This is a genomic window from Parafrankia discariae (assembly GCF_000373365.1).
Classification (GTDB): domain Bacteria; phylum Actinomycetota; class Actinomycetes; order Frankiales; family Frankiaceae; genus Parafrankia; species Parafrankia discariae.
This window is the reverse complement of the sequence record NZ_KB891228.1, coordinates 1-53,090: the sequence shown is the minus strand read 5'-3', so window position 1 is coordinate 53,090 and position 53,090 is coordinate 1. Positions and strand designations below refer to the sequence as shown.

Annotated in this window: 44 protein-coding genes and 1 pseudogene; 30 read left to right on the top strand and 15 right to left on the bottom strand. The window is 73.8% G+C overall.

The genetic code is table 11. The features are described from left to right. Positions 1-273: 273 nt before the first annotated feature. On the bottom strand, positions 274-2,532 hold the full coding sequence (locus tag B056_RS0120840; RefSeq protein WP_018503799.1) for an MMPL family transporter: 2,259 nt from the start codon (positions 2,530-2,532) through the stop codon (positions 274-276). 291 nt (positions 2,533-2,823) lie between these two features. On the opposite strand from B056_RS0120840, the gene B056_RS0120830 reads away from it, so the two are divergent. The 10 genes from B056_RS0120830 (at position 2,824) to hpnH (ending at position 16,902) form a co-directional block, all read left to right on the top strand. Beyond that, positions 2,824-3,729 carry a TetR/AcrR family transcriptional regulator gene (locus B056_RS0120830; RefSeq protein ID WP_026239947.1) on the top strand — a complete coding sequence of 302 codons (906 nt, stop codon included), beginning with the start codon at positions 2,824-2,826 and terminating at the stop codon, positions 3,727-3,729. A 76-nt stretch (positions 3,730-3,805) separates the two neighbouring features. Continuing rightward, entirely contained in the window at positions 3,806-4,339 is a 534-nt protein-coding gene (locus B056_RS0120825) for a DUF192 domain-containing protein (RefSeq protein ID WP_154677151.1), read from the top strand. A 513-nt stretch (positions 4,340-4,852) separates the two neighbouring features. Continuing rightward, positions 4,853-5,581, top strand: coding sequence for an SDR family NAD(P)-dependent oxidoreductase (locus B056_RS0120820; protein WP_018503795.1), 729 nt, complete (start codon positions 4,853-4,855; stop codon positions 5,579-5,581). Positions 5,582-6,265: 684 nt separating this feature from the next. Beyond that, positions 6,266-7,393, top strand: coding sequence for a squalene synthase HpnC (gene hpnC / locus B056_RS0120815; RefSeq protein ID WP_018503794.1), 1,128 nt, complete (start codon positions 6,266-6,268; stop codon positions 7,391-7,393). Continuing rightward, positions 7,390-8,292 (top strand): presqualene diphosphate synthase HpnD, encoded by a 903-nt coding sequence (hpnD, locus tag B056_RS0120810; RefSeq protein ID WP_018503793.1) that lies wholly within the window; start codon positions 7,390-7,392, stop codon positions 8,290-8,292. Before hpnC ends, hpnD begins: the two co-directional genes overlap by 4 nt. Continuing rightward, complete coding sequence (gene hpnE / locus B056_RS37360; RefSeq protein WP_154677150.1) at positions 8,289-10,025, top strand: hydroxysqualene dehydroxylase HpnE; 1,737 nt, start codon at positions 8,289-8,291, stop codon at positions 10,023-10,025. Before hpnD ends, hpnE begins: the two co-directional genes overlap by 4 nt. After that, entirely contained in the window at positions 10,022-11,038 is a 1,017-nt protein-coding gene (locus tag B056_RS0120800) for a polyprenyl synthetase family protein (RefSeq protein WP_020572617.1), read from the top strand. Before hpnE ends, B056_RS0120800 begins: the two co-directional genes overlap by 4 nt. An 85-nt stretch (positions 11,039-11,123) precedes the next feature. Beyond that, the gene (locus B056_RS0120795; protein WP_018503790.1) at positions 11,124-13,301 is read left to right on the top strand and encodes a terpene cyclase/mutase family protein; all 2,178 of its coding nucleotides are present in this window, start codon (positions 11,124-11,126) and stop codon (positions 13,299-13,301) included. Further along, positions 13,298-15,334, top strand: a complete 2,037-nt coding sequence (gene ispH, locus B056_RS0120790) for a 4-hydroxy-3-methylbut-2-enyl diphosphate reductase (RefSeq protein ID WP_018503789.1) — start codon at positions 13,298-13,300, stop codon at positions 15,332-15,334. The genes B056_RS0120795 and ispH overlap by 4 nt, the downstream gene beginning before the upstream one ends. A 560-nt stretch (positions 15,335-15,894) precedes the next feature. After that, entirely contained in the window at positions 15,895-16,902 is a 1,008-nt protein-coding gene (gene hpnH / locus B056_RS0120785) for an adenosyl-hopene transferase HpnH (RefSeq protein ID WP_018503788.1), read from the top strand. A gap of 155 nt (positions 16,903-17,057) precedes the next feature. Here the strand turns inward: hpnH and B056_RS0120780 are convergent, their stop codons facing one another. From B056_RS0120780 to B056_RS42920, 4 genes are all read right to left on the bottom strand, one after another. Beyond that, complete coding sequence (locus B056_RS0120780; protein WP_018503787.1) at positions 17,058-17,750, bottom strand: TetR/AcrR family transcriptional regulator; 693 nt, start codon at positions 17,748-17,750, stop codon at positions 17,058-17,060. Between the two features lie 7 nt (positions 17,751-17,757). Further along, a complete protein-coding gene (locus B056_RS0120775) occupies positions 17,758-19,452 on the bottom strand; it encodes an MDR family MFS transporter (protein ID WP_018503786.1) in 1,695 nt (564 codons plus the stop codon). 296 nt (positions 19,453-19,748) lie between these two features. Further along, positions 19,749-20,369: a class F sortase gene (locus B056_RS37355; protein ID WP_018503785.1), complete on the bottom strand. Its 621-nt coding sequence runs from the start codon at positions 20,367-20,369 to the stop codon at positions 19,749-19,751. A gap of 140 nt (positions 20,370-20,509) precedes the next feature. Next, positions 20,510-21,166 carry a hypothetical protein gene (locus B056_RS42920; protein WP_026239943.1) on the bottom strand — a complete coding sequence of 219 codons (657 nt, stop codon included), beginning with the start codon at positions 21,164-21,166 and terminating at the stop codon, positions 20,510-20,512. 182 nt (positions 21,167-21,348) lie between these two features. Between B056_RS42920 and B056_RS0120760 the strand changes: the two genes are divergently transcribed. From B056_RS0120760 to B056_RS37350, 4 genes and pseudogenes are all read left to right on the top strand, one after another. Further along, the gene (locus tag B056_RS0120760; protein ID WP_026239942.1) at positions 21,349-21,882 is read left to right on the top strand and encodes a hypothetical protein; all 534 of its coding nucleotides are present in this window, start codon (positions 21,349-21,351) and stop codon (positions 21,880-21,882) included. 101 nt (positions 21,883-21,983) lie between these two features. Continuing rightward, positions 21,984-23,483, top strand: a complete 1,500-nt coding sequence (locus B056_RS0120755) for a sensor histidine kinase (protein WP_018503784.1) — start codon at positions 21,984-21,986, stop codon at positions 23,481-23,483. 1 nt (position 23,484) lies between these two features. Further along, positions 23,485-24,147 (top strand): response regulator transcription factor, encoded by a 663-nt coding sequence (locus B056_RS0120750; RefSeq protein ID WP_026239941.1) that lies wholly within the window; start codon positions 23,485-23,487, stop codon positions 24,145-24,147. Positions 24,148-24,247: 100 nt separating this feature from the next. After that, a pseudogene (locus B056_RS37350) lies at positions 24,248-25,351 on the top strand (glycosyltransferase); the annotation flags it as partial. A 57-nt stretch (positions 25,352-25,408) separates the two neighbouring features. Here B056_RS37350 and B056_RS46105 read toward each other — a convergent pair. Both B056_RS46105 and ureG read right to left on the bottom strand, forming a co-directional pair. After that, entirely contained in the window at positions 25,409-26,356 is a 948-nt protein-coding gene (locus B056_RS46105) for an urease accessory protein UreD (RefSeq protein ID WP_407672400.1), read from the bottom strand. Positions 26,357-26,367: 11 nt separating this feature from the next. Next, positions 26,368-27,105, bottom strand: a complete 738-nt coding sequence (ureG, locus tag B056_RS0120735; RefSeq protein ID WP_020572616.1) for an urease accessory protein UreG — start codon at positions 27,103-27,105, stop codon at positions 26,368-26,370. A 206-nt stretch (positions 27,106-27,311) separates the two neighbouring features. Between ureG and B056_RS0120730 the strand changes: the two genes are divergently transcribed. Together B056_RS0120730 and B056_RS0120725 are read left to right on the top strand one after the other, a co-directional pair. Continuing rightward, the gene (locus B056_RS0120730) at positions 27,312-28,637 is read left to right on the top strand and encodes a TlpA disulfide reductase family protein (protein ID WP_154677147.1); all 1,326 of its coding nucleotides are present in this window, start codon (positions 27,312-27,314) and stop codon (positions 28,635-28,637) included. Beyond that, on the top strand, positions 28,634-29,254 hold the full coding sequence (locus B056_RS0120725; protein ID WP_018503779.1) for a TetR/AcrR family transcriptional regulator: 621 nt from the start codon (positions 28,634-28,636) through the stop codon (positions 29,252-29,254). The genes B056_RS0120730 and B056_RS0120725 overlap by 4 nt, the downstream gene beginning before the upstream one ends. 208 nt (positions 29,255-29,462) lie before the next feature. Here the strand turns inward: B056_RS0120725 and B056_RS0120720 are convergent, their stop codons facing one another. Beyond that, positions 29,463-30,158, bottom strand: coding sequence for an urease accessory protein UreF (locus tag B056_RS0120720; protein WP_035752227.1), 696 nt, complete (start codon positions 30,156-30,158; stop codon positions 29,463-29,465). 289 nt (positions 30,159-30,447) lie between these two features. Here B056_RS0120720 and B056_RS0120715 point away from each other — a divergent pair, with 289 nt between their 5' ends. Then, a complete protein-coding gene (locus tag B056_RS0120715) occupies positions 30,448-30,708 on the top strand; it encodes a hypothetical protein (protein ID WP_230203090.1) in 261 nt (86 codons plus the stop codon). Positions 30,709-30,856: 148 nt separating this feature from the next. Further along, complete coding sequence (locus B056_RS0120710) at positions 30,857-31,759, top strand: phytanoyl-CoA dioxygenase family protein (RefSeq protein WP_018503776.1); 903 nt, start codon at positions 30,857-30,859, stop codon at positions 31,757-31,759. On the opposite strand, the gene B056_RS0120705 is transcribed toward B056_RS0120710, so the two are convergent. The 4 genes from B056_RS0120705 to B056_RS0120690 form a co-directional block, all read right to left on the bottom strand. Beyond that, on the bottom strand, positions 31,740-32,084 hold the full coding sequence (locus B056_RS0120705) for a cell division protein SepF (protein ID WP_051105694.1): 345 nt from the start codon (positions 32,082-32,084) through the stop codon (positions 31,740-31,742). The genes B056_RS0120710 and B056_RS0120705 overlap by 20 nt on opposite strands. A gap of 188 nt (positions 32,085-32,272) precedes the next feature. Further along, positions 32,273-34,000, bottom strand: a complete 1,728-nt coding sequence (locus B056_RS0120700) for an urease subunit alpha (RefSeq protein WP_018503774.1) — start codon at positions 33,998-34,000, stop codon at positions 32,273-32,275. After that, entirely contained in the window at positions 33,997-34,356 is a 360-nt protein-coding gene (locus B056_RS0120695) for an urease subunit beta (RefSeq protein ID WP_018503773.1), read from the bottom strand. Before B056_RS0120695 ends, B056_RS0120700 begins: the two co-directional genes overlap by 4 nt. A gap of 14 nt (positions 34,357-34,370) precedes the next feature. Then, the gene (locus tag B056_RS0120690) at positions 34,371-34,673 is read right to left on the bottom strand and encodes an urease subunit gamma (RefSeq protein ID WP_026239939.1); all 303 of its coding nucleotides are present in this window, start codon (positions 34,671-34,673) and stop codon (positions 34,371-34,373) included. Positions 34,674-35,123: 450 nt separating this feature from the next. On the opposite strand from B056_RS0120690, the gene B056_RS0120685 reads away from it, so the two are divergent. From B056_RS0120685 to B056_RS0120660, 5 genes are all read left to right on the top strand, one after another. Next, on the top strand, positions 35,124-36,152 hold the full coding sequence (locus tag B056_RS0120685) for an ABC transporter substrate-binding protein (RefSeq protein WP_018503771.1): 1,029 nt from the start codon (positions 35,124-35,126) through the stop codon (positions 36,150-36,152). Continuing rightward, entirely contained in the window at positions 36,149-36,997 is an 849-nt protein-coding gene (locus B056_RS0120680) for an ABC transporter ATP-binding protein (protein WP_018503770.1), read from the top strand. Before B056_RS0120685 ends, B056_RS0120680 begins: the two co-directional genes overlap by 4 nt. After that, positions 36,994-37,770 (top strand): ABC transporter permease, encoded by a 777-nt coding sequence (locus B056_RS0120675; protein ID WP_018503769.1) that lies wholly within the window; start codon positions 36,994-36,996, stop codon positions 37,768-37,770. The genes B056_RS0120680 and B056_RS0120675 overlap by 4 nt, the downstream gene beginning before the upstream one ends. After that, on the top strand, positions 37,767-38,591 hold the full coding sequence (locus B056_RS0120670; RefSeq protein WP_018503768.1) for an ABC transporter permease: 825 nt from the start codon (positions 37,767-37,769) through the stop codon (positions 38,589-38,591). The genes B056_RS0120675 and B056_RS0120670 overlap by 4 nt, the downstream gene beginning before the upstream one ends. A gap of 280 nt (positions 38,592-38,871) precedes the next feature. Continuing rightward, positions 38,872-40,836, top strand: a complete 1,965-nt coding sequence (locus tag B056_RS0120660) for an adenine deaminase C-terminal domain-containing protein (RefSeq protein ID WP_018503766.1) — start codon at positions 38,872-38,874, stop codon at positions 40,834-40,836. A gap of 9 nt (positions 40,837-40,845) precedes the next feature. Here B056_RS0120660 and B056_RS0120655 read toward each other — a convergent pair whose 3' ends face one another. Both B056_RS0120655 and B056_RS0120650 read right to left on the bottom strand, forming a co-directional pair. Then, complete coding sequence (locus B056_RS0120655) at positions 40,846-42,051, bottom strand: ATP-binding protein (protein ID WP_230203089.1); 1,206 nt, start codon at positions 42,049-42,051, stop codon at positions 40,846-40,848. A gap of 136 nt (positions 42,052-42,187) precedes the next feature. Then, positions 42,188-43,249 (bottom strand): aromatic ring-hydroxylating oxygenase subunit alpha, encoded by a 1,062-nt coding sequence (locus B056_RS0120650; RefSeq protein WP_018503764.1) that lies wholly within the window; start codon positions 43,247-43,249, stop codon positions 42,188-42,190. 182 nt (positions 43,250-43,431) lie between these two features. On the opposite strand from B056_RS0120650, the gene B056_RS0120645 reads away from it, so the two are divergent. From B056_RS0120645 to uraH, 6 genes are all read left to right on the top strand, one after another. After that, positions 43,432-44,328: an FAD binding domain-containing protein gene (locus B056_RS0120645; protein ID WP_018503763.1), complete on the top strand. Its 897-nt coding sequence runs from the start codon at positions 43,432-43,434 to the stop codon at positions 44,326-44,328. Next, positions 44,325-44,939, top strand: a complete 615-nt coding sequence (locus tag B056_RS0120640) for a (2Fe-2S)-binding protein (protein ID WP_018503762.1) — start codon at positions 44,325-44,327, stop codon at positions 44,937-44,939. Before B056_RS0120645 ends, B056_RS0120640 begins: the two co-directional genes overlap by 4 nt. Then, positions 44,936-47,275: a xanthine dehydrogenase subunit D gene (gene pucD / locus B056_RS0120635; protein ID WP_051105693.1), complete on the top strand. Its 2,340-nt coding sequence runs from the start codon at positions 44,936-44,938 to the stop codon at positions 47,273-47,275. Before B056_RS0120640 ends, pucD begins: the two co-directional genes overlap by 4 nt. Before the next feature lie 25 nt (positions 47,276-47,300). Continuing rightward, positions 47,301-48,728 (top strand): allantoinase AllB, encoded by a 1,428-nt coding sequence (gene allB, locus B056_RS0120630; RefSeq protein WP_018503760.1) that lies wholly within the window; start codon positions 47,301-47,303, stop codon positions 48,726-48,728. A gap of 96 nt (positions 48,729-48,824) precedes the next feature. Further along, a complete protein-coding gene (locus B056_RS0120625; protein WP_018503759.1) occupies positions 48,825-50,387 on the top strand; it encodes an allantoicase in 1,563 nt (520 codons plus the stop codon). 81 nt (positions 50,388-50,468) lie between these two features. Next, positions 50,469-50,795: a hydroxyisourate hydrolase gene (gene uraH, locus B056_RS0120620; RefSeq protein WP_026239936.1), complete on the top strand. Its 327-nt coding sequence runs from the start codon at positions 50,469-50,471 to the stop codon at positions 50,793-50,795. Positions 50,796-50,820: 25 nt separating this feature from the next. On the opposite strand, the gene B056_RS0120615 is transcribed toward uraH, so the two are convergent. Further along, positions 50,821-52,074: a DUF6986 family protein gene (locus tag B056_RS0120615; RefSeq protein WP_018503757.1), complete on the bottom strand. Its 1,254-nt coding sequence runs from the start codon at positions 52,072-52,074 to the stop codon at positions 50,821-50,823. 812 nt (positions 52,075-52,886) lie between these two features. Here B056_RS0120615 and B056_RS37345 point away from each other — a divergent pair. Continuing rightward, the coding region (locus B056_RS37345) for a helix-turn-helix domain-containing protein (RefSeq protein WP_018503756.1) at positions 52,887-53,090 on the top strand (204 nt) is incomplete at its 3' end.

The following is a 53,090-nucleotide window of genomic DNA, read 5'->3' as shown; positions in this document are numbered from 1 at the left end:
GGGCCTGGTACGCCCACATCACCCTGTCCATGCTCGCCTACGCCACCCTCGCCGCCGTCCGCGCCGAGCAGGTAAAAGGGGCAGCACCCACACCTGTCAGGACATGATCGGACTGACAGTACCGGAGATCCGCAGACTGATCGCCACCCTCCTCCACCGGCTCCACCCACCCGCCTTCGTCTGGGCCTGGTCGACCTGGCGCAGACGCCGTCAACACCAGGCCAGACGCTGCCACTACCGACGGCGAGGACACCCACAAGTGCCGTTGCAGTACTAGTGGGTGCGCTCGGGCTCGGTGGCGTCCCGGCCGTCGCCGGGGCGGTGCGGCTGCTCGGGCACGCCGTCACCGATCGCGTCCGCGGGCAGCGGCGTGTGGCGGATCTCCTCGATGTCCTCCGCGGTCTCCACGGAGACGTGCGGCAGGACCCGGTCGAGGCCCTTCGGCAGCCACCAGTTCGCGCGGCCGAACAGGTGCATGAGGGCCGGCACCAGAATCGTGCGGATGACGAACGCGTCCAGCAGGATCGCGAGCGCCAGGCCGAGGCCGAACAGTTTGATGACCCGGTCGTCGCCGAGGATGAACGACGCGAACACCAGGGTCATGATGGCGCCGGCGGCGGAAATGACCCGGCCGGTCTCGGCCTGGCCGAGGGAGACCGCGATGCGGTTGTCCCGCCGGGCCGTCCACTCCTCGTGCATCCGGCTGACCAGGAACACCTCGTAGTCCATGGAAAGCCCGAACAGGATCGCGAAGAGCATGACCGGAAGGAACGACTCGATCGGCCCGGGGCTGATGCCGAGCAGGTCCGACAGCCAGCCCCACTGGAACACGGCCACCACGGCGCCGAAGGCAGCGCCCACCGCCAGCAGGTTCATCAGCGAGGCGGTCAGCGGAATGAGCAGGCTGCGGAAGACCACGACCAGCAGCAGGAACGCGAGGACCACGACGATCCCGATGAACAGCGGCAGCTTGCTCGTCAGGACCCCGGAGAAGTCCTCGAAGACCGCGGTGATGCCGCCGACGTAGACCGGGGAGGCGGTGTTCCCGGTGGCCTGCGGGATGACGTCGTCGCGCAGCCGGTCGAGCAGGGTGGCGGTCTCGGCCGCCTGCGGGCTCGTCGTCGGGTAGAGAGTGGCGATCGCGGCGTGGCCGTTCGGGCTCTGGCGCGGCGGGGTCACCGAGGCGACACCCTCCGCCCCGCGGGCCGCCTCGACGGCCCGGTTCATGGTCTGCAGGTCAGCCGGCGAGTTGATCTCGGTGACCAGCATGAACGGGCCGTTGAAACCGGGGCCGAAGCCGTCGGCGAGCAGGTCGTAGCCGCGCTTGCTGGTCTTGGTGTCGGCGCCGTTCCCGAGGTCGGACGAGCCGAGCCGCAGCGACAGGAACGGGATCGCGATCAGGACGATCACACCGGCGCTGAGCAGGGCGAGCACCGCCGGGCGGCGTTCCACGCCCTTGGCCCACCGCCACCAGAACCCGGAGGGCTGCTCCGGCTCGGGGCCGTGCTCGGCCATCCGCCGCCGCTGCCGGCGGCTGAGCACCTTCGACCCGTAGAAGCCGAGCAGGGCGGGCAGCAGGGTGACCGAGGCGAGCATCGTCATCGCGACGGTCAGGGCCGCGGCGAGGGCGACCCCGTAGAGGAAGGTCACACCGAGCGCGAACAGGCCCAGCAGCGCGATGCAGACCGTCATGCCGGCGAAGATCACGGCGCGGCCGGAGGTGTTGACCGCGGTGACGGCGGCCTCCTCCGGCGTGCGGCCGGCGCGCAGGCCGATGCGGTGGCGGTTGACGATGAACAGGGCGTAGTCGATGCCGACGCCGAGGCCGATCAGCGTCGCCAGCATGGTGCTGAACTCCGCGACGGTCGTCAGGTGCGAGACCTGGACGATGAGGGCCATGCCGACGCCGAGCGCCATGATCGCGGTGAGCAGGGGGAGGGTCACCGCGAGCAGGGAGCCGAAGGCGAGGAACAGGATGACCGCGGCGGCGACGACACCGATGAGCTCGCTCGCGCTCTGCGCCGGCTGCTCGACGATGGAGACGACCTGCCCGGTCAGTTCGACCTGCAGCGCACCGGAGTCGTAGGAGCGGGCCGTGTCGACCACGCGCTCGATGTCGTCGAGCGGCAGCTCGTTGCCGGGCAGGTCGAGCGCGACGGTCGCGAAGGCGGTGGTGCCGTCGGGGTTGCTCTGGCCCTCGCCGTCGGCGGTGAACGGGCTGACCACCTCGGCGACGTGCGGCAGGTCGGCGATCTTCGTCAGCATCTCCGTCGCGCGTGACTCGAGCGCGGGATCGCTCAACGCCCCGCTGCGGGCGTGCAGCACGATGGACGCGCTGTCGCCGGACTGTGCCGGGAAGTCGCGTTCGAGGATGTCGATGGCCTTCTGGGAGTCGGTCCCAGGCAGGGAGAAGGCGTCCTTGTAGTCGCTGCCCGTCACCCGGCCGAGCGCCGTCAGCCCCACGAGGGCGGTGATCCACAGGAACAGGACGAGCCGGCGGTGCTGGAAGCACCAGCGCGCGAGCGTTGCCACGATTTCCCCTCGAGATGCTGGTTGTGCCGGTCTGTGGCTGGTCGGTGGCTGTTCTGCCACCTGACTTACTGGTCGATCTGGTCGACCTGATCGATCTGGTCGGCAGCGGCGTTCGTCGCGGACCTGGCGGACCGGATAGAGACGGACGTGATCGAGGTGGACGTGATCGAGTGGACCGACCGAGTGGACCCTGGTCGGAGGATCCGGTCGGCTACCAACTTACCGATCGTTCAGTAGGTAGGAGTCAGAGTAACATTCGCGGCTGACTCGTCCTCTGGGGGTGCGGAGCTGATGGTCGCTGGGCACGTGCGTCCGCAGGGGGTGGACACTCGCGCGCGGATCCTGTCGGCCGCTGTGGAGCTCTTCGCGGAACGAGGTTATGCGGGTACCTCGGTCCGTGACATCTCTGAGCGACTCGGAGTGACGAAGGCCGCGCTTTATTACCACTTCTCGTCCAAGGAGACGATCCTTGACGCGTTGATCTCCCCGTTCGTCTCCAGGCTGGGGCAACTGGTCGAGCTCGCCCGCCAGGATCCGCCGCCGCCGCCGCGGGTCGTCCTCGAGGGAATGGTCGCCCTGCTGGTGGAGACCGGGGGAGTGCTCTGCGCCTTCGCGAACGATCCGTCGGTGCTGCACCGACGGATCGGCAAGGACGACATCACCTCCCAGCAGGAGGTGATCGTCCGGGCGATCGCCGGCGCGGATCCCACCCCGGTCCGGATGCTGCGGGCCCGCTGCGCGATCGGGTGCATCCAGAGCGGGGTCCTCGGCGCCGCCCTCGAGCGGGTCCGGGGCGCCGCGGGCACGGCCGAGGTCCCCGGCGCCGGACGCGCCGCCACTGACGCCGCCACCAGCGCCACCACCACCGGCGTGGGGATCGCGCGCGGCATCCAGGCGCTGAGCGGCTTTACTGGATGTGGCGGCGCGGCTGTTCCGAACGGCGCGGCGGTACCGGCATCGCAGCCGGGTACTCCCGCGGCGGACGGCATCCGGACGGCCGGCGACGCCCGCCCGGTGCGCACCGTGACTGACACCCCAGGACAGGTAGGACAGGACAGGGGTGTCCGCGCTCCGGGCGGCGTCGGTGCGCTGTCCCCACTCGCGCCGCTGCTGCCGACCGAACTTCAGCGTGTGATCGTGGAGGCTGCTCTTGCCGCGCTCGGACCCGAGCGGCCGGTGGACCCGCCGGCGCGGTGACGGGTGGCGGGGCGACGCGGCCCACGGGCCCGTCGTCCCCCCGCGTCATGGCACCGGCGGGGTGCCGGCCAGTGGGATGTCGGCCAGCCGACAGGCGGCCGGCGCGCTGCTCGCGGCGGTCGCCCTGGCGTCCGCCGTGGCGGCGTGCGCCGGGCTCACGGGTACCGGCAGTGTGCCGGTGCCCGAGCCGCCCGGCGCGGCTGCCCGGAACCTGACGGGCGCGGGAGCGTCGGGGGCGGTCACCCGGACCGTCACCGTTCGGGTTCGTGACCTGATGGTCACGGCGGAAGTCGCCGACAGTGACGACGAGCGGCGCCGTGGCCTGATGTATCGGACCTGGCTTCCGCCCGACCACGGCATGATCTTTGATTTTGGCGGTGAGACGACGTCCGGCTTCTACATGTTCCGGACGTTGCTGCCTCTTTCGATCATGTTTGTCCGGGACGGTAGGGTTGTCAGCGTGCGGGAGATGACGCCGTGTTCGGGCGACGATCCTTCGGCCTGCCCGGTCTACTACCCGGACGGGGCATACACACACGCAGTGGAGGCACCGGCACACACCTTCGCCGGAGTCGCCACCGGTGATCCGGTGGCGATCGGTTCGGACTGACGGCAGGGTGTAGCCGATGGTCGGCAGGTGTGGTGGCTCCCACGGGCGTGAGCTACGTCTCCATGTCCGGTAGATGTCAATGCTGTGTCATTCCACGCCGAAAACCTGGGTGGAATTGACTGGTGGCTTCGGTGAGGTGAATCCGCATCTGGTCTGCCGCTGGTCTCAGGAATGTGTGGTAAGGGAGCTAAGGTCCGATGTCGTCCATCTGACGATGGACGACCCGGCCTCGGGACGATGAAATGGTGGAGCCGCTCGAAGCGAGCCGGCGGTGGGCGGGAGCGCAGGTCTGATCCCGCCACACGTGGAACGCCGATGGTGGAGGGCGACATAAACGGAAGCAGTAGGTGACGTGAAACCTGTGCCGGAACGGGACCACGGGGGGGACCGTGTGACCCGAGGTGGTGGGCCGTGAACACCCGGCCCCGCGCAGCTGCCCGCGAGGGGGGCCTGACCGTCGTGTCCAGCGGTGCGCGATCCGCCTCGCCGGGGGGATGGCCACCACGGACAGCCGTGGTGACCGGAGCCAGCTCCGGCATCGGCCGGGAGGCGGCGCTCCTGCTCGCCGACCAGAACTGCCGATCGCTCCTGGTCGGGCGGAACGGCCCGGCTCTGGACGAGGTGGCGGCCGCGACACAGGGCCATCGGATCGCCGTGGACCTCGCACGTCCCGGCTCCGAGGTCACGGTGGCCTCCCGCGCCGCGGAGCTGCTCGGCGACGTGGACCTGGTGATCTGCTCGGCGGGCCTGGGGGCCGCGGGGCCGTTCGACGTGATGCCCCCATCCGCCATCAACGATCTCGTCGCCGTGAACATCCTGGCCCCGATGATGCTGGTCCGGGCGATGCTGCCGGCGATGCTCGACCGGGGGGAGGGGCGAATCCTCCTGGTCGGCAGTGTCGCCGGTGCGCTCGGCGTGCGGGGTGAGGTCGTGTACTCGGCCACGAAGGCGGCGATGCTGGGCTTCGCCGACGCGCTTCGCTCCGAAGTAGCTGGACGCGGCATCAGCGTGACGTTGTGTTTACCGGGAGTGGTAGACACCCCCTTCTTCCACCGGCGTGGCGCACCGTATGTGCGCCGGTGGCCGCGTCCCATCCCGGCCGGTCTGGTGGCGCAGCGCATGATCGCTGCCGCCGGTCGGGGAGACGCCGAAGTGTGGGTGCCACGGTGGTTGTCCGCGGCCGCGCGCGTGCATGGCGCGGCTCCCTCTCTGTACCGCCGCCTGGCCGGTGTCTTCGGATGAGTCCGAGGCCGGCCCGGGAGGTGAGTGAGCAGGTCGACTACTGAGTCGCCGCCGGTGGCACCGTCACCGGCGGCGCGGCGACTCCCCGCGGCGCGCCCCCGCCGTCCCAGCGGCGGTGGGGGCGGTCCGTCCGCGGACCGGGAGGGTGCCCGTTGCCCCGGGCACCCGACTCCGGGAATGCCGTCCGCCGCGCCCCTGACCATGGCGTGCTCTGTCCGGGTGGACCACCGCCCGGGTTCGCGCTCCGCCTGACCGAAACGCTGACCAGGTCGCCGTCGAACACAACCTGGGAGGTCCCCGGAGGTGCCTGTCGAGTGGCTCGCCGCGTCGTCACCTGATCGAGTGGGTGCGTCGGCGGCGGGGAGCCGGCGGCGGGGATTTGGAAGCGGTGCCGGGACGGGCCACGGAACCGGGTGACCCGGTCACGCTACCGAGACCGGACTCCGTCCCGACGACCGGGCTCCGTCACCGGGACCAAGCCTCCTCCGGCCCTCGCGGCGGCGGTCCGACCGGTGCCCACCGGCCGCGTCCACCCGGTCACCGGAGGCGGCTGGCGGCGACCCGGCGCGTACCGGCGGCCGGCACGCGCCACGACCGGCACGTGCCACCACCGCACGGACGACGCACACGACGCACACCGCACCGCGCACCCGGAGCGCAGACCGCCACGTTAAGGAGAGGCGTATGACCGCAATCGACGCCCGAACCGGCCCACCGCGACCGTCTGCCCACCCCGGCGCGACCGACCTCACCACGCCCACCGAGCAGGTGTTGCTGGCCGCGCCCGCCGAGAACTTCCCGGTCGCCTCGCGGCTGCTGCCCGCCGCGACCCGCGATCACCTCAACGCGCTGTACGTCTTCGGACGTCTCGTCGACGACATCGGCGACGAGGCCCCCGGTGACCGCCTGGCACTGCTCGACGAGCTTGCCGCCGACCTCGAGCTGATCTGGTCGGGCGGCGAGCCGAAGCTGCCCGTCCACCGTCGGCTCGCGCGCACCGTGCGGGCCTGCGACCTGCCGGCCGAGCCGTTCCGGCGGCTTGTGCAGGCCAACCGGCAGGACCAGGTCGTCACCAGGTACGACACCTACGAGGACCTCGTGCGGTACTGCACGCTGTCGGCGGATCCGATCGGCCGCATGGTGCTCGGGGTGTTCGGTCTGGCGACCCCGGCGCGGATCGCGCTGTCCGACCGCATCTGTACCGCGCTGCAGCTCGCCGAGCACTTCCAGGACGTCGCCGAGGACCTCGAGGCCGGCCGGATCTACGTGCCGCTGGAGGACCTGGACGCGTTCGGGGTGACCGAGGCCGACCTGGCCGCGCCGGTCGCCTCGCCCGCGGTACGGCACCTGATGGCCTTCGAGGTGGCCCGGGCCCGGACCCTGCTGGACCAGGGGGCACCGCTGGTGAACCTGGTCGGCGGCCGGCTGCGGTTGGCGATGGCCGGATTCGTGGGGGGCGGCCGGGCCGCGCTCGACGCGATCCGCCGCGCCGACTACGACATGCTCGGCGGGGCGCCCAAGGCCCCCAAGCCTCGGATGGCGGCCTTCGCCGCGGCCGCGTGGGCCCGGTCGCTGGTGCCCGGGCAGGCCGCGGCCGCCCGCGCCGCCGGCACCGCCGCCACGGCTCCCAGCACCACGGCTCCCAGCACCACGGCTTCCAGCACCGCCGCCGCGGCTTCCAGTACCACCGCTGTTCCCGGCGGCACCGTTCCCGCCACCACCGCCCCCGGCGGGGGCGCCGCGGTGGCGAGTGCCGTCCCGGCTCCGGCGCCCGCCGGGTCCGACGTCGACGTCCCGGAGGGTGCCAGATGAGCGCGGGTGTGCCGGGCAGCTCCACCGTCGCCGAGGCCTATGCCTCCTGCGAGGCGTTGACGCGGGAGGCCGCGCGCAACTTCAGCTACGGCATCCGGCTGCTGCCCGCCGAGAAGCGCGGCGCGCTGTCCGCGGTGTATGCGCTGGCGCGCCGCCTCGACGACATCGGCGACGGCGACCTGCCGAACGACGAGAAGCTCGCCGGGCTGGAGAAGGTCCGCGCCGACGTCCGCGCGCTGGACATCAACAGCTCCGACCCGGTGATGGTGGCCCTCGCGGACACCGCGCGCCGCTTCCCCGTCCCGATGGAGGCCTTCATCGAGCTGGCCGACGGGGTCGAGAGCGACGTGCACGGGGCCACCTACGAGACGTTCGACGACATGGTCGGCTACTGCCGACTGGTCGCGGGCACCATCGGCCGGCTCTCGCTGGGCATCTTCGGCGTGGACGGCTCGGCCGGCGACGCCCGCTCGGCGGAGATCGCCGACGCGCTCGGCGTGGCGCTGCAGCAGACCAACATCCTGCGCGACGTCCGCGAGGACCTCCTCAACGGCCGGATCTACCTGCCCTCGACGGAGCTGGAGAAGGCCGGCGTCACCCTGGTGGTGAGCCCGGCCGGGCGTCTCGGCGGGCCGGAGGACGCGCTGGTGGACTACCTGCGCGACTGTGCCGCGCGGGCCGACGAGTGGTACTCGCGGGGCCTGGCGCTGCTCGGCCTGCTCGACCGGCGCAGCGCCGCCTGCTGCGGTGCCATGGCCGGGATCTACCTGCGCCTGAACCGGCGCATCCGGCAGGACCCGACCGCGGTCCTGGAACGCCGGCTGTCCCTGCCGGGCTGGGAGAAGGCGGTCGTGGCCGCTCGCAGCCTCGCCGGCAGAACGGAGGCGAGAGCGGCATGAGCACCGAGGGGGACACGCGGCCGGGCGACCGGTCGGGAACTCGAACCTGGACCGGAAGCGGAAGCGGCCCCGGGACGGGAGCCGGCACCGGGACGGGGGCCGGTGCCGCGGCGCGGGGGCGGCGGGTGGTCGTCGTCGGCGGCGGCCTCGCCGGCATCGCCGCCGCGCTGGTCGCGGCGGACGAGGGCGCCGAGGCGGTGCTGCTGGAGGCCCGGCCGCGGCTGGGCGGGGCGACGACCTCGTTCCAGCGCAAGTTCCAGGACGGCACGCTGTGGATCGACACCGGTCAGCACGTGTTCATGCGGTGCTGCACCGCCTACCGCGGGCTGCTGGCCCGCCTGGGGGTCACCCACCTCACCACGCTCCAGGACCGGCTGGACGTCGAGGTGCTGATCGCCGACTCGCTGACCCGGACCAGGCTGCGCCGGACCAGGGTGCCGCTGCCGGCCCCGCTGCACCTCGCCCCGGCCCTGCTGGGGTACCGGGCGATCCCGCCCGTCGACCGGATCCGCGCGGCGCTGGCGGCCTTCCGGATCGGCCGCCTCGACCAGCGGGACCCCTCGGTGGACGGTGACTCCTTCGGCGGCTGGCTCGGCCGGCACGGCCAGAGCGCCGCGGCCACCGAGGCGCTGTGGGAGCTGCTGACCGTCGCCACCCTCAACGCGCCGGCCGCCGAGGCCTCGCTCGGCCTGGCCGCCAAGGTGGTCCGCACCGGCCTGCTCGACGGGGCCGATGCGGGTGACCTGGGCTGGCCCGAGGCCCCGTTGCAGGAGCTGCACGGCGACGCGGCGGTGCGGGCGTTGGAGGCGGCGGGCGGCACGGTCCGCACGGCGACCAAGGCCCGGGCGATCACCCGGTCGGCGACCGGGTGGGAGGTCACCCTGGACGGCGGCGAGGTCCTGACCGCGGACGGGGTGGTGCTGGCGGTCCCGCCGCCGGCCGCCGCCGGCCTGCTGCCCGAGGGTTCCGGCGTCGACCCGGCGAAGCTGCGCGAGCTCGGCGTCTCGCCCATCATCAACGTGCACATGATCTTCGATCGGCCGGTGCTCGACGGCCCGATGCTCGCGGTCGTCGGCTCGCCGATCCAGTGGATCTTCGACCGGACGGTCTCCTCCGGCCTCGCCGAGGTGGGCCCGCCCGGGGCCCAGTACCTCGCGCTGTCGCAGTCGGCGGCGGAGGAATGGGTCGACCAGCCCGCGAACGACCTGCGCAAGCTGTTCGTCGAGGAGATGCGCCGGTTGTTCCCGGCTGCCCGGGCCGCCGAGCTGCTCGAGGTCTTCGTGACCAGGGAGCGCACCGCGACCTTCCGGCAGGCGCCCGGTTCGCTCGGGTTGCGCCCGGATCAGGCGACCAGCCTGCCCGGGTTCGCGTTGGCCGGCACCTGGACGGACACCGGGTGGCCGGCGACCATGGAAGGCGCTGTGCGTAGCGGGATCGTTGCTGCCCGTGAGACGCTCGCCGGCATGGGGGTAGCTGGGAGCACACTGTCTGCGGTCGGCCACGGCCCGCCTGGGCAACGTGGCGAGTCGCGCGGCGAGACACCGACCCGTTCTGGGGACACCGAAGGTCTCACCCCGGCCTCCGCCGTCGCGACGGAGGCAGGCACGGTGGACGTGCGGACGGTCAGCGCCGCGGCGACGGCGGCTGAACCGGCGGCGCCACACACAGCGACGCCACACACAGCGACGGCCCAGACAGAGACGTCTCAGTCCACGGGGGGATTCCCGGTATGACCACAACGGTTCCGGAAGCGATCGAGCGCGGGCGTGCCTTGGCGGTGCCCGCGCTGCGCGCCACGGTGGACCGGCTCCACCCCCGGTTGCGCCACGTCGTCGCCTACCACCGCGGCTGGGTGGACGCGGCCGGTGAGCCGCTGTCCGGCAGCGGCGGCAAGCTCGTCCGGCCCGCGCTCGCGCTGCTCTCCGCCGAGGCGGCCGGCGCCCCGGCCGAGGTCGGCCTGCCGGCCGCGGTCGCGGTCGAGCTGGTGCACGACTTCTCACTGCTGCACGACGACCTGATGGACGGCGACCGCGAGCGCCGCCACCGGGCCACCGCCTGGACGGTCTTCGGTGCCGACGGCGCCATCCTCGCCGGTGACGCGCTGCTCGGTCTCGCCACCCAGGTCCTGCTCGAGGTGGAGGGCGAGCCGGGCCGGCGCGCCGCGGTGATCCTCGGCGCGGGCGTCCAGGACCTGGTCCGCGGGCAGGCCGAGGACCTCCTCTTCGAGAGCCGCTCGGACGTCTCGGTGGCGGAGACGCTGCACATGGAGGACGGCAAGACCGGCGCTCTGCTGGCCTGCTCGGCCTCCCTCGGCGCGGTCCTCGCCGGCGCGCCCGACGAGGTCGTCGACGGCCTCGCCGAGTACGGCTCGCGGCTGGGCACCGCCTTCCAGCTCATCGACGACCTGCTCGGCATCTGGGGCGACCCGGCGGTGACCGGCAAGCCGGTGCTCAACGACCTGCGCTCACGGAAGAAGTCGGTGCCGGTGGTCGTCGCGCTCGAGGCGGGCGGAGCCGACGCCGACGAGCTGCGGGCCTTCCTCACCGAGGAGGGTGAGGCCTCCGAGGACGACCTGCACCGCATCGCGGCCCTGGTCGAGCGGGCCGGTGGCCGCGACTGGACCACGGCCGAGGCGGACCGCCAGCTCAAGGCGTGTGAGAACGCGCTGCGTTCGATCTCGATCCCGGCGTCGGCCGAGGCGGAACTGCTGGCGATGGCGCGGTTCGTGACCGAACGAGATCGCTGAGGGGGAGCGAGGTGGCAGTACCCGCCCGCCGGTCTCCCGGCGGTCATCCGCACGACCAGTACATATACGACGAGGGGAGTCGTCGATGAGCCTGACCTCGGACCAGTCCTCGGCTGCCCCGACGGCCGCGGCGCAGAACCCGAAGATCCCGAGCCCGTCGGTGGCACGGCCGTCGGCGGACGCCGGATCGTTCGCGCCCGCCGGCGCGGTGCTGACAGACCCGGTGTCGACCGACCCGGTGTCGACCGGCGCGCCGGCCGACCCGGCGGTGGACGCGATGCGCCGCGGCCGCGACCATCTGCTCTCCCTGCAGGCTGAGGAGGGCTGGTGGAAGGGCGAGCTGGAGACCAACGTCACCATGGACGCCGAGGACCTCATGCTTCGGCAGTTCCTCGGCATCCTGACCCCGTCCACGGCCACTGAGACCGGACGCTGGATCCGTTCCCAGCAGCTCTCCGACGGCGGCTGGGCCACCTTCTACGGCGGCCCGTCCGACCTGTCGACCACCATCGAGGCCTACGTCGCGCTGCGGCTCGCCGGGGACGACCCGGACGCCCCGCACATGCGTTCCGCCGCCGAGCTGGTGCGCTCCGCGGGTGGCATCGCCGCCGCCCGGGTGTTCACCCGGATCTGGCTGGCGCTGTTCGGCGAGTGGTCCTGGGACGACGTCCCGGTGCTGCCGGCGGAGATGACCTTCCTGCCGCCGTGGTTCCCGCTGAACATCTACGACTTCGCCTGCTGGGCCCGCCAGACCGTGGTGGCGCTGACGATCGTCGGCTCGCTGCGGCCGGTGCGCTCGTTCGGGTTCACCCTGGACGAGCTGCGGGTCCCGGCACCCAAGGCGCCGAAGTCGCCGGTGCGCAGCTGGGCCGGCGCGTTCGAACGGCTCGACGCGGTGCTGCACCGTTACGAGAAGCGGCCCTTCCAGCCACTGCGCCGGCTCGCGCTGCGCCGCGCCGCGGAGTGGGTGATCGCCCGGCAGGAGGCGGACGGCTGCTGGGGCGGCATCCAGCCGCCGATGGTCTACTCGATCATGGCCCTGCACCTCATGGGCTACCCCCTGAACCACCCGGTGATCTCGATGGCGTTCCGCGCCCTCGACCGGTTCACGATCCGCGAGGAGACCCCGGAGGGCACGGTGCGCCGCATCGAGGCGTGCCAGTCGCCGGTCTGGGACACGGCGCTGGCCGTCGTCGCGCTCGCGGACGCCGGCCTGGGCGGTGACCACCCGGCGATGGTCCGGGCCGGTCGCTGGCTCGCCGACGAGGAGGTGCTCGTCGCCGGTGACTGGGCGGTGCGCCGTCCCACCCTCGCGCCGGGCGGCTGGGCGTTCGAGTTCGACAACGACTTCTACCCGGACGTCGACGACACCGCCGAGGTGGTCATCGCCATCCGCCGCCTGCTCGGTGACGGCCACGGCCCGGTGGACCACTCCGACGGCTCCGGCCCCGGCTCGGCCGCCGCTTCGGCGGCTGCCTCGGCGGCCTCCGCCGCGACCGGCACGATCGCCGCCGCGGACCCGGAGCTCGCCGCCCGGCTGCGCGCCGCCGCGGAACGGGGCGTCGACTGGTCGGTGGGCATGCGTTCGTCGAACGGGGCCTGGGCCGCGTTCGACGCCGACAACGTGCGCACCCTGGTCACCAAGATCCCGTTCTGCGACTTCGGCGAGGTCGTCGACCCGCCGTCGGCGGACGTCACCGCGCACATGGTCGAGATGCTCGCGCTGCTGGGCCGCTCCGACCACCCGATCACCCAGCGCGGGGTCCGCTGGCTGCTGGACAACCAGGAGGCCGGCGGGTCGTGGTTCGGTCGCTGGGGCGTGAACCACGTCTACGGCACCGGTGCGGTCGTGCCGGCGCTGATCTCCGCGGGGGTCAGCGCGGAGCACCCGGCGATCGTCTCCGCGATGCACTGGTTGGTCGAGCACCAGACGCCCGAGGGCGGCTGGGGCGAGGACCTGCGCTCCTACCGCGAAGAGAAGTGGATCGGGCGCGGGGAGCCGACCGCCTCGCAGACCGCCTGGGCGCTGCTGGCGCTGCTGGCCGCCGAACCGGCGTCCGGCACCGCGGAGTGGGCGGCGGTCGAGCGCGGCGTGCGCTGGCTCTGCGACACCCAGCGCGCCGACGGCACCTGGGACGAGCCGCAGTTCACCGGCACGGGCTTCCCCTGGGACTTCTCCATCAACTATCACCTGTACCGGCTGGTGTTTCCCGTGACGGCACTCGGTCGGTACGTGACCCTCACCGGCAGGTCGACGTCATGAGCATCCCGGCAGCAGACAACGGGGGCGACGCCGACCTCGGCGGTTCGCCCCCCGTCACCCCGCGCGAAGGCGCGGCGCAGAGCATCGGACCGCCGGGCTTCGGCCCGGCCGCCGTGCGGCCCGCGTCGCCCGTCGTGCCCGCCTCGTCCATGTCGCCCGTCGTGCCGGCGTCATCGGTCGTGCCCGCCTCGCCGGTCGTACCGGCGGTGGCGCCGGCGCCGGTGCTGCCCGCGGGTGCCGCGGTGCACACCGGTGCGGCGCCGCGGGCGGCCATCCCCGAGCAGGCCGGAGCGGTGCCGCCGGCCGGTGGACCGTCGCGGGCCGGTTCGGCGCTGCCGTCGGCCGGGTTCCGGCGGGGGGCGGCCCCGGTCGCGAGCCCGCTGGCGACCCGGGCGGTGGCCGCGGCGGGGACCGCGGCCGAGCACGGGGGGCCGGCCGAGGACGTGACCCCGGCCCGCGTCCGCGCGATGGGGGCCAAGGGGTCGCCGGTCCAGCCGGCGCCCCGCACGCCGCGCCTCGTCATCGCCGCGCCGCTGCGCCTCGAGGGCTTCGCGATCGGGCGGGCGGACCTGCCGCCCGGCACCGTGATCGTGCGGACCGGGATGGGTCCCGACAAGGCGCACCGCGCGAACCGCGTGATCCGCGACGCCCGGCCGGACGCGGTGGCCGTCGTCGGTCTCGCCGGCGGGCTGACCGCCGAGACGAAGCCCGGTGACGTGGTCGTCGCGAGCGAGGTGCGCCTCGCCGACGGCACGGTGACCGGGACCTGCCCGACCGCCCCGCTGCTGGCCGGCGAGCTGCGCCGGGCCGGCCTGCGGGTGCACGTCGGCCCGGTCGTGTCGGTGGCCCAGGTGGCGGTCGGAGCGGTCCGCGCCGAGCTGGCCGCGACCGGCGCCATCGCCGTGGACATGGAGTCCGCCGCTCTCCCCCCCGGTGCCGGCACCCGTCCGTTCGCGGTGATCCGGGTGATCGTGGACACCCCTGACCAGCCGCTCGGCCGGCTCGACCTGGTCCGCCGCGGGGTGGCCGGGCTGCGCACGATCAACCAGCTCGGCCCGGCGATCCGGACCTGGGTGGAGGCGGTCAGCAGCCGGCGGCTGCTCCTCGCCGAGCCGCGCGCCTTCTGCGCCGGGGTCGAGCGCGCCATCGAAGTCGTCGAGCGGGCGCTGGAGATCCACGGCGCGCCGGTCTACGTCCGCAAGCAGATCGTGCACAACACCCACGTCGTGGCCGACCTGGCCAGCCGCGGCGCGGTCTTCGTCGAGGAACTGGACGAGGTCCCGCCCGGCGCGACCGTGGTGTTCTCCGCGCACGGCGTCGCCCCCGCGATCTGGGACGAGGCGGGCGAGCGTGAGCTGGCGGTCATTGACGCCACCTGTCCGCTGGTGGAGAAGGTGCACGCCGAGGCGCGGCGGTTCACCGCGCGCGGTGACACCGTCCTGCTCATCGGACACTCCGGTCACGAGGAGGTGGACGGGACCCTCGGCGAGGCGCCGGGGCGGATCCAGCTGGTCGAGTCCGCCGAGGCGGTCGAGGACCTCGCGGTCGCGGATCCCGAGCGGGTCACCTACCTCATGCAGACCACGCTCGCCGTGGACGAGGCCGAAGAGGTCGTCGACGCGCTGCGCGACCGCTTCCCGGCCGTCGTCGGCCCCGGCTCGGCCGACATCTGCTACGCGACGTCCAACCGGCAGAACGCGGTCCGCCGGGTGGCCGCCGAGGCGGAGCTCGTCCTGGTCGTCGGCTCGGAGAACAGCTCGAACTCGCGCCGGCTGGTCGAGGTCAGCGAGCGGGACGGCGCCGCCGCGCATCTCGTCGAGAGTGTCGAGGACGTCCAGCTCCACTGGCTCAAGGGGGTGCGGACCATCGGCATCTCCGCCGGGGCGTCCGCGCCGCCGCTGCTCGTCGAGGAGCTGACGGCGGCCCTGTCGGGGCTGGGGTCGGCCTCGGTGTCGGTCCGGTCCGTGGGCGCGGAATCGATCTCCTTCCACCTGCCGAAGGAGGTCCGTCGACCGCTCTCCGAACGGAGATGACGCGGTCAGACAGGCAGACGTCAGCCAGCTCCAGCGCCGGCGGCCCGGGTTCCGATGCGAACCCGGGCCGTCGCCGTTGCCGGCCGGTTCCGGACATCGGGCGTGCCAACGGTCAATTCCTGACATCAAGCCGGGGTAAGTGGCCCGTTCGGGTATCTGCCCGGCCGCGTACGTGTCGCGAAAATGTCAGGCGGGAGAGTGGACCTCCGGCTCCGGAGGTCACTCACCCGGCGACCGACCGGGAAGGGCCCGCCGTCGCCTCCGGGATTTGTGGACCGGGCGCCGGAGCTGATTCGCGCAGGGTGACCACAGGCCGGTAAATGCCCTGGTCCTGGTCACCACCAGTAGTGCGCCCGGGGAGTCCCGACCTCTGGCCGGTGTTCGCGGTGTCGGCTGCCGGACTTCTCGGCGACACATCCGCGGCGACTGCCCGCTGTTTGCCCGCGGTGTGTGCCAGAGCTCATTCGCTGATCCACATGCAGCCTGTACGTACACGCTGTATGGTCTTCCCATAGACCTCGGGTCGCCTCTGAGCGGCCGACGAAAGGGGGGCGTGAGCCGTGGCTGTCGCCTGGCGGTACTCACTCCGCGTTGGAACGTATCTGGCGAAGCAGAAGCTGCTCCGCCGGAAGCACTTTCCGCTCGTTCTGGAGCTCGAACCACTGTTCGCCTGCAACCTGTCCTGCACGGGTTGTGGCAAGATCCAGCACCCCGCGTCCGTCCTCAAGCAGCGTATGAGCGTCGAGGACGCACTTGCCGCGGTGGAGGAGTGCGGGGCGCCCGTCGTCGCGATCGCCGGCGGCGAGCCGTTGATGCACCCTCAGATGCATGAGATCGTCAACGCCCTCGTGAAGCGCAAGAAGTTCGTCATCCTCTGCACCAACGGGCTGCTGCTCCGTAAGAAGCTGAAGAACTTCACTCCGTCGCCGTACTTCACCTTCGTGCTGCACATCGACGGGCTGAAGGAGCGTCACGACGCGATCGTCGAGAAGCCGGGCACGTTCGACGAGTGCATCGAGGCCTTCAAGGCGGCCAAGGCCGCGGGCTTCCAGGTCGGCAGCAACTCGACCTTCTTCAACAACGACAGCCCGCAGGATGTCATCGACATCATCAACTTCCTGAACGACGACCTCAAGGTCGACCAGATCCAGCTCTCGCCGGGCTACGCCTACGAGAAGGCTCCTGACCAGGAGCACTTCCTCGCGGTCGAGGAGACCCGGCAGATGTTCTCGAAGGTGTTCGGCGACGGTCGGCGCAAGAAGTGGCGCCTCAACCACTCGCCGGTCTTCCTGGACTTCCTCGAGGGCAAGAAGGAACTCTCCTGCACCGCGTGGGGGATTCCGAGCTACTCGCTGTTCGGCTGGCAGAAGCCCTGCTACCTGATGTCGGACGGGTACGTGACGTCCTACAAGGAGCTCGTCGAGACGACGGACTGGGACGCCTACGGCCGCGGCAAGGACCCGCGCTGCGCCAACTGCATGGCGCACTGCGGCTATGAGACGTCCGCCGTGCTGGCGACGATGGGTTCCCTCAAGGAGTCCATCCGGGCCGCGCGGATGGGTGCCTGACACCCAGCTCGGCGCGTTGACGACAACGCCGCCCCGACCCGGAGACGGGTCGGGGCGGCGTTTGTCGTTCGCCGGCCCCGTTTCGTTCCCACCGTCGTGCTGTCCCGCGGGACGGGCCCGCGGGACAGCGGTAGGCGGCCGGATGTCTTCGTTGGTCAGTCGTCGGACGCGGGAGGAACACCGGCGCTGACGGCGGGTTCGCCGGCGCTGACGGCGGGCTGGTCGGCCAGGTCGCCGCCACGCCGGCCCAGACCGCGCAGGAGACGGTCGAGCACGATCCCGACATCGGTGCGGGCCCGGTCGGGATCCGCCGCCCGCGCGGTGTACAGGCTCGCCTCGGACAGCAACGCCGCGACGAGCCGGGTCAGCGGTGCCACCGGCAGCGGGTCGATGCGGCCCTCGGCCACGGCCCGCTCGAGCCACTCCGAGAGCAGGCGGTAGCCGTGCTGTTCGACGAGCTGGTCCCAGGCGTCGTTGCCGAGGACCGCCGGGCCGTCGATGAGCACGATGCGCTGGAAGTCGCTGTCGGTGGTGGAGATGTCCAGCAGCGACTGGAAACCGGTACGCAGCTGCGTCCAGGCGTCGCTGGGCAGCTCCGCGCCGCGGGCCAGCTCACCCGCGACCAGCTGCTCCGCGACCTCCATCGCGACCTGTTCCATGACCGTGCGGAACAGGTCGGCCTTGTCGCGGAAATGATGGTAAAGCGCTCCCCGGGTGACCCGCGCGTCCGCGACGATCTCTTCGGTGCCGGTCGCGGCATAGCCCTGTTCGGCGAACCGGCGCCTTGCCGCGGCCAGTAGTGCCTGTCGGGTATCGGCCGTCTGTTCGGGCCGACGGCTGCGTGTCACCCCTTGATTATGGTGCAGGTTCGGCCGAGACACCGGCGGCCGCCCGCCACGCGGTCCGTTCCACATCCTCGTCCGGGTCCGGCGCGATCCCTCCGGGGTGGGCCTGCTCGGGCGTTACACGTTCGCCGCCCGCGACCCCCGCGCTGGAACGCAGCCGGGTGGCCGGCACGAACAGCACCGCGACCAGCGCGAGCAGCGCGAGCGGCGTGCTGGCGAGGAACACGTCGGAGACGCCGAGCCCGTACGCGTGGTGCACGACCTCGGCGACCGGGCCGGGCAGTGCTGTGGGATCAGGCACGGAGCCGCCGTCCCCAAGAGTGTCGGCCGGCAGGCCGTGCGAGCGCAGTCCGGCGACGGACGACGAGCTGACCCGGTGCGTGAGCAGCACGCCGAGCGCCGCGACGCCGCTCGTCCCCCCGACGCTGCGGAAGAACGCCACGGTAGAGCTGGTCACCCCGAGATCGGCGGTGTCGGCGGAGTTCTGCGCGGCGAGCACCAGGTTCTGCTGGGTCATCCCCAGCCCGGCGCCCACCAGGCTGGCGAACACCGACACCGCGACGAGGTTCGTGTGCTCGCTGATCGTGCTCAGCAGGACGAGGCCCGTCCCGATCAGGATCGTGCCGGCGATCAGGTAGCGCTTCCAGTAGCCGGTGCGGCTGATGGCCCGTCCCACCACCAGCGACGCGACGGCCAGGCCGCCCACCATCGGCACCGTGAGCAGCCCCGACGCGATCGGGCTCTCCCCGCGGCCGAGCTGGAAGTACTGGCTGAACAGCAGGTTCGCGCTGTACATGACGGTGCCGACGCAGGCGCTCGCGGCCACGGCCAGCACGACCGTCCGGTTACGGAACAGCCGCAGCGGGACGATCGGCTCGGCGGCCCGCGCCTCGACCCAGACGGCCACGGCGAGCAGCGTCAGCCCCCCACCGAGCAGCAGCGCCGTCTGCGCCGACATCCACGGGAAGCTCGACCCCGCCAGCGACGTCCAGATCAGCAGGGCGCTCACCCCGGCGGCGATCAGGGTCGCGCCCGCGTAGTCGATGGAGATCTCCCGGCGCACCGTGGGCAGCCGCAGCGTCCGCGCGAGAATCACGAAGGCGACGATGGCGATCGGCAGGCTCAGGTAGAAGCAGCCGCGCCAGCCCAGGCCCGGGATGTCGACGATCACACCGCCGAGAAGCGGACCGCTGACCGTCGACACGGCGAAGGTCGCGCCCAGGTAGCCGTTGTAGCGTCCGCGCTCACGCGGCGCGATCATCGCCGCCATCACGATCTGGACCAGCGCCGACAACCCGCCGATCCCGACGCCCTGCACCACCCGGAACGCGATGAGCATGCTCGTGGACGTCGACAGCCCGGCCAGGACGGACCCGGCCACGAAGATCCCGAGGGCCGTCTGGACCAGCACCTTGCGGTTGAACAGGTCCGCCAGCTTGCCCCAGATCGGCGTGGTGGCGGTCATCGCCAGCAGCGTCGCCGTGATCACCCAGGTGTAGCTGGTCGAGCTGCCGTGCAGATCGGAGACGATCCTGGGCAGCGCGTTCGTCACGATCGTGGACGAGATCATCGCCACGAACAGGGCCATCAGCAGGCCGGAGAGGGCCCGCATGGTCTCGCGGTGGGTCAGCCCCGCCGGGCTGGCCCGGCGCTGGCGCCGCTCCTCTGGCGAGTCACCGCCCGCTCCCGGCGCGCTGCGGATCATGGCATGCGGTTGGCCGCCCGGCGGCAAGCCGGGGGGCGGCGTCATCGAGGTCGACGTGGCCTGCTCCCTGGTGACTGGTTCCCCACTGCTTGGTCGTTATCGCTTGGTTGTTGCAACTTGGTGGTTATTGCTTGGTTGTTACAACTAAATTTTAGTAAAGCATGGGGTGGGGGGTGTTGGGGAGTGGCCGCGCCGAATTTCCCCCCGCAGGGGTGTGAGCTTGCGCTCCCGTGACCAGTCGGGAGCGGCCGGCGACAGGCCACCGGGCTCCCGACCGACTCCCGCCCGGCGGCTTCTCAGACCAGGTCGGCGAACACCACGACGTTGTCGCGGTAGCTGGAACGGGCCTGGTCGAAAACGCCTCCGCAGGTGATGAGCCGCAGCGCGGGCGCCCCTGTGGAGCCGTAGACGTCGGCCGCGGGCACCGCGTCCTTCGGGAAGCGGGCCAGCCGGCGCACCACGAAGGTCACGGACGACCCGTCCGCCCGCCTGACCTCCACCCGGTCCCCGGGGACGAGGTCCCGCAGGCGGAAGAAGACCGCCGGCCCCGTCCGCGAGTCCACGTGACCGGCGATCACCGCGGTGCCCGTCTCACCCGGTTCGGGACCCGCGGCGTTCCACCCGGTCTCGCTGAACCCGTCCGGCGCCCGCAGCCGCCCGCCACCGTCGAGGGACAGCGCGACGACCGGCGCCGAGACGCCGATGGTCGGGATCCGGACCCGTACCGGGTCGGCGACCTGGGCCGAACCAGCGCCCGTGCCGGCGGCGGTGCCCGGCCCCACGGTGGACGCTGCCGCCGCCGCCGGCAGCGACGACCGGTCGGTGGCCGTGGCTGTGACCGGGTTCGGGGTCGCCGGCGCCGGAGCCCGCTGGTCCGGTCGCGGCCCGCAGGAAAGCGACCAGGGGAGCAGCAGCATGAGGGCCGCCGCCGGCAGCGACGCGCGGGGCCCGTGCGGGGCCCGCCGCCCGCCTGGGCCACGCCGCCGGCGGGGCCCAGGGCCGCCCCGGGCCCCGCCGAGTGCTCCGGGCCGGTGCCCGGCTCCGGCTCTGGTCCCGGTCAGCTCTCGGCCCGCGCCTGGCGCCGCCGCACGCCGAGGCCGCTCAGCACGCCGAGACCGGCCAGCGCCCCGATACCGGTGCCGCCCACAACGAGCGCGAGCCCGGACCCCCGCCCGCTCCCGTGCCGGGCCGCGGTGGCGGTGGCGGTGCGCGCGGTGCCGCCGGCCCCCGTGTCGATCCCGCCGACGGGCAGCGTGGAGTCGTCGTCCCCGGACACCGCGGCGTCACAGGCCCGGCGCATCTCGATCAGCTTCTCGCGGGTCAGCGTCGTCGGCAGGTGCTCGCAGTCGGGGACGGCCAGCGGCACCGCCCCGCCGCCCGGGACGGGAGGGACCGGTGAGGGCGGCCCGGACGGCTCGGACGGCACGGGTGCCGCGGATGGCGTGGGCTGGGCCGGCGTGGGCTGGGCCGGCGTGGACTGAGCCGGCGTCGGCACGGCCGGAGCGCTGGCGGCGAACGCCGTGCCGCCGGCGCCGACGCCGACGAGAACGGCGGCCAGCCCGACCGCGCCCAGCAGCCTGGACCCGGTTGCCGCCGGGCGGCGGGCGGCGCTCGGGCCGGTGGTGATCGGGCGGATGGCGGTCTCGCGACCCCGCGCCGCGTGATCGTGAGCGGTGCGACCCGCAGCGGTGTGACCCTGAGTGGTGTGATCCATGGAGTTGCGACCTCGCTTCGGTGCCTGCGCGCCGCGGCGAACCCGCGACGCGCAAGCGACACTCGTCGCCGACCATGGGCTCGCGGTGAGACGCGGGTGAGAGCCTTCTCATCGGCCGCTCCCGCCGGCCGCGGAGCCCGGCCCGCGCCGGGAGCCGGGGACCCCCGTTAGCCTTGGCCACTGTGAGGCCCATCCGGTGGCACCGACGGACCACCTCCGCCCGTGCCACCTCCGCGGACGTCGTCCGTCGGCTGCTCGTCGCCGTTCCCGGTGTCGTGCTGGCGGTGGTCGTCGCGGCCGCGATCGCCGCGCCCGGGTTCGGGGTCGCCGTGACCGGTGGCAGCCCGCCGCCGCCACCCGACCTCGGCGGGCCGATCCTCCTGCCGGCGGGCGTCTCGGCGTCGCCCAGCCCGCCGTCCGCGGCGCCTGTTCCCGTCGAGCCCGTGCCACGGGCGGCGAGCGAGCTGGACGCGGCCACCCGGCGCCGGCTCCTGGCGATGGTCGAGGCCGGTCGGCTCTCACCCGGGGCACCGGGGTTCGCCGACCTGACCGGGGTCCCCGCGGTGACGTACCGACCGCTGCCGGTGCCGGAGCCGACCTCGGTGCCCGCGTCGGTCCCGGCACCGGAGCCGACCTCGGTGCCGGGGCGCAGGCCGGCGACTGCGGCAGCCTCGTCGGCGCCCGGGCCGGCGCTGTCCACCCCGGCCGGGCCGTAGCCGTCGCCGCCGCCGCCGCGGAGATGAGGAGATTCTCATCCGGCGCACATGCGTGCCGGGGGATCCGTCGACCAGGCTGGTAGCTCGTGAGGCCGTCCCGGATGCGCCGCGTCGTGCGCCCTGTCACGACCTCGGCGCGCCTGCACATCCTCGGCTGGCAGGTGCTGCTGGTCGCGGTCGCGCTCGCCGGGTCGGTGCTGGTCTCGCGCGAGGTGCTCCTGGCCCGGGTGGACGAGCGCGTCGACCGCGGCCTGGCGCGGCAGGTCGCCGAGTTGCGCCGCCTCGCCACGGCCAGTGTCGACCCGCGGACGTCCCGGCCGTTCTCCGACGTGCGTGAGCTTCTGGAGGCGCACCTGGAGCGCACCATCCCGGGATCCAACGAGACGATGCTCGCGCTCGTCGACGGCAGACCGTTCCGGCGCAGCGCCGAGGAGCCGGTCTACCGGCTCGACAACGACCCGGCCGTGGTCGCCGCCTTCGGCGCTGGGCCGCAGCCGCGGTACGGGACGATCATGACGCCGGCCGGCGAGGTGCGGTTCGCCACCGTCCCGGTCCAGGTGGCGGGCGCCCCGGAGCGCGGCGTCTTCGCCGCGGCGGTCTTCGCCGACCGGGAGCGGGCCGAGGTGGAGGAGGTGGTCCGGGTACTGGCGATCGTCGGTTTCGCGGCGCTGGCCCTGGCCGGAGCCGGCGGCTGGCTGGTGGCCGGCCGGGTGCTCGCCCCGGTGCGGGAGCTGCGCCGCACCGCCCAGGTCATCAGCGACACGGACTTCTCCCGGCGCATCCCGGCGGTGGGCCGGGACGAGATCGCGGAACTGGCCCGGACCTTCAACAGCATGCTCGACCGGCTGGAGGACGCCTTCGCGACGCAGCGCGCGTTCGTCGACGACGCCGGGCACGAGCTGCGGACCCCCATCACGATCATCCGTGGGCATCTGGAACTGCTCTCCGACGATCCGGCGGAGCGCGTCGAGACCGTCGCCCTGGTCACCGACGAGCTGGACCGGATGAGCCGTATGGTCGACGACCTGCTGACCCTGGCGAAGGCGCGTCGGCCCGACTTCCTGCGGGTCGACGAGGTCGATCTGGCCGCGTTCACCGACGACCTGATGCCGCGGGTCGGCGCGCTGGCGCCACGGCGGTGGCGACGGGTGGACAGCGGTTCGGGAACGGTGGTGATGGACCGCCATCGGATCACCCAGGCCCTCGTCCAGCTCGCGCAGAACGCCGTGCAGCACACCGCCGCCGGCGACGAGGTGCGCCTCGGCTCCCGCTCACGCGCCGGCGCCGTGTGCTTCTGGGTGGCCGACTCCGGGCCGGGGGTCGCCCCCGAGGACCGGGAACGGATCTTCGAGCGGTTCGCCCGCGGTCGCCCCGGCCGCGGGACGTCGGAGGGCGCCGGCCTCGGCCTGGCGATCGTGCGGGCGATCGCGGTGGCGCATGGTGGGAGTGTCCGGGTGCTCGGCGAGCCCGGTGCGGGGGCGACCTTCGAACTGACGCTGCCCCGCCAGGGCCCGGTCGGCCCCGCGCGGCCCGCAGCCGCAGCCGCAGCCGCAGCCGCGGGCACGGGCACGGGCACGGTCGCGGCTGCGGAGAGTGACTGAGGTGGCCAACCGGGTGCTGATCGCCGAGGACGAGCACCGGATCGCCTCCTTCATCGAGAAGGGCCTGCGGGCGAACGGGTTCCTGCCGGTCCGCGTCGGTGACGGCGCGTCCGCGCTGGAGGTCGCCCTACGGGGCGACGTCGACCTGATCGTCCTCGACCTTGGCCTGCCTGACATGGACGGCTTCTCCGTGCTGCGGCGGCTGCGCGCGGCCGGGTTGGAGGTGCCGGTAATCGTGCTGACCGCGCGCGACGGCGTGCGTGACACCGTGGCCGCGCTCGAGGGCGGTGCCGACGACTACATGTCCAAGCCGTTCCGGTTCGAGGAGCTGCTGGCACGCGTCCGGCTGCGGCTGCGGGCGGACCGGGCGCCCGAGGCGACCGTCCTACGGGTCCGGGGGGTCAGCCTCGACCTGCGCACCCGCCGGGCCCAGGTGGGTGGCCGCACGGTCGACCTGACGGCCCGGGAGTTCGTGCTCGCGGAGACGTTCCTGCGCCACCCCGGCCAGGTGCTGGCCCGCGAACAGCTGCTCTCCGCCGTCTGGGGCTACGACTACGACCCGGGCAGTAACGTCGTGGACGTCTACGTCGGATATCTACGCCGCAAGATCGGCGCCGACCGCATAACCACCGTACGCGGCATGGGATATCGGCTGGAAGCCTGACGGGTCTGGCTCACCGCATCCTGCCACATTAGTCGGACGGGTACCCCCCGATTCTTTCTTCGGATACCGGCGGCGCCGGCCGTGTGGCATCGTCCCTGGCGTGCTTCCGCTGCTGGTGATTGCGCTGATCTCGCTCGCGTCCTGGATTTTCCTGGCACTGTTCCGGGGATTCTTCTGGCGGACTGATCAAAGGCTGCCCGCCGGCGACGGACCGTCCCCGGAACAGTGGCCGGCGGTAGTCGCGGTGGTCCCCGCGCGTGACGAGGTGGAGGTTCTGCCCGACACGCTTCCCTCACTGCTCGCGCAGGACTATCCCGGACGTCTGGGCATCATTCTGGTGGACGACGCCAGCACCGACGGAACGGGTGAGCTCGCCCGGGAGCTGGCGGCGCGGGCGGCCGCGGATCGGCCCGAGGCGGCGGTGACGCTCACCGTCATCGGATCGAGCGAGCCGCCGGCCGGCTGGACGGGCAAGCTCTGGGCGCTGCGGCACGGCGTCGCGGCGGCCGGCACGCCCGAGTTCCTGCTGCTGACCGACGCCGACATCGCGCACGATCCGAGCTCGGTGCGTGAGCTCGTCCGGGCGGCGACTGCCCGCCGGCTGGATCTCGTCTCGCAGATGGCCCGGCTGCGGGTCAGCACCGGCTGGGAACGGCTCATCGTGCCGGCCTTCGTCTACTTCTTCGCGCTTCTCTATCCGTTCCGGTGGTCGAACGACCCGGACTCGCGGGTCGCCGCCGCCGCCGGCGGATGTTCACTCGTCCGGCGCCGGGTGCTCGCCGACGCCGGTGGGCTGGACGGCATCCGGGACGCGGTGATCGACGACGTCGCGCTGGCCCGCCTGATCAAGAAGTCCGGCGGGCGGACCTGGCTCGGGCTCGCCGACCACGTCTCGAGCCACCGGCCGTACCCGAGGCTGGCGGATCTGTGGGACATGGTGGCGCGCACCGCCTACGCGCAGCTGTTCTGGTCGCCGCTGCTCCTGGTCGGCACGGTCCTCGGCCTCGGTGTGGTCTTCGTCGCCCCGATCGTCGCGACGGTGGCCGGCCTCGCCACCGGTGACGTCGCGGTGGCCGTCGCCGGGCTGCTCGCCTGGTCGATCATGATCACGACCTTCGGCCCGATGCTGCGGTACTACGACCAGCCTGTGCTCTCCGCGCTGGCACTGCCGTTCACCGCTACCCTCTACCTGGCCATGACCATGGACTCGGCCCGGCGGCACCGGGCCGGCCGGGGCGCCGCCTGGAAGGGACGCACCTACTCAGCTCCCGACGGGAAGCGGGTCGACCAGGGAACCGGTCAGGGTGTCGCTCAGGGAGTCGAGGCGGCGGCGCAGGACGAGGGCGTCGTCCGCCAGCGCGCAGACGAGGGCCCCTGGTCCGGCCAGGGGCATCAGGGCGACACCGTCCCCTACCGCGGCGGCGACCGGCTCGGGACCGACCGCCGGCCCGGCGACCAGGACTGACCCGACGGCCCGGGCGCCGGCGAGCACCGCCGGTCCGGCCACCCCCGGGACGCGCGGGCCCAGCCGCAGCTCCTGATGCAGCAGCGGCCGCCGCCACGGCCCGGTGCTGGTCCGCGCGGGCCCATCAGGGCAGTCGGGCCAGTCGGGCCAGTCGGGCCCGTCCGGCCCCGGGGCCTGGTCGAGCTCCACCCGCAGGGAGGTCTCGAGGTCGCCGCCCGGCTCGCCGAACCGGCCAAGGACGATCTCTTCGCGGTACCGCAGCCGCGCGTCCGCCGCCAGGGTGATCTCGGTGATCATCCGGTGCCGGGCCCCCCGGGCGATGACGGTCGGCTCCGGGAGGAACGACAGCATCGCGGCCGGACCCACCTGGGCCCGCACCGTGAAGGTCGACGGCCCGGCGCCGTGGCCGGGCAGGGCCACGGTCGCGGCCACCGACCGCACCACCAGGTGCGCCCCGGCACCGACGACGATGTCGAGGCCCAGATCGTCGCCGGCGAGCGGGCCACCCGCCCCGCCCACGAGGTGGACCACCACGACCCGCCCCGACCCGCCGGTGCGCCGCGGCAGCACGGGCACCGCCGCGCGCAGCTCGGTGAGCCTGGCCGTTCCGGTGCCGTCCAGCTCGACCCGGAGCGCGGCGCGCGCCCGAACGGTCGTGTGGGACGGCACCGCCCGTGTGCCGGCCTCCGGCGGGCCGGCCTCGGGGCGGCTGACCGCCGACGGGCCGACCTCGGGCGGGAGCACCGGGGGCGGGGTCACTCGGGACGGGCGGGCGACGGTAGCTGGGCGAGGACCCAGCCGGCGACGTCCGCGGCTCCGGCGGTTGAGCGAAGGCTGGTGAACAGCACCGGCCGGTCGGCCCGCCCGCCACGCATGGCAGCGGCGTCGCGGGCCATCACGGCCAGGTCGGCGCCGACGAGCGGAGCGAGATCGGTCTTGTTGACGACCAGCAGGTCGCTGCCGGCCACACCCGGCCCGCCCTTGCGGGGCACCTTGTCCCCGCCGGCGACGTCGATCACGAAGATCTGCCGGTCGACGAGGCCGTAGCTGAAGGTCGCGGTCAGATTGTCGCCACCGCTCTCGACCAGGATGAGGTCGAGCCGGCCGAGGTCGGACTCGAGATCCTCCACCGCGTCGAGATTGGCGGTGATGTCGTCGCGGATCGCCGTGTGCGGGCAGCACCCCGTCTCGACCGCGCGGATGCGCTCCGGGTCGAGGACCCCGGCCGAGCGCAGGAAGTCGGCGTCCTCGGTGGTGTAGATGTCGTTCGTCACCACACCGAGCCTGATCCGCCCCGCCAGCTCCCGGCACAGCGCGGCCACCAGGGCCGTCTTCCCGCTTCCCACCGGGCCGCCGACCCCCACCCGCAGGGCCCGGTCGGTGGGCGCCGGCGTGGCGGGCGTACCCGGCGGGCTCTGCCAACGCGGGCCCGCGCCCCTGGACGCGGCCGGCGCGCCCCCGCCGCCGAGAGGCCGATCGTGTTCCAGGTGCACCGGTCGCTCCTCGTCTCGCTGGGTCCTGCTTGGTCGGCGCTCGCGCCGTGCTTGGTCAGCGCTCGCGCCGTGCTGGTCGGCGCGGTACGCGCGCCCCGGACCGGCATCACAGCCCGATGTGCGCAGCGTAGCCCCGTGCTGCGACAGTATGGAAAAAGAAGATCGATAACGTTGTTTTTTATTGAGAACGGCGTTACGGTTGATGGGTGGACGAGATCGAGACAGTGGATGTGACGGTTCTGGAGGCCGGTCGAACGAGCCTGCTGCCCGCGCGGATCGAGCCCGGTGGCCCGGAACGCACTGGGTTTACCGGGAGTGCGGGGAGGTCGGGGCCGCCGGGGCGGGTGCTCGTTCGGTCGGCCGAGGGCGGTGAGCTGCTCGGGTGGCACCTGCGGCCACAGGGGTGGTGCCGCGGTGATGTCTGCATCCCCGCGTCCGTCACCGCGCGCCGGCTCGGCGTGGGGGAGCGGGGGCCCGGTTCGGAGGACTGGATCGACGTCGCCGAGTTCGCCGAGCTGACCGGGCGGCTCGCCATGGTCGACGCGGCCCGGCGGGTGGTCGCGCTCGGCCCGGCGGCGGCCAGCCACGAACTGCGCGGCCTGCTCGACGGCGGAGCGCCCGACGACGGTGTCGCGCCCGACGTGGCGCTGCCCGACCTGGAGGGCAGGCTGACCGCGCTGTCGGACCTGCGGGGGCGCAAGGTTGCCGTCGTCGCCTGGGCGTCCTGGTGCGGTTGCCGCTACGACCTGCCGGCCTGGGCGGCCCAGCACGACGAACTCGCCGATCAGGGGTTCACCCTGGTCACGGTCGCGCTGGACGCGGACCCGGCAGCCGCCAGAGAGTGGATCGAGGCCGCCGGCGGAACCCATCCCGCGCTGATCGACACCGACGGGGTGCTGGCCGAGCGGTACAGCCTGACCAACGTCCCGACCGTGTTCTGGATCGACGAGGCCGGTCACCTCGTCCGGCCGCCCGACACGCAGACCGCCACGGACACCTTCCGGTCCATGAACGGCATCGACTCCGCCCGCGCGCTCGCGGCGCTGCGCCGCTGGGTGACCACCGGGCGTCCGGGGCTCGGCACCGAGGACGTCCGTCGGCACCTGCGCCCGCCGTCCGATGACGACCAGCGCGCCCGGCTGGCCGCCGCGATCGGGATCCACCTGTACCGCGCCGGCTGGGTCGAGGCGGCGGCGGGCCACCTCGAGGAGGCGGGTCGGCTGTCACCCCACCAGGTGGCGATCCGGCGCGGGACGATGCGGCTGCGCGGCGCCGACCCGTTCGGCCAGGAGTACTTCGACCTGCGGGCCGAGCTGGAGGCGAACGGTGTCCCGATCTACCGTCCGCTCCCGGACTGGCAGGCCGAGGAGACCGGCACGGAGCCGCCCCCGCCCGTCGCCGCGGCCGGATCGACTCCGCCTGTCGACGCGGCTGAGCGGCCGACGCCCGTCGACGCGACCGAACGGCCCGCGCCTGTCGACGCGGGCGGGTCGGGTTACGGCGTCGGCGGGCGCTCGTCGGTGGACCGGTGAGTGTCGCGGACGGCGCCGTGCGCCGTTCCCGCGCCGTGGCGGGGGAGGCGCTGCGGCGGGAGGCGATCGAGGCGGCCGCCGGGCTGCTGGTCAGCGCCGGCCCGCAGGCGCTGACGATGCGCCGCGTCGCCACGGCGATCGGCGCGTCGACCACCGTGCTCTACACGGTCTTCGGTGGCAAGGACGGCGTGGCCGACGCGCTCTACCGGGCGGGGTTCGAGCGGCTGCGGGCCCGGCTCGAAGCCGTCGTGGCGGCCGACCCGCTCGTCCGCCTGCACGAACTGGCCCACGCCTACCGGCGCAGCGCGCTCACCGACCGGTCGTTCTACGCGGTCATGTTCGAGCGGGCCGTACCCGGCTATGAACCCGGCCCGGAGTCGCTGGAGGTGGCCCGCGCGAGCCTGGCCGTCCTCGTCGACGCGGTGCGTGACGCGATGGCCGCCGGGCTGCTCGGCGGTGATGATCCGGAGCCGGTCGCCCGTCTCCTGCACGCCGCCGCCCACGGCGCGGTCAGCCTGGAGATCTCCGGTCATCTGGAGGGTGCGGGCGCCCTGCGCTGCTTCCGGGAGCTGACCGCGGCGGCCTTCGCCGCGAGCGCGCGTCCCACCGCGCACTGACCCGCCCCGCTGGTGCCCAGCCCGTGCCCCTTCGGTGTCTGGCTCGCCGTTTGGTGTTCACCTCGCCCTGATGGGGCCGAACCAGGCTGGATTCCGTCCCGGAAGGGCGAGCAGGACACCAAACGGCGAGCAGGCGGCCGGCCGACCGGCGAGCCGGGCAGGGGCAGTCGGGCCGGCCGGGCAGCCTGCCCGGCGGGTGGGGAGTGGGTCAGGAAGTGAACATCCGGACCTCGGCCGTGCGGTGCCGTTCGGCCAGCAGGTCCAGCTGGGGGGCGCTGCCGGCGGGCAGGCGCTCCGGGGAGCGCAGCGCCGACGCCGCGTCGGCGGCGGCCGCGGTGCGGTCGACCTCGGCGGCGATCTCGGCGAGGACACCGGTGACGGCCAGCGGGTCGAGCCCCAGCAGGCGGACGGCCGCCGTCGCCGGGCCGTTGACGGACGAGTGGGCGGCCGCCAGCGCCGCGTCCCGCGGTTCGAGCCCGGCCGAGGCGGCGACGATGCCGAGCGCGACGCAGTGGTGCGGCGCCGGGGGATGAGCGGGGACCGCCCAGGCCGCCCGGGCCACCCGCATCAGGGTGCGGCCCTGGGCGCGGCTGGCGGCCCGCTGGGCGGGCGAGGGGGTGCGGGCGTCGACCTCGGCCTCGAAGACGGCGAGAACGTCCGCCACCAGCTCGGTCGCGGGCCCGGCCGCGCGGACCGACCGGCAGACCGCCGCCGCGAAGGACGCGGCGAGCAGCCCCGACGTCGCGAGGCGGCCGTGCAGGAACTCGGCGAGGTCCCCGAGCCCGGTGATGCTCCCGTCGAGCACGGCGGCCTCGACGCCTCCGGAGTGGGCATGCCCGCCGGCGGGTAGACGCCCGTCGGCCAGGAGCAGCAGCGCCGCCCGTGCCTCCACGTGACCTGTCATTGGTGGGTCCGCGTCCATCCGCCTATCTTTGCCCACCACGCCCTGTGCTCCCGGCCCGGGCCGGGAGTCCGGATCGCGCGCGTTGTCGCATCCCTCGCCGGGTCGGGCCGGGTCGGGCCGGGTCGGGTCGGGTCGGCGGTCACGTCGGCGACAGATCCACCACCGCGGGCATCCGGATATGACAGCGTTTGCGCCCGTCGCCGCGGAGCCGGCCGCCGGCTTCCCGCCGGCCGGACGGCGCCCGCCGGGAGTGCGGCCGGCAGCGGTCCGGCCGTGTCGGAGATGGGGGATGACCGTGTCTGTTCTGAGCTCGGACCGACCCGTGCGGCCCGGGGGCACCCGGGCCCGGGTCGTGCTCACCCTGGTCACGGTCCTGGGGCTGTCCTCGGGACTGGCCGCCTGCTCGGACCGGCCGCCGAAGCCCAGCTGCCGGGCCGGCTACGTGGCCGAATGGGATGATGACGACCACGAGTGGGAGTGCGAGCGGCGGGCGTCGAGCTCGAGTGGCACCTCCGGCAGCTCCGGCTCGCGCCGGTCCGGTCGCCGCTGACCGCACGGTCAGGCACCCGCCGCCCGGCCAGGCGGCGGGCGACCCGCGCCGTCAGGCGCCCCGCACCGTCAGACGTCTGATCACCCGCTGTCAGGTCTCGGCCCGACAGCTGTCCGGCACCGTCCGATGTGCCGCTGGAGGAAAACCGATGGGATCGTCCGTGCTCACACCGTTCGCCGAGCCGGGGGTCTTCCAGCCCACGGGCGCCGCCGGGCCGGTGGCGCCCGACGGGCTGGATCTGGACGAGATCGTGGCGTTCTACCGGCGGTACGGGTTCGTGGTCCTCCGCGGTGTCCTGGGCGAGCCGCTCGTCACCCGGATCGAGGCCGAGTGCTCGGCCGCCCAGGCCGGTGTGCTCTCCGGTGGTCTTCCCGTCCGGCACGGCTCCACCCAGTACCTCGACGACGCCGGCAAGGTCGAGCGCTTCGTCAACTATGTCGAGCACGTCGAGGAGCTCGCGCCGGCCGTGCGCGCGGCGGCGGCCCTGCCGGTGCTGGTGGACGTCGTCCGTAACCTGATCGGTTCCGGAGCGGGCCCGGGGATCTGGCTGAACGACTCGGACAAGGCCGGCATCATCTACCAGGACGCCCGCCCGGGCCGCGAGTCCGGCTACAGCCGCATCGGCTGGCACTCCGACTGGCAGGCGATGCCCAGCCTGGACATCTGGCCCGGGCTGGCGTTCACCATCCACATCGACGCGACGAGCCCGGCGAACGGCTTCCTGCGGATGGTGCCGGGCAGCCACCAGTGGGCCACACCCGCCCCCTACCGCAACATCAACGGGGTGGCCGTCCCGGCCGACGCCCGCCCGGCTGGCGGCTACACCGACACACCACCGCCGTTCGGGATGCCGCTCGGGTTCGAGAAGGTCCCCGGCGAGATCGCGGTGTACGCCGACCGGGGCGACGTCCTGCTCCACGACGCCTACACCTGGCACTCGGCGGCGCGGGCGACCGAGGACACGGCCGTGCGCCGGCATGTGCGCGGCTCGTACCTCGCCGGGGACGAGTCGTCCTACCGCCCGCAGTTCGTCAAGAACGCCGCACGCTGATGCCGGGCGCGGCGCTCTCGCCGCGCCCGAGGTACTTCTCCCGCAGGTGATGGACGTCCTCGACGGGCAGTTCCACGCCGGCCGGCACCACGAGGTAGGCGTGCGGGGCGATCCGCTCGATGTGCCCGGCCAGGGCGTAGACGGCGCCGGCGGCGAAGTCGAGGAACCGGCGCTCCAGGGTCTCGCCGCCGCGCTCGAGGTCCACCAGCATGGGAATGCCGTCGCGCAGGCGGTCCACCGGCTGGGAGAAGTCGTTGTAACTGATCGGCGCGACGGTGGGCACGGTGGCCCGGGCCCGGGCTTTTCGGGGCGTGGTCGCGTCCATCGAGGTGCCTTTCGTGAGCCGGGCCAGGGGCGGCACAGCACATGATTCCCGACCGGCGCCGCGTTCCGACGGCGACACGCCGAGACGGGACCACTACAGGCTGCGGGCACGACGGCGGCCGCGGGTCAAGTCCCCGGAGGTCCGAAAACCGGGCAGGCGGGATCAGGAGAGCGGGGTCAGGAGCGGGATCAGAAGAGGAAGTACCGCTGGGCCATGGGCAGTTCGGTGGCCGGGGCCGCCTCCACCGCCTCGCCATCGACGCGCACGGTGAAGGTGTCCGGGTCGACGCGGATGTCCGGGGTCGCGGTGTTCTCCGGCAGGTCCGCCTTGCCCCGCCGGCGGACGTCCGCCGTGGCGACCATCGGCTTGGCCAGGCCCAGCCGCTCGTCGAGGCCGTCCTGCAGCGCCGCGGGCGCGACGAACATCAGCGAGCCCGCCGCGGCCGGGCCGGGGGCGGCGCCGAACATGGGCCGCGGCAGCACCGGCTGCGGGGTCGGGATCGAGGCGTTCGCGTCGCCCATCGCCGCCCACGCGATGAAACCGCCCTTGAGGACCAGCGACGGCCGCACCCCGAAGAAGGCCGGCTCGTAGAGCACCAGGTCGGCCAGCTTCCCGGCCTCGACCGACCCGATCTCGGCGTCCAGGCCGTGCGCCACCGCCGGGCAGATCGTGTACTTGGCGACGTAGCGCCGGGCCCGGTTGTTGTCGGCGGCCGTGTCGCCGGGCAGCGCGCCACGGCGGCGCTTCATGACGTGCGCGGTCTGCCAGGTCCGGGTGACGACCTCGCCGATGCGGCCCATCGCCTGCGAGTCCGAGCCGATCATCGAGATCGCGCCCAGGTCGTGCAGGATGTCCTCGGCCGCGATCGTGGACGGCCGGATGCGGCTCTCCGCGAACGCCAGGTCCTCGGGCACCGCGGGGTTCAGATGGTGGCAGACCATCAGCATGTCGAGGTGCTCGTCGAGGGTGTTGACGGTGTGCGGCCGGGTGGGGTTCGTCGACGACGGCAGGATGTTCGCGAACGAGGCGACGGTGATGATGTCCGGCGCGTGCCCGCCGCCGGCGCCCTCGGTGTGGTAGGCGTGGATCGCCCGGCCGGCGATCGCGGCGAGGGTGTCCTCGACGAACCCGGCCTCGTTGAGCGTGTCGGAGTGCAGGGCCACCTGCACCCCTGAGGCGTCGGCGACGCGCAGGCAGGCGTCGATCGCCGCCGGGGTGGTGCCCCAGTCCTCGTGCAGCTTGAAGCCGGCCGCGCCGGCACGCAGCTGCTCCCACATCGCGTCCTCGCTGACCGTGTTGCCCTTGCCGAGCAGGGCGACGTTGACCGGCCAGCCGTCCATCGCGGACATCATCCGGTGCAGGTTCCACGGCGACGCGGTGACCGTGGTCGCCTTGGTGCCCTCCGCCGGCCCGGTGCCGCCGCCGATGAGCGTGGTGACGCCCGTGCCGAGCGCCTCGGGGACCTGCTGCGGGCAGATGAAGTGGACGTGGGTGTCGACCGCGCCCGCGGTCAGGATCTTCCCGTTGCCCGCGATGATCTCCGTGCCGGGTCCGATCACCAGGTCCGGGTGGACGCCGTCCATGGTGTCGGGGTTGCCGGCCTTGCCCAGCGCGCTGATCCGTCCGTCCCGGATGCCGACGTCGGCCTTGACGACCCCCCAGTGGTCCAGCACGACCGCGCCGGTGATCACCAGGTCGGGCGCGCCCTGCGCGCGGGTGGCGCGGGCCTGGCCCATCGACTCGCGGATGACCTTGCCGCCGCCGAACACCGCCTCGTCGCCGGTGGCCATGCCGCCCGGGCCGCGGCTGAGGTCGTCGGTGACCTCGATGAACAGGTCGGTGTCCGCGAGGCGGATCCGGTCGCCCACCGTCGGCCCGTACAGGGTGGCGTAACGGGACCGCTCCAGCTCGCTCACTCCCCGCTCCCCTTACGGTCGCCGCGGTCACCAGGGTCATTACGGTCACCGTCGAGCGGGCCGGCCCACTCCGGGCGCAGCCCCGGGACGACCCGGGCGCCGGCCAGGGCGACCAGCTCGACCTCGCGCTCGACCCCGGGCTCGAACCGGACGGCGGTGCCCGCCGCGACGGCCAGCCGGTAGCCCCAGGCGGCCTCGCGGTCGAAGTCGAGGGCGGGGTTCGCGGCGGCGAAATGGTAGTGCGACCCGACCTGGACGGGCCGGTCACCGGTGTTGCGTACGACCAACCGCCGGGTCGGCCGGCCCGGGTTGAGCCGCACCGTGCCGGGCGCGGTGACGATCTCGCCGGGGATCAACGGGTCACCGGGGATCAGGGGATCGGCTGGTGGACGGTGACGAGTTTCGTGCCGTCCGGGAAGGTGGCCTCGACCTGGACCTCGGCCAGCATCTCCGGCACGCCCTCCATGACGTCGTCGCGGGTCAGCACGCCCCGACCGGCGGCCATGAGATCGGCGACGGTGCGCCCGTCCCGCGCGCCCTCGAGCAGGAACGAGGTGAGCAGCGCGGTCGCCTCCGGATAGTTGAGGCGCAGCCCGCGTGCGCGGCGTTCCCGGGCCAGCCCGGCCGCCACATGGATGAGCAGGCGTTCCTGTTCATGCGGGCTCAGCAGCACGAGCGCGAAGCCTACACGCACCTCCCGTCGACCCGAACCACCCGCACTCCATCCACTCCATCCACTCCACGAGATCCACCCACTCCACCCACGCTTCACCCGCGCCCCGGTCGCGGGTCAGCCCCACTGGCGCCGCCGCGCATCCGACTTCTCGCCGGTGTTTCCCGTCAGTGCCGTCGAGATGAAATCGGTGATCTCTTCGTATTCGGATTCGGTGGCCCGGATCGGGAAATTGTCCGATGTCCCGGGTATCGTGCGCCCCGCTGTCTGGTAACTGGTTGTTCACGTGACCGCGATAGGTCCGATACTCCTGCTTTCTAGCGTCCGTGGCACCGCCTGGCAGGTCGGATGGGAACGGCTGAACGGGGTGCCGCGGGCGCGTTCGATGGGGGTTCGGTGGCGACAGGCAGCAGCGCGGGATTCGACAGACGCGGGTTCCTCCGCGGGGGAATGGGGGCGACGGCCGGGGCGGCGCTGCTCGCGCTCGGGGGTGGCGGTCTGCTCGCCGCGTGCGGCGACGACAGCGACGACGCCGGCTCGTCCGGCAGCGGTTTCGGTGTCCTCGACATCCGCTTTTCCTGGATCAAGAACGCCGAGTTCGCCGGTGCCTACATCGCGGATCAGAGGGGCTACTACAAGGCGGCCGGCTTCTCCGGCGTCAACATGATCGCCGGCGGCCCGTCCGCGACGCCACAGGACACCGACGTCGCGACCGGCAAGGCGTTCATCGGCATCTCCGCCCCCGACATCACCGGCAACGCCATCCTCAACGGCGCACCGATCAAGATCATTGGCGCGCAGTACCAGAAGAACCCGTTCGCGATCGTCTCCATGGCGGACAAGCCCATCGCCGGCCCGCGGGACATGGTCGGCAAGAAGATCGGGGTGCAGGCGACCAACGAGAGCGTCTGGTCGGCCTTCCTCAAGGCGAACAAGATCGACTCGAAGTCGATCGAAAAGGTGCCGGTCGAGTTCGACCCGCTGCCGCTCACCACGGGCACCGTGGACGGCTGGTTCTCCTTCGTCACGAACGAGCCGAACCTGCTGCGCGTCAAGGGCTTCGAGGTGACCACCTTCCTGCTCGCCGACCACAACTATCCGCTGGTCTCCGAGACCTACATGGTCCGTACCGAGTCCATCGACAAGGAACGGGACAAGATCAAGGCCGCGTTCACCGCCGAGATCCGCGGATGGAAGGACTCGCTGGCCGATCCCGCGCTCGGCGCGCACCTGGCGGCGACCGTCTACGGAAAGGACCTCGGCCTGGACGAGGAGGAGCAGACCCTGGAGAGCAAGGACCAGAACGCTCTCATCCTGACCGCCGACACGAAGGCGAACGGCCTGTTCACGGTCACCGACAAGCTTGTCGAGGAGAACATCGAGACTCTCGGGATCGCGGGCGTGAGCATCACCGCCGAGGAGCTGTTCGACCTGTCCATCATCAAGGAGCTCTACCAGGAGAAGCCAGATCTCACATGACGACATCGGCCACGCCCACACCGGAACCCGCCCCCGCCCCGATCCCGCCGGCCGCGCCCGACGGGTCCGGTGTGCGCGTGACCGGGCTCGGCAAGGAGTTCCGCCTGGGTCGCGGTCGCGTCGTGGCCCTCGAGGACGTCAACCTCGCGACGGCGGAGGGCTCGTTCCTGACCCTGATCGGCCCCTCGGGCTGCGGCAAGTCCACCGTGCTGCGGATCCTGGCGGACCTGGACGCCCCGACGGCCGGGACGGCGCTGGTGCACGGCGAGGCGCCGGCGGTGGCCCGCCGGGCGCACCACCTCGGCATCGCCTTCCAGGACGCCGCCCTGCTGCCCTGGCGGTCGGTCGAGGCGAACATCCGGCTGCCGCTGGAGGTCAGCGGTCTGAAGGCCGAACGCAAGGTCATCAGTGACCTGATCGCCCTCGTCGGGCTGACCGGCTTCGAGCGGGCCCGGCCCGCGCAGCTCTCCGGCGGCATGCGCCAACGGGTCGCGATCGCGCGCGCCCTCGTCGTGCGGCCCAGGGTGCTGCTGCTCGACGAGCCGTTCGGCGCCCTCGACGACATGACCCGCCAGCGGCTGAACTTCGAGCTGCTGCGCATCTGGAGTGAACGCTCGGCGACCACCGTCCTGGTCACCCACTCGATCCCCGAGGCGGTCATCCTCTCCGACACGGTCGCGGTGATGACCGCCCGCCCCGGGCGCGTCGCGGCGCTCGTCGACATCGACCTGCCGCGCCCGCGCACCCCGGAGATGCTGCGCACCGCCCGGTTCCACGAACTGCACGACGAGCTGTCCACGCTCCTGTTCGCCGGCACCGGCCCGACGACCGGGGAGGCCGGATGACCCGGCCGGTGACCCGGCCGGCGTGGCTCGGCGGGACGATCGGCGTCGCCGGCCTGGTCGCCCTGTGGTGGCTGCTCGCCGTCACGCTGCTCGACCGCGGCGGCGTCGTGCCCACACCCTGGGAGGTCGCCCGCGCCCTGTGGGACGACCACCGCCTGCTCTGGACGTCGGCCCGGTCGACGATGTCGATCGCGGCCCAGGGCTGGCTCATCGGCAACGGCCTGGCGGTCGGCCTGGCGGTGCTGTTCTTCGGCGTCCCCGTCGTCGAACGGGTGCTGCTCCAGATCGGAGTGGCCTCCTACTGTCTGCCGATCATCGCGATCGGCCCGATTCTGACCACCGTGTTCGACGGCAGCACGCCGCAGAAGGCGCTGGCCGGCATCTCGGTGTTCTTCACGACGCTGGTCGGCACCCTGCTCGGCCTGCGCGCCGCCGACCCGGCCAGCCTCGACGTGATCCGGGCCAGCGGCGGCGGCGTCGTGGCGCAGCTGCGCCACGTCCGGCTGCGCGCCGCCCTGCCGAGTACCTTCGCGGCGCTGCAGATCGCCGCGCCGGCCGCGGTCCTGGGCGCGATCATCGGCGAGTTCCTCGGCGCCGACCGCGGCCTGGGCATCGCCATGGTCAACTCGCAGCAGGCGCTCGAGGTGCCGCGCACCTGGGCGCTCGCCCTGATCGCCTCCGCCGTCGCCGGCCTCGGCTACGCCCTGACCGCGCTGCTGGCCCGGCTGCTCACGCCCTGGGCCCCCCACGGCGATCCCGGAGGCGCCCGATGACCATCCTGACGCCGACCACGGCCCGAGTGATCGTGGCGCGGGCCGGTCGGACGCTGCTCTCGGTCGTCGCGTCCACCGCGGTGATCGTCGGGCTCTGGTACGCGTTCATCGAGGCCTTCGACCTCAACGCGCTCGTCGCCAAGGACCCCGGCGCCGTCTGGGAGTACCTGTTCACCGAGCCGGACGCCGCCCAGAACCGCGACGTCATCCTCAGCGGCCTGTGGCACACCCTCGGCGACGCGGCGGTCGGCTACGTCGCCGGCACCCTCGCCGCGCTCGGCGCGGCCGTCGCGTTCGTGCTGAACCGCGCGGTCGAGCAGTCGCTGATGCCGGTGGCGATGACACTGCGCTCGGTGCCCCTGGTCGCGATGACGCCGCTGCTCACCCTCGTCTTCGGCCGCGGCCTGCTGGCGGTCTCGGTGATCGCCGGGATCGTCGTGTTCTTCCCGTCCCTGGTGAACCTGGTGTTCGGTCTCCGCTCCGGGCCCGCGGCGGCCGCCGACCTCGTCGTCGCCTACGGCGGTGGGCCGTTCACGGTGCTGCGCAAGGTGGCGCTCCCGAGCGCGCTGCCCGCGCTGTTCGTCTCGGCGCGCATCTCGGTGCCCGGGGCGATCATCGGCGCGCTGCTCGCGGAATGGCTGGCCACCGGCAAGGGGCTGGGCTACTTCATGCAACGCGCGCAGCAGACGTTCGACTACGGCGGGGTGTGGGCCTCGGTGGTTGTGATCACCGCCGCCAGCGTCGCCGTCTACGCCCTGCTGGGCCTCGCCGAGGCCGTCGTGCTGGCCAGGTACGGCCCCGACCCCGCCCGGCGCGGGTGAGCGGCGTGGCACTCCGCGGCGGGCGGCCGGCGGTCTTTCACGTGCGCAACCGCAGGTCACAGGCTGTGATGTGGTGCACGTGGCATTGCTTGCTTCCTGACACCCCACCACGCGACGTGTCCCTCTCGTACGAGAATGCGGCTGTAGAGCAATGCGGCGGAAACCGCGGGCGCGGGCGCGTCGTGGCGGGGTCGAGGTCGGCCCGGCCGCCGCGCGGCGCGCCGCGCGGGTCCGTGGCCGGGCGGTCGGCGGCGTCGACCGGTGAGTTCCGGAGGGCGTCATGACCGCTGAGCGGGACGTCGACCGTACGGTCGACGCCGTCCCCTCCCATGCGTTCCCGGCCGCACCTGTGCCGGTGCCACCCGGACTGGTGGCGCCCGGGTCGTTGGCGCCGGGTGTGGTGGTGCCGGCACCGTTGGTACCGGGGGCGGTCCCCGCCGGGCCGCTGCGGTCGCTCCCACCGCTCGCCGCTTCCCCGGTGACCAGGGTGCCCGGCCGACGCCGGGCGGCGTCAGCCCCCGGCGGCACCGGTGCCGCGCGCGCCAGCCGGGCCGCCCGCCCGGGGACGGTTCCCACCCCGCTGCGCGAGCCCCTCACCCCCACCCCTGCCGAGCTCGAGCGGCTGCGCGACATCGCCACCGGCCGGGCCGAAGCCGACTTCGCGATCCGCGGCGGGGTGGTGTTCGTCGTCCAGACCGGCGAGCTGGTGCGGCGCGACATCCTCATCGCCGGCCGCTACATCGCCGCGGTGACCCGGCCGAGCGCCACGGGCGCCCGCCGCAGCCTGGACGCGGCCGGCCGGTTCGTCCTCCCGGCCTATGTCGACGCCCGCGCGTCGGTCGAGCGGACGCTGCTCGGCCCGGGGGAGCTCGCCCGGCTCGTCGTGCCGCGCGGCACGGTGACGGTGCTGACCGACCTCGCCGAGATCGAGCAGATCCACGGCCCGCGCGGCCGCTCGCTCGTGCTGCACACCGGCACCCCGCTGCGCGTCCTGCCCCGCGGTCCCGCCGGCCTCCGCGACGGGCTCGCCGTCCCGTCCCGTCCCACCGCCCCGCACGTGGGCGGCGCCGCCCACGAGGCCATCTGGCCGGACCAGGCCGTCGTGGACGCCGCCGGGGACGCTGTCGTGGACGTCGCGCGTGTCGTTCCCCGGCAGGCGGGCCCGCTGGCGGGGATGCCCGGCCCGTTCGGCGGGAGCGCCGGGTCCGCCGCGTTCCTGCCAGGCGCCGCGCGTCTCGTCGGTGGCCCCGCCGGAACCGAGGTGCCGCCGGTGGGCGGCGGGCTGATCTCCGATCATCTCGACGACCGGGTGCGGGAGGAGATCCGCGCGGGCGGCGCCGCCGTCCGGGTCGTCCGGGAGGCCACCCTCACTCCCGCCCGTGCCTTCGGCCTCGACCACGTGCTCGGCTCGATCGCCCCGGCCCGGCTCGCCGACCTGCAGATCGTGCAGGACCTGACCGCGCGGGTCCCACCGGACGTCGTGGTGGCCGGCGGGCGGATCGCGGCCGAGCGTGGCCGCGCGCTCTTCGACAACCTCGACCCGGCCCCGACGTGGGCGTCGTCCTCGGTGCGGCTGCCCACCGGCCTCTACACCGGTTCGTTCACCTCACCCTGCATGCACTGGGGCGGCCGGCGCGACACCAGGCTCACCATCGTCGACGTCCGGGCCCCCGCCGTCGCCACGAGTCCCGCGGCCCCGGCCGGGGTCTCGGGAGTCTCGGCTTCGGGAGTCCCCGCGTCGTCGGTCGGGCTCGGGCCGCTCGGTGCGGGCGGCGAACCGCCGCGGGTGACCGTCGCCCGGGTGGAACCGACCCTGCGCGACGGCGTCGTCGTCGCCGACCCGTCCCGCGACCTGCTCAAGACGGCGGTTCTCGACCGGTCCGGCCGGGCCGACCGGGTGCGGGTCGGGATGGTCCGCGGGCTCGGGCTCACCCGCGGGGCGCTGGGGGCGACCGCGGGGGCGGCCCCCGGCGACATGGTGATCGTCGGCGCCGGCGACGCGGACATGCTGACCGCGGCCCGGGCGCTGGAGGGGATGGGCGGCGGGTTCGTCGTCGTCGAACGCGGCTGGGTGCTGGCCGCCTGCCCGCTGCCGGTGGCGGGCCTGATGAGCGACGCCCCCTGGGAGGCGGTGCTCGGCCAGCTCGCGGCCGTCGACACCGCGGCCCGCGACCTCGGTTGCCGGCTCGCCTCGCCGCTCCGCCTGATCGCCCAGCTCGGCAGGGAGCTGTACGTCCGGCCCTGACGCGGCGGGTCAGCCGTCCGAAACCCGCCGTGCCGGCAGCGCCGGGCCACCCTCCGGGAGGACCCAGCCCCGCGGCGCGGCCGAGACCGGTGGCGCGGCCGAGACCGGTGGCGCGGACTCGGCGCGTTCGTCACGCCCCGCGGGGCGCGGCGAACGCGCGTGCGGCTGGCTCACGCCCTCCCGCAGCGCGCGCCGCACCTGGGCGGACGGCACCCAGATCCGCACACCGCCCCCGCCGGTGACCTCCATCAGACCGTTGTGAACCATGGCCGTCAGGTGCCGGCGGGCCCGATCCTTGTCGGTGCCGAGCAGCTCGGCGACGTCGGCCGTCCGCAGCGTGCGCCCGCCCAGCCCGGCGGTGAGGACCAGCAGGTCCGGCAGCGCCAGCGGGTGGCCGCCGTACTCCCGGCCGACGGCGAACAACGCGAACGCCAGATCCGCGGGTCGCCCGGGGAGGACGGCGACCACGGCGTCGGCGGTCGAGCCGGTGTGCTCCGGCGCGGCCAGGCCGTTGCGGAGCTGGGCGGCGTGCGCCCGGCGGATCCCCCGCCCGGAGCGGTCGGTGATCCCCGCCCGGCGGAACGCGTCCGCCAGCAGCGGGCTGCGCGGCCGTGGTGCTCGCGCGAGCAGCCGGGCGGCGGGGTCGCGCACGGCGTCGGCGTAGCCACCCGGACTGGAGATCTCGATGCCCTCGCCGGTCCACTGCACGTGGACGGCACCGGCCGCCGTGTAGTCGCGGTGGACGAAGGCGTTGGCGAGCAGCTCGCGGAACGCCGGCTCGGCGTAGGCGGGCACACCGGTGCGCACCAGCTCGTAACGGATCTCACGCTCGGGGTTGCGGGCCCGGAAACGGGCCAGCAACTCCTCGGTGAGGCGCAGCAGCGGCCAGCGGAAGAAGTCGTTCATCCCGGTCGAGGGCTCGCCGGTCTCCGGCCCGATGACCTGGATGGCGGCCTCGTGGTTGGGGACGTGCGCCCGCAGCGCCTCGGGCCGGCCGAACAGCAGCACCGCCCCGACACACGGCCGGGTGCGGCCGTCCTCGACCAGCGCGACGCCCAGCGACCGCGCGATCTGTTCGTCCGACATCGCGGCGAGGGTGCCGTCGCCGCGGCCCCCGGCGGCCCCGACCAGCCGGCGCAGCCGATCGAACTCGCGCGGGTCGAGGTCGTCCCAACTCGCCGCCGAGACGCTCGCGGCGAAGTCGGCCACTGTCACATCGGCCACTGTCACATCGGTGCCCTTCATGTCGGCCACTGCCACCCGCGCCTCACGGCCCGCGCCCCACGGCCCGACAGTGCGGCCACCTGCCTGATCACATGGTAGATCGGTGCCGCCGCCCGCCGGGCCGGCCTCAGTGTCGGATATCCGCTGCCCTGGTGGGAGAGCCGCGGGCCGCCCTGGCGACGACCGCGGCCAGCACCCGGCGCAGCGCCACCCCCGCCGCGTCCGCGCGGATGCCGACCTCCTCGGCCGCCCTGCCGTCGCCGGAGATCAGCGGCAGGCCGTCGATGGTGAAGCGCTCCTGCAGGGCGAGATCCTCGTCGAGTACCGCCTGCTCGAAACGGACGGCCTCGGCCAGCCGGGCGGGATCGCCGCCGAGGTCGTCGCGCAGGATGCGGGTGTGGACGCGGGTCGCGGCGGTGTCCTCGGGCTGTAGGCAGAACAGGATCGTGTTCGTGATCCCGGCGTCGGGGTACTCCAGCCGCAGCCGCAGCATGAACGGCGGGCGGTACACGTACGTCGACGTGCGGCGCTGGATGAGCGGCCGCAGCCCGGCCGCGACCCCCGGATCCTCCGGGTTGGCGACCTGCTGGTCCATCCGGACCAGGAAGCCGTCGCCGTCGGCGTCCACCCGGTACGGCCCGACGACGGTGTCCTCGCCGGCGCCGATGGTGGCGGCGTGCACGAACGGGAAGTGCGCGGTGTCGAGGAAGTTGTCGGCGAGCAGGCCGGCGCAGGCGGTCGTGCGCGTGGCGGGCAACCAGGCGTCGTCGAACCCGTCCTCGGTCGCCTCCGGCAGCTCGATGATGTCGGCGAACGGCTCCGCGGGCGCGATCCACACCAGCCCGTGCCGCTCGGTCACCCCCCAGGGCGGGATGGCCCGGGCCCGTCGCGGCGCCGGCGTCGCCGGGCCGAGCGCCGGTACCGCGGTGCACTCCCCGGACCCGGCGAACCGCCATCCGTGGTAGCCGCAGACGAGCTCGTGGCCCTCCACCCGCCCCGCCGACAGCGGGGCGAGCCGGTGTGGGCACCGGTCGGCGAAGGCCGCCACCTGGTCGTCGAGCCGGGCCAGCACCCACGGCTCGCCGAGCAGCCGGACGGCGATCGGCCCGTCGACGACCTCGGACGACCGGGCGACCGGATGCCAGCCGTGCCGCAGCGCCGGATCGGTGTTGGTCAGGCGACCGGTCATCGGGTCTGCCTCCCGGGATTTCGGCTCGGCGTCCGGAAAGTAACAATACGTCACATTCTGCGGGATGGTCGCTGTCGGCGCGTATCGGTTCGTCTCCGGCGACTCTCAACAGTGAACGTAAAGATACGTAGAGCAGTGTTCGTTGAACATCGACGTAACGTCCCACCACTATCGTCGGGCCCATGACGACGCCCGGCGGTCCGTCGACCGCACTGCACCGGCCCGGGACGGTCGGCGAGGCCGTGGCCTCCCTGGCCGCCGAGGCGCGGGCGGGCCGGCCGGTCGAACTGCTGGCCGGAGGCACCGATCTGGTGCCCGCGCTGCGCACCGGGACGCGCCGGCCGGCGGTGATCGTCGCGCTGCGCCGGGTGCTGGAGCTGCGGGTGCGCGGGGCGGGCGCGGACACCCTCACGATCGGCGCCGGGGTCACGTACACCGAGCTGGCCGGCTGGTCCCTCTCGCCCGGCCTGGCGGCGACGTCCCGGGTGGTCGGGTCCGTCCAGATCCGCAACTGCGGGACGGTCGGCGGGGCGCTCGGCTCCGCCAACCCGCGCGGCGACCTCCTCACGTTCCTCACCGCGGCCCAGGCCGAGGTGCTGATCACCTCCGAGAGCGGGTCGCGTGCCGCGGGCCTGGACGACTTCCTGAACACCGGCCGCCTGCCGGGCGAGCTGGTGACGGCGGTCCGGGTGCCCCGCCCGAGCGGTCCGCAGACCTACCTCAAGATCGGCGGTCGGCAGGCCGCGTTCCCGTCGCTGGTGTCCTGCGCGTTGCTCGTCGACCGGGTCCGCGAGCGGGTCTGCTGCGCCGTGGGCGGGGTGGCGGCCCGGCCGTGGCGGGTGGCTGAGGCCGAGCGGCTGGCCGCCGACGTCGACTGGTCCACCGGGACGGCACCCACCGGGCTGGCCCGGCGCTTCGGTGAACTGGCCGCGGCGGACGTCCGCGCGGCGCCGCCGCTGGGGGAGGACCCGCGCCATCCGCTGGAGTACCGGGTGCACGCGGCCGGTGTGCTGGCGGCCCGCGCCTTCGCCCGGTGCCTCGCACCGCGGGCGGCGCCGCACCGCGAGGACACTCCGTGAGCGGCGACGTGCCCGGCAGACTCTCCTACCACCTGAGCATCGACGGCACCCAGCGCGCCGTGACCGGGGCCCGGCTCGAGGAGTCGCTGCTGACGGTCCTGCGGGAGCGGCTTGACGTCACCTCGGTGAAGGACGCCTGCGAGCAGGGCCGGTGCGGGGCCTGCTCGGTGCTGCTGGACGGTCGGCTGGTCACGGCCTGCACCATCCTCGCCGCCGACGCCGCCGACGCCCGTGTGGTGACCGTGGCCGGGCTGGGGCCGGGCGGGCCGGCCGCCGCGGTGCGCGCCGCCTTCGTCGCGCACGGGGCGGTCCAGTGCGGCTTCTGCACGCCGGGCCTGGTGGTGGCGGTGACCGACCTGCTCGCCCGCCGGCCGGGCGCCGACGAGGAGGAGATCCGGGAGACGCTGGCGGGCAACATCTGCCGGTGCACCGGGTACGGCCGCATCCTCGAGGCGGTCCGCGCCGTCCAGGCGGGGCGGGGCGGCCTGGCTGGGCGGAGCGGCCCGGCGAGGCGGGGAGGCAGGACGGGGCTGGGCGGGGCGGCTGGGCAGGACGGCGAGGCTGGGCGGGGCGATCAGGCTGGGCGGGGCGACTCGCCCGGGTGGGCATGACCGGCCGGGCGCGAGGCGTCGGGGGGTCGGCGCCCCGGCCCGACGGGCCGGCCAAGGCCGACGGGACGTTCGCCTACGCCGGCGACCTCAGCATCCCCGGCATGCTGCACGCCCGGACCCTGCGCTCGCCCCACCCGCGGGCGCGCATCCGCCGCCTCGACACCGCCGCGGCCCGGCGCATCCCGGGTGTCGCCGCCGTGGTGACGGCGGTGGACGTCCCCGGCGTGGCGACCTACGGCCTCATCGTGGCCGACCAGCCGGTCTTCGCCGCGACCGAGACCCGCTACGCCGGCGAGCCGGTCGCGGTCGTCGCCGCGGTCGACGCGCCGACCGCCCGGCGCGCGCTGGCGGCCGTCGAGGTCGAGTACGAGCCGCTGCCACCCGTCGTCGATCCCGAGGTGGCCGCGGGGCTCGGTGCCCCACCGCTCCACCCGGACGGCAACGTGTTCCGTGAGATCACCCTGAGACACGGAGATCCCGACGCGGCCGGCCCGGTGGTCGTCGAGGACAGCTACCTCGTCGGCATGCAGGACCAGGCCTTCCTCGCGCCCGAGGCGGCGCTGGTCGTGCCGGCCGCCGACGGCGGGGTCGACCTGCGGCTGGCCACCCAGTGGCTGCACTCCGACCGCGAGCAGATCGCCGCCTGCCTGGGACTGCCCGAGGAACTGGTCCGGCTCGAACTGGCCGGTGTCGGCGGCGCGTTCGGCGGCCGTGAGGACGTCACGCTGCAGGTCCACGGCGCGCTGCTCGCCCGGGCCACCGGGACGCCGGTCCGCATCGCCTACGACCGGGTCGAGTCCTTCCTGGGCCACCCGCACCGCCATCCCGCGCGGATGTGGTTCCGCCACACCGCGACCGCGGCGGGTGACCTGGTCAGCGTGCACGCGCGGATCATCATGGACGGTGGGGCGTACGCCTCGTCGTCACCCGCGGTGATCGCCAACGCCGTCACGCACGCCGCCGGCCCGTACCGGGTGCCGAACGCGCGGCTGGACGGGCTCGTCGTGCGCACCAACAACCCACCGTGCGGGGCGATGCGCGGATTCGGGGTTCCCCAGGTCACGATCGGGCACGAGGCGCAGATGGACCGGCTCGCCGACCGCCTCGGGATCGGCCCGGTCGAGCTGCGGGTGCGCAACGCGCTGCGGCCCGGCGACGTCCTGCCCACCGGTCAGGTCCTCGGACCGCCGCTGCCGGCGCGGGAGGCGATCGAGGCGGTCGCGGCCCGCCCGCTGCCGGCGGCGCTCACCGCGGCCTCTCCGGTGACAGCCCGTCCCGGGGGACGCGGCGCGCACGCGGACGTCGCCCGGGTCCGCCGCGGCGTCGGATACGCCCTGGCCTACAAGAACCTGCTGTTCTCCGAGGGCTTCGACGACTCCTCCACCGCGCGGGCGCGGCTCGAGCTCGACGCGGGCGGCCGGCCGGCCGCCACGATCCACAGCGCGTGCGCCGAGGTCGGGCAGGGATTCGTCACGGTCGCCGGGCAGATCGCGCGCACCGAGCTCGGCGTCGACGAGGTCGTGCTGCTCCCCGCCGACACCGGGGTGGGCAGCGCCGGGTCGACGAGCGCGTCCCGGCAGACGTGGATGAGCGGCGGCGCGGTGCGTGGTGCGTGCGTGGCGGTGATCGACCGGCTGCTGGCCCGGGTCGCGCGTCGGCTGGGTCTGCCGCCGGAGGTCGTCGAGGCCCCCCGGCGCGCCCTGGTGATCGCCGGGGGCGAGATCGTCGGCGCCGAGACGGGGACCCGGCTCACGCTGGCCGAGGCGCTCGCCGAGGGCCCGGTCGAGGCCGAACACACCTTCCATCACCGGCGCACGACCGCCCTGGACGTAGCCGGCCAAGGTGATCCGCACGTGGCCTTCGCCGCCGCGGCGCACCGGGCCGTGGTCGACGTCGACCTCGACCTCGGGCTCGTCCACGTCGTGTCGATGGCGCTCGCGCAGGACTGTGGCACCGTGCTGAATCCGCTGTCACTGCGCGGGCAGGTCGAGGGCGGCACCGCCCAGGGCCTCGGACTGGCGGTGATGGAGGAGCTGGTGACCGTGGACGGCGTGGTGACCAACCCGACCCTGCACGACTACCTGCTGCCCACCGCCGCGGACGTCCCCATGCTGGACTTCGTGGCGCTCACCTACCCGCAGCCGGACGCGCCCTACGGGGTCAAGGGCGTCGGGGAGACCCCGACCTGCACGGCGACCGCCGCGGTCCTCGCCGCCGTCCGGGCGGCGGTCGGGCGGGACCTGCGCCGGGTCCCGGTGCGCCCGGTGGACCTCGTCGATCTCGCCGTACCGCCGTTGGGCGGTGCTCCCCCTGGGGGGTCTCCCACTGGGGAATAAGGCAGCCTGGGGAGATGAGACGCGGATGAGTGGTGGACAGGCCGGCGCCGCGGCGCCGCCGGACTCCGTCGAGGTGATCCGGTCGCGTCGGGTCGTACTGCCCGACGGTGAGCGCCCCGCGGCCGTCCACGTCGCCGGCGGCCGGATCACCGCGATCACCGCGCCGGGCGAGGTACCGCCGGGCGTCGCCGTCACCGATCTCGGTGACCTCGTGCTCATGCCCGGCGTCGTCGACACGCATGTCCACGTCAACGAGCCCGGCCGGACGGAATGGGAGGGCTTCGCCAGCGCCACCCGGGCCGCGGCGGCCGGCGGCGTGACAACGATCATCGACATGCCGCTGAACTCGATCCCCCCCACCACCTCGTTGGACGCGCTGACCGCCAAACGGGCGGCGGCCGAGGGCCAGGTCGCCGTCGACGTCGGCTTCTGGGGCGGAATCATCGGCGCCGACGCCCGCCGGCGCGCCGACCTCGCCGCGCTGCACGACGCCGGAGTGTTCGGGTTCAAGGCGTTCCTGGCGCCCTCGGGGGTCGAGGAGTTCCCGCACGTGAGCCTCGACGTGCTCGCCGCGGCGTCCCGGCACACCGCCCGGATGGACGCCCTCACCGTCGTCCACGCCGAGTCACCCTCCGTGCTCGCCGAGGCGCCCGAGGTGGCGGGCCGCACGTTCGCGAGCTGGCTGCGCTCCCGCCCGCCGGCCGCCGAGCAGGCCGCGGTGGCCTCGCTCGCGGCGCTCACCGCCTCGACCGGCGCGCGCCTGCACGTCCTGCACCTGGCGGCGGCCCGGGCCCTCGACGACGTGGTCTCCGCCCGCGAGGCCGGCCTGCCCATGACCGTTGAGACCTGCCCGCACTACCTGACCTTCACCGCCGAGGAGGTCCCCGACGGGGCCACCGTCTTCAAGTGCGCGCCACCCATCCGGGAACGCGCGAACCTGGACCGGCTCTGGGACGGGCTGGCCGCCGGCCTGTTCGCCGGCGTCGTCACCGATCACTCGCCGGCCACCCCGGAGCTGAAGTCCGTCGAGACCGGTGACTTCGGGACGGCCTGGGGTGGCATCGCCTCCATCCAGCTGGGACTGGCCGCGGTGTGGACCCAGGCGCGCCGTCGCGGGCACCGCCTCACCGACGTCGTCCGGTGGATGTGCTCCGGCCCCGCCGACCTGGTCGGACTGGGTGCCCCAGGGCTGGGTACCCCGGGACCGGGCACCGGCGGGGCGGGCTCCGCGCCGAGTGGCACCAAGGGACGCATCGCCGTCGGCGCCGATGCCGACCTGGTGGTCTTCGACCCCGACGCCACGTTCGTCGTCGAACCGTCCCTGCTGCGCCACCGCCATCCGCTCACGCCCTACGCTGGGCGAACGCTTGACGGCGTCGTTCTGGCGACCTACCTGCGGGGCCGGCGGGCGGACGGCGACCGGCCCGCACGCGGCCGGCTGCTCGCCCGGTGACCCACCAGCCACGCCCCGGCTCGTCGCGGGCCTGTGCCCGTGTCCAGCCGCCCGTCCTGTCCGCCTGAACAGCCCGAGCAGAAGGAGCCCGTAGGCATGACCGACGCGCCCGACCTGACGAACCTCGTCGACCTCGCCGCCGCCCGGTTCGGCGGGTCCGTCGTCGCCGTCAACGACGAGTTCTTCGCGCTCGCCGAGCGGATGCTCCTGGCGGAGCCGCCGATAGTCCGCCCGGGGGTGTTCACCGAACGCGGTCAGTGGACCGACGGCTGGGAGACCCGCCGCCGCCGCGACCTGCCGGCGGCGGACTGGGCGATCGTCCGCCTCGGCGCCCCCGGCATCGTGCACGCGGTGACCGTGGACACGACCCATTTCACCGGCAACGCCCCGGAGTCGGTCGAGCTGCACGGGGCCACCCTCGCCGGCTACCCGTCCGCCGAGGAGGTCGCCGAGGACTCGGTGACCTGGGTGCCCCTCGTCGCCCGCACCCCGGTCGCCGCGGACGCCGTCAACGTCCTGCCCGTGTCGGCGGAGGGCCGGTTCCGGATCAGTCACCTGCGGCTGACGATCCACCCGGACGGGGGAGTCGCCCGGCTGCGGGTGCACGGCGTCGTCGTGCCCGATCCGCGGCTGCTCGACCGGGTCACCTCCGACCTGGCCGCCGCCTACCTGGGCGGCGTCGTGGTCGCCGCCAGCGACATGCACTACGGCGACCGGCACAACCTGAACGCCTCCGGCGACGCCCGGGCGATGGGGGAGGGCTGGGAAACCCGCCGCCGCCGTGGGCCGGGACACGACTGGGCGGTCGTGCGGCTGGCCACCGAGGGGACCGTCGTGCGGGCCGAGGTCGACACCAGGCACTTCCGCGGCAACGCGCCGCGCGCCGTCGCGCTGTGGGCCGCGAACGCACCCACGACCGGCGACGACGACCTGGCCGCGGACGCGCTGTCGGCGATCACCGACTGGCGGCCGCTGCTGCCGCGCACCCGGGTCCAGCCGAACACCCGACACCTGTTCGACCTGGAGGTGCCGGTCGAGGCCACGCACGTGCGGGTGGACGCGGTCCCGGACGGCGGTCTCGCCCGGTTGCGGCTGGTCGGCGCGCCGACCGAGGCGGGACGCGAGTCGCTGGCCATGCGCTGGTTCGACTCCCTGACGCCCGCGGCGGCCCGTGAGGAACTGCTGGCCTGCTGCGGCTCCGAGGACTGGGCGGACGCCGTCGTGGCCCGCCGGCCCTTCGGCACCCTCACCGCGCTGCTGCCCGCCGCCGAGCAGGAGTGGTGGAACCTGCCCGAAACCGCCTGGCTGGAGGCGTTCACCGCGCATCCGCGGATCGGCGAGCGCCCGGCACCCGCGCCGACGCCGCCGACGTCCTCGCGGGCCACGGTCGTCTCCCTCGACGCCCCCCGCCGGGAGCAGGCCGCCCTGGATCAGGCGAGCGAGGACGTCCGCACGGCCTTCGCCGAGGGGAACGCCGAATACGAGGACCGCTTCGGTTTCATCTTCCTCGTCCGCGCGGCGGGGCGTGGCGCACAGGAGATGTTGGAGCTGCTCCGGGAGAGGATGGCGAACGACCCCGGGACCGAGCTGCGGGTGGCGGCCGGTCAGCAGGCGGAGATCACCGCGCTGCGGCTGCGCCATCTGATCACCGGCGCCTGACGCCCGGCTCCCGGGTCGTGGCGAAGCGACGAGTGGGTCGCCGACGGGTACCCCGGCGGCGAGCCGGGGAGGGCGACGCGAGTGAGCTTGTCGACCCATGTGCTGGACACCGCGTCCGGGAAGCCGGCCGCCGGCGTGCCGGTGCGCCTCGAACGGGCCGCGGTCACCCTTGACGGCGCTACCAAGGGCTGGCGCCCGGTCGCCCAGGCGGTGACCGACGACGACGGGCGCGTCGGCGACCTGCCAGCGGACCGCACCGGCGCCTGGCGCCTGGTGTTCGACACCACGGGGCATTCGACCTTCTACCCCGAGGTGGCGATCGTCTTCGTCATTCGGGAGCCGGCCGACCATCATCACGTGCCCCTCCTACTAGCGCCCTACGGCTACTCCACGTACCGCGGCAGCTGAGCCGGCGCGGCAGCGGCCCGGCGGGTCAGTGTGGGACCTGCGACCGGCCTCCGAGGCGGGCGACGATCGCCTCGTCGAGACCCGCGGCTCGCAACCGCGCGTCGTCGAGCAGGCGGGCGTCCACCGCGCGCAGCACGTGGCCGGCGAGCGCCCGCGCCGTCGCCGGCTCGTCCGCGACTGATCCCGAGGTGCGGGCGGACGCGTAGTCCGACAGCCGCCGCAGCGCCTCGGGCAGCCCGGTGAGCAGGCAGCCCGCCACCGCCGCGTGCCGGCTGACGAGCTGGCCGGGGTGCAGATCCCACCCCTGGTAGAGACCCCTCGACCAGGCCCGGCGGACCAGTCCGGCATGCCGGCGCCACGCGGAGCGCACATCGGAGGCCCGTCCCACCGGCAGCACGTTGGACGAGCCGTCGGCGACGCGGATCCCAGTGCCCGCCGCGGCGAGCTGCATCAGCGCCGTGGCAAGCTCGACCGCCGGATGATCGCTGGCCTGGTGTTCGGCGGCGATCCCGAGCGCCGCGGAATAGTCGTAGGTGCCCACGTGCAGCCCGGTCAGACGCTCCGGTGCGGCAGCTACCAGCCCCGGCAGGCTCAGGACCGCGGCAGGCGTCTCGACCTGAATCTCCAGCGCGATCGGCGGGATACCGAGCTGCCGTTCCAGCTCGGCTAGGACGTCGCTGAACACGACCACCTGCTCAGGCGCGCTGACCTTCGGCAGGGTCACGACGAGGCCGGGTGGCGGGCCGTCCTCACCGCCCTCACCCACGAGGGTGGTGAGGAAGAGGTCAAGGCTGCGCAGCCCTCGAGCCCGCACGGCGGGTTCCAGCGACTTGGGGCGCAGCCCGTAGGAGACGGGCAGTGCGCCGGCCGCCGCCGCGGTGCACAGGGCCTGCGCCGCCTGCACGGCGTCGGCGTCCTCGACCTCGTCCGGGCGGGTCCCGTACCCGTCCTCGAGATCGACCCGCAGGTCCTGGATCGGCTCGACGGTAAGCGCCTGTACGACGTGCGCATAGACGGAAGCGGCGATCGCCGGGTCGGAGTCGCCGGCCGTCGCGGCGGCCAGGGCATCGGGATCCGGCGCATGGCGGCGCAGTGCCTCCCGGGCGGCTTCCCCCCACTCGAGGACGACGTCCGGGTGCAGCCGGTCGGCGGGCAGGTAGCAGGTGTGGACTGACTGGCGGGTGCCCGGATCGCCGGGGAAGCGGGTGGTCAGGTCGGCGTCGAGCGGGGCGAGGTCCGCGGTGAGCGCGGCAATGGTGTCGTCGGACAGCGTCGGCACGACCTCAGTGTCAGGCCAACGGCGGGGCGTCGTCTCCATCACGCGTGTCAGACAGGTCGAGCCGCGCCGTCCCCCGGGTATGGGCGGTGCCGCCCGACCGCTCCGGCTTGCAACTGCGTCGCACCCAGTGGCCCCCGCCGCCAGCGCCGCCGTCGGCGCGTCCGACGCCGATCGGGGGATTCGGCGCACTGCACCGACGGCGGCTGTCTGTGCGGCGGATCCTTGGCCGGCCGATGGATCCCGGCTGGCCGACGGACCACCGTGCGAGCGGTCATCATGTGTCTGAGCTGCAGCTTTCCGCTCAGAATCGTACTGCGGAACGGCCAGGTACCACCAACCGGCCCGGACACAGCCGACTGGTGCGAGTCGGTGCTCCCCGACGATCGCGTCGTATCCGTCCGAGAACGTCGGAAGGCCGCTTTCAGCGTGTGGCGCCCTTGCGCTGGCGGCCCGACAGCCGTCGGGCCGCGCGCCGGAGTGGGGGTAGATCGCGTCCGCGACGGTGCCCGCCGGAAGTGCGCCGACGGCCTCCAGCCCAGTCCGGCTCGCCGTACGCGGGTCTCGGCCGCCTTCGGGATCCAGTGCCGTGATCTGGCCGTCGACGCGGATCACCTCAACTGGAAGATCCTGCCTTTCGGCAGAGCCCAAGACTTGGCCACTGGTTGAAACGGTGACGTGCGTCATGATTCCTGCATCGACTCCTTGTTCTCTTTTGTGGGCCTCTTATCTGAGTGGAGACGGTGGTCTCAGGCGATCAGTGCATCAGCCCTGGTAGAAGGGTGATCTGCTGATCGGAGGGCTGGGTGCGGGGCGTGGAGTTGACCTTGGAGGATCGGGAGTCGATCTCCAGGGGGCTGGCGGCGGAGTTGTCGCATCGGGCGATCGGGGTGCTGCTGCATCGCAGCCAATCGGTGATCAGCCGCGAGGTGACGCGCAACGGGGGTAACGCGAACTACCGGGCAGCGGACGCCCAGCGGCGCGCGGAGGAGAACCGCTGGCGACCGAAGATGTTCAAG

Bases quoted from the DNA above. Each gene is read 5' to 3' on its own strand.
- B056_RS0120830 (WP_026239947.1), top strand. From the start codon at position 2,824: ATGGTCGCTGGGCACGTGCGTCCGCAGGGGGTGGACACTCGCGCGCGG.
- B056_RS0120825 (WP_154677151.1), top strand. From the start codon at position 3,806: ATGTCGGCCAGCCGACAGGCGGCCGGCGCGCTGCTCGCGGCGGTCGCC.
- hpnC (WP_018503794.1), top strand. From the start codon at position 6,266: ATGACCGCAATCGACGCCCGAACCGGCCCACCGCGACCGTCTGCCCAC.
- hpnD (WP_018503793.1), top strand. From the start codon at position 7,390: ATGAGCGCGGGTGTGCCGGGCAGCTCCACCGTCGCCGAGGCCTATGCC.
- hpnE (WP_154677150.1), top strand. From the start codon at position 8,289: ATGAGCACCGAGGGGGACACGCGGCCGGGCGACCGGTCGGGAACTCGA.
- B056_RS0120800 (WP_020572617.1), top strand. From the start codon at position 10,022: ATGACCACAACGGTTCCGGAAGCGATCGAGCGCGGGCGTGCCTTGGCG.
- B056_RS0120795 (WP_018503790.1), top strand. From the start codon at position 11,124: ATGAGCCTGACCTCGGACCAGTCCTCGGCTGCCCCGACGGCCGCGGCG.
- ispH (WP_018503789.1), top strand. From the start codon at position 13,298: ATGAGCATCCCGGCAGCAGACAACGGGGGCGACGCCGACCTCGGCGGT.
- B056_RS0120775 (WP_018503786.1), bottom strand. From the start codon at position 19,452: ATGATCCGCAGCGCGCCGGGAGCGGGCGGTGACTCGCCAGAGGAGCGG.
- B056_RS37355 (WP_018503785.1), bottom strand. From the start codon at position 20,369: ATGCTGCTGCTCCCCTGGTCGCTTTCCTGCGGGCCGCGACCGGACCAG.
- B056_RS42920 (WP_026239943.1), bottom strand. From the start codon at position 21,166: ATGGATCACACCACTCAGGGTCACACCGCTGCGGGTCGCACCGCTCAC.
- B056_RS0120755 (WP_018503784.1), top strand. From the start codon at position 21,984: ATGCGCCGCGTCGTGCGCCCTGTCACGACCTCGGCGCGCCTGCACATC.
- B056_RS0120720 (WP_035752227.1), bottom strand. From the start codon at position 30,158: ATGACAGGTCACGTGGAGGCACGGGCGGCGCTGCTGCTCCTGGCCGAC.
- B056_RS0120715 (WP_230203090.1), top strand. From the start codon at position 30,448: ATGACCGTGTCTGTTCTGAGCTCGGACCGACCCGTGCGGCCCGGGGGC.
- B056_RS0120710 (WP_018503776.1), top strand. From the start codon at position 30,857: ATGGGATCGTCCGTGCTCACACCGTTCGCCGAGCCGGGGGTCTTCCAG.
- B056_RS0120705 (WP_051105694.1), bottom strand. From the start codon at position 32,084: ATGGACGCGACCACGCCCCGAAAAGCCCGGGCCCGGGCCACCGTGCCC.
- B056_RS0120685 (WP_018503771.1), top strand. From the start codon at position 35,124: ATGGGGGCGACGGCCGGGGCGGCGCTGCTCGCGCTCGGGGGTGGCGGT.
- B056_RS0120680 (WP_018503770.1), top strand. From the start codon at position 36,149: ATGACGACATCGGCCACGCCCACACCGGAACCCGCCCCCGCCCCGATC.
- B056_RS0120675 (WP_018503769.1), top strand. From the start codon at position 36,994: ATGACCCGGCCGGTGACCCGGCCGGCGTGGCTCGGCGGGACGATCGGC.
- B056_RS0120670 (WP_018503768.1), top strand. From the start codon at position 37,767: ATGACCATCCTGACGCCGACCACGGCCCGAGTGATCGTGGCGCGGGCC.
- B056_RS0120660 (WP_018503766.1), top strand. From the start codon at position 38,872: ATGACCGCTGAGCGGGACGTCGACCGTACGGTCGACGCCGTCCCCTCC.
- B056_RS0120650 (WP_018503764.1), bottom strand. From the start codon at position 43,249: ATGACCGGTCGCCTGACCAACACCGATCCGGCGCTGCGGCACGGCTGG.
- B056_RS0120645 (WP_018503763.1), top strand. From the start codon at position 43,432: ATGACGACGCCCGGCGGTCCGTCGACCGCACTGCACCGGCCCGGGACG.
- pucD (WP_051105693.1), top strand. From the start codon at position 44,936: ATGACCGGCCGGGCGCGAGGCGTCGGGGGGTCGGCGCCCCGGCCCGAC.
- allB (WP_018503760.1), top strand. From the start codon at position 47,301: ATGAGTGGTGGACAGGCCGGCGCCGCGGCGCCGCCGGACTCCGTCGAG.
- B056_RS0120625 (WP_018503759.1), top strand. From the start codon at position 48,825: ATGACCGACGCGCCCGACCTGACGAACCTCGTCGACCTCGCCGCCGCC.